Origin of the sequence: Frankia umida (assembly GCF_023242945.1) — a bacterium.
GTDB classification, from domain to species: Bacteria; Actinomycetota; Actinomycetes; order Frankiales; family Frankiaceae; genus Frankia; species Frankia umida.
In genome coordinates this window covers 115,343-170,967 of record NZ_JALKFT010000008.1, presented here as the reverse complement: position 1 = coordinate 170,967, position 55,625 = coordinate 115,343, and the positions used below count along the sequence as shown (strand labels likewise).

Here is a 55,625-nt window from a genome sequence, read left to right as displayed (position 1 = left end):
GGGCCGCGGACCGCGGCCCGGGCGGTGGCCATCCAGACGGCGCTGCTCGAGCGGGAACCGGATGCGCGGCTGTCCGACCCGATGACGCCGGCGATCGTGTCCGCCGTGCGGGCGCACGCGACGGTGGGCGCGCTGGCCCGGTCGGTCGGGTTGAGCGAACGCCAGTTGCTGCGCCGCAGCCGGCGGGTCTTCGGCTACGGCCCGAAGACCCTGGGCCGCGTCCTGCGTCTGCAGGAGGCGTTGCGCACCGCCCGGTCCGGCCACGGGCTCGCCCTGACGGCTGCCCTGTCCGGCTACGCCGACCAGGCCCATCTCGCCCACGAGGTGCGGGCGCTCACCGGCCTCACCGCCACCGACCTGCTCGCGTCCGCCAGGGTCGCACCGAGCGTGGACGCGCCGAGCAGCGTGGACGCGGCGACCCTGGACGCGCCGCCGCGTTGACGGTCCACGCACCAGGTGGACGAGCCGTGGTCAGGAACTCGCCGGGACGGTGGCCGCGAGCGGTGCGTACAGGTCGACGGTGTTGCCGTCGGGGTCGACGATGCTCGCGTAACGCTGGCCCCAGAAGGCGTCCCACGGCGCCAGGTGGCTCTCGTACCCGGCAGCGACCAGATCCTCGTGGACGGCGTCGACCTCGGCCGGGTCCTCACAGGCGAAGGCGAGGCTGATCCGGCCCTGACCGGCGCTGGCCGGCGCCCAGGCCGGATCGAAGGAACGGATGGTGTCCTCGGTGTCGAACAACAGCCGTTGCCCGCCGGGCAGGACGACCTCGACGTGCGGTTCGGCGTCGGCGGCGGCCGGGATGGCAAGCCCCAGCCGACGATAGAAGGCCAGGCTGCGGGCCAGGTCGGAGACGATCAGTCCAGTGCCGTTGAAGGTGGCTGTCATGACCGCAGGCTAGGCCCGCCCGCCGACGCCGGTCTTGTCGGAATCGGACCCGTACCGCCGAGCATCCCGATCCGCACCGCCCCGTCGAAGACCAGCTCGGCCGGCCCCCGCAACAACACCGTGTCGGCCCGCCACCGAACGTTCAGCGCCCCACCAGGCACGTCCACCGCCACCTCGACCTCACCGCCACCGACACCGCCACCAGCACCAGCGGCGCCACCAGCACCAGCGGCGCCACCGACATCGCCCGCAGAAGCAGCCGTGGTCCCGCCGGTGGGACGGTGACCGTGGCGGTCGGCCCAGGCCACGGCCGCGGCGCAGGCACCCGTACCGCAGGAGGCCGTCTCCCCGACGCCGCGCTCGTAGACCCGCATCGCCACGCCGCCACCCGGGCGATCCACGACGATCTCGACGTTGACTCCCTCGGGGAAGTCGTCGGCGCGAAACCGCGGCGCCCGGCTCAGATCGAGGCCACGCAGTGCCGCGACGTCCAGATCGTCAGCGAAACAGACGGCGTGCGGGTTGCCCATCGACACGGCGACGGCGTCGAACTCCCGCCCGGCGACGCTCACCGGCGGCGCGAACGGGCCCGCCGCGGCCCGCGCGGCGAAGGACGGCGGGCCCATCTCCACGGTGACGTCCCCGACCGGCGGCACCTCGACGCGGCGCAGGCCCGCCCGGGTCGCCAGCACGAAGCCACCGGGGCGGACATAACCGGCCTCGACGAGGTAGCGGGCGAACACCCGGGCACCGTTGCCGCACATCTGGGCGAGCGAACCATCGGCGTTGCGGTGGTCCATGAACCAGCGGGCCGAACCGACGAACGGCACCGCCTCCGGTGCCGCGGCCGACAGCACGACCCGCAGGACACCGTCCGCGCCGATACCGGTACGCCGGTCACACAACGCCCGGACCAGCTCCGGGGTCAGGTCCAGATCGCCGTCCGGATCGGGCAGGATCACGAAGTCGTTGCCCGTGCCCTGCCCCTTGACGAACCGCAGCTGCTGGTCATCGCGCACCGGCACATCGTACGGGCGTGCCCGCGGCCGCTCAGCCCCGCTCAACGCGGTTCGGCCCGCTACGGTTCGGTCTGGCTGGGTTCGGCTCAGCTTCGTGGTCCGGCGGCCGACACCCAGGCTCGCAGCCGCTCGTCGGTGCGTTGCGACGGACGGTGCCAGCGCTCCGGGCGACCCCGACCGAGCGCGATCATCCGGGCGTCCTCGACGGGGACGGGCGGGCAGAACACCGGGCCGATGGCACGGTCGCAGCCCAGGTCATGGACCCGGGTGGCGAGGCGGGCGGAGTCCACGCCGTCGGCGACGACGGTCAGCGCCCGGCTGTGCGCGAGGCGGACGATCGCCGCCACGACCGCCTCCCCCTCCAGGTCACGCATGGTGGCCTGGAGATACAGACCGTCCAGCTTGACGAGGTCGAGCGGCAGCAGATCGAGCACGGCCAGGGAACCGAACCAGGTTCCGAACGACTCGACCGCGAGCGCGACGCCGAGGGCGTGCAGGTGGGCCAGCAGGCCCGGCACGACCGGAGCGGCCAGGCCCAGCGCCCGTTCGCTGAACTCCAGGCCGATCGCGCCGGCGGGCAGCAGCCGCCCGGACATCAGCCGGTCCACCTCGCCGACGAAGGCGGGGCTGGCCAGCTGGCGCCCGTCGATGTTCACCCAGAGCCGAGGCGGACGGATCGGGGTGCCGACCGCCATCCGATGCCAGGTCCGGGCCTCGGTCACCGCCATCCGCAGCACCCACTGGTCGACCTGGTGGACAAGCCCGGCCGCCGCGGCGATCGGCATGAACTCCGCGGGACCCAACACCCCCCGCTCGGGATGCTGCCACCGCGGGTGCGCCTCCATCCCGGGCACCGAACCGTTGCGCAGATCCACCTCGGGCTGGAAGTGCAGCCGCAGCGAGCCATCGTCGAAGGCCGCGTAGAGCGCGGGGACGAGAGTCAGGTCAGGTGGCAGACCACCGGCGGTGGCGGGCACGGTCACAGCGATCTCTCCAGACGCCGCGCGGGACAGGCCGCCGCGGGCCGGATTCCACGCCGCCGCGGCCCTGCGACGACCACGTCTCCGGCGATCGGACGAACCGGTCACCCGTCAGATCGAACCACCAGCCGCAGCGCCTGTGTGACGTCCGGTTGGTTCAGCCACGATATCCGGTTATCCCGGCGAAACCAGGATCTTTGCCGCCTGGCGAAACGCCGCGTCGCGGAAATTGTGGCCAGCTTGGCCTGATCTGTGGACTCCATTGCGCCGTCCATCCAGGCGAGGAGTTGAGCGTATCCGAGCGCACGTGACGCCGTGCGACCTTCCCGAAGACCGCACTCCACCAACTGACGCACTTCGTCGGGAAAACCCGCGTTCCACATTCTGTCCACCCGTTGGGTGATGCGCTCGTCGAGATCGCCTCGGTCCACGCCTATCTGGACGACGTCATAGACCGCGCGTTGTTCCGGCAGGGTCGCCGCGTAATCCCCGGTCAGTTCGACGACCTCAAGGGCCCGCACGATCCGCCGACCGTTGCTGGGCAGGATCGCCTCGGCGGCCCGCGGCGCCCGACGGGCCAGCTCCGCGTGCAGCTCCCCCGAGCCGCGGCGGGTCAGCTCGGCCTCCCACCGGGCGCGCACCACCGGGTCGGTGCCCGGAAAACTGAGATCATCCAGGGCGGCCCGCACGTACAGTCCCGAGCCGCCGACGAGCACCGGGACCCGTCCGGCCGCCAGCAGCGCGTCGATCACCCGCCGGGCGTCCAGCTGGAAACTCGCGACATCGGCGGCGTGCGTGACGTCCCAGACGTCGAGCAGATGGTGCGGCACGCCGCGGCGCTCGTCCAGGCGGACCTTGGCGGTACCGATGTCCATCCCACGGTAGAGCTGCATCGAGTCGGCGTTGACGACCTCACCGCCGAGCGCGAGCGCGAGCTCGATACCCAGGTCGCTCTTGCCCGCCGCCGTGGGCCCCACCACCGCCACCACCGGGCCCCGCGGCACCGGCCGCCGCGTACCTCCCGCGCCTGCCGTGCTCTCCGTACGCCCCACACTCCCCGTGCTCTCCGCGCCCGCCGTGCTCTCCGCACTCCCCGCACTCGCCGACCCGTTCGTCACGATCAGGATCGTGCCACGGCCACCGGATGCCGGCGGGCCCAGGCCGCTCCCGGTGGATCTCCGGCCAGCCCTCACCGCCGATAACGGGCCTCAAGCCCCGATAATCACCTGTCCGGCCAGGAAGATCACGATATGTGATGGTCGCCCGGGCCGTACGCGACGCCCGGGAGCTACACGGGTCGCCACGAGGGGCGGTTCAGGCCGCTCCGGACACCTGGGCCTGGGCATGGCCCTCGGCATGGGCCCGAGTCTCGGCCTCGGCCTGGGCTTCGGTCTGGGCTTCGGCCTTAGCCTGGTGGTCGGGTTGCCAGAAGCGGATGAGGAGGTCGGCGAGGGCCTGCGGACTGTCGGCGGCCGGGTCGTGGCGGGCGGCGGGAATCACCTCGTAGTGGGCGGCGAGTCGCCGGGCCATGTCGGCCTGGACGGTCGCCGGCCAGCCGTCGTCGCCGTCACCATGTGCCACCAGGACGGGCAGCCCCGCCAGGCGGGCCACCGCGGCCAGTTCGTCCACCTGGTCGGGCGCCGACAGCAGGTGGTCACTGACCGCGACCAGGCCCGCGCGGTGATGCGCGAAGAAACGTCGGCGCAGAAACGCGTCGGTGTGGTCGGGGCGGGGGCGCGCGACGGCCTGCAACGTCGCCCACACCGCCGGCTGCCCGTCCTGGCGCAGTACCCGCGCGACCGTGCGCAGCGCCGCGCGGCGGCGTCCGACGATACCCGCGGGCCCGGAGGACAGCAGGGTCAGCGTGCGCACCGCGGTGGGTTCGGCGAGTACCGCGGCCCGCGCGACCAGACCACCGAAGCTGTGCCCCACCAGGTGCACCGGTCCGCCACCGAGCGCCGCCGCCACCCGGTGGACGTCCCCGGCGAGCGCGGTCAGCGCATAACCCTCGACATCGTCCGGTCCGGGCGATTCGTACTGGCCGCGCTGATCCAGAGCGGTCACGTCGAACCCGGCGGCGACCAGCGCCGGCAGGACCGGCAGCCAGTCCTCCTTGCTCGCGGCGAACCCGGCGAGCAGCACCACCACCGGACCCGCCGGCACCTCGGCCCGCAGCGCGGCCAACCCCGCTACCTCGGTACGCCGAATCCCCGCTGGCAGGTCACACGCGCAGTTCCTCACGACCCGCATCCCCCCGGATCCACACGGCTACTAGATAGCCGACACCGTAGGGCGCGTCGTCGTATCGGAGCTCGCCGTTCCACACCGCGCGGCGCGTGTCGTCCCGACTCACGGCGGTACCAGCCGATGCGGCGCTCACGGTGGTACCGGAGGTCACGGAGGTCGCGGTGGTACCGGAGGTCGCAGCGAGCAGGGCGCCGGCCAGGACCTGCCAGGATGCGCGTCCGGCCGCGAGCAGGTCGCGGGCGAGCACCGGGTCGAGGTCGAGCAGGCCGGCCGGGTCGACGCCGGCCAGGGCGGTCGCGACGGCCGCGTCGAAGGGCGCCGCCCGCTCGTCCAGATGGCCGGGGGCCTTGATGCCGCGGCGGGCGGAACCGTCCCCCATCACCAGCAGTCCGAGCCGCTCGTCCGGCGCGCTGCCCGTGACCAGACGTTCCCCCAGCTTGGCGGCCTGGCTCGGTGAGTACGCCGCCGGCACGCCCAGCGCCGTGCGGGCGCCCGTGAAGCCACTGTTCGCCAGCAGCCAGGCACCAGCGGTGAGGGACAGGGGCAGCGGCGGGTCGGGTCTTGCCTCCAGCGGTGCCGCCTGGCCGTGGGCGAGCGGGACGACGAGGTCCACGCCGTAGCCGGCATACGTGCCGGTGGCGGTGGGACCGTACTCGATCCCACCGGTCTCGGGCGCGGCCACCGTCGCGGCCTCGGAGCCGGCGTCGCCGACGATGACGATCCGGTCCAGGCCCGCCGCGGTCAGCCGGCGCACCGCGTCGAGTGCGATCGGACGCACCGCCACCGGCTCGGCCCCACCGACTTCGGGGACGAGCAGCGGCGGATGCGGGCAGACCGCCGCGGCGACGAACGTCACCGCGGACCAGCCGCGGGAACGCCGACGCGGCAGGCGTCCGCCGATGCGGCGTCCAACGGCGCGGTGGGCGGCGGCTGCGGTGAAGTCGGGTCGGGTCGGCGGGCCGGCATGCCGAGCGAGACGGCTGGCCGGTTCGCCGCCGTGGGCGTCATCGCCTGGTTGGACTGCTCCCAGGCGTCCCCGGCACGGGTCCGCCGCCAGGCGAGCACCGGCCCGTCCGCCGTCAGGTGGTGCGGTGCGCCCCTGGTCACGACGGTCTCCACCACGTCCCCGGGACGGATGTCGCCCGCCGCGATGGCCCTCGGGTGCTCATCCAGCGGGCCGGTGGCGAGCTCGGCGGCGCGGAAGTGGACGAGCCGGCCGTCGCGGGCACGCCCGGACAGTCGCCCGGTGGCGTCGTCCTTGCGACCCTCGCCCTCGGCGACCACCAGCTCGACCCGGCGCTCGACCAGCGCGCGGTTGTGCGCCCAGGAGATCTCGTCCTGGAGGGCGACCAGCCGGGCGTAGCGTTCGGTGACCGTGGCCCGGTCGACCTGCTCGTCCATGGTGGCCGCGGGGGTGCCGGGGCGCGGCGAGTACTGGAAGGTGAACGCGCCCGAGAAGCGCGCCTCGCGCACGACGTCCAGGGTGTCGCTGAAGTCGGCCTCGGTCTCGCCCGGGAAGCCCACGATGATGTCGGTGGTGATCGCGGCGTCGGGCATCGCGGCGCGGACCCGGCTGATGATGCCGAGGTAGCGGTCCCGCCGGTAGGAGCGGCGCATCCGGCGCAGCACCGCGTCCGAACCGGACTGCAAGGGCATGTGCAGCTGGTGGCAGACGTTCGGGGTGGTGGCCATCGCCTCGATGACGTCGTCGGTGAAGTCCCGTGGATGCGGCGAGGTGAACCGCACCCGCTCGAGGCCCTCGACGGCACCGCAGGCCCGCAGCAGTTTCGCGAACGCGCCCGGATCACCGAGGGAGCGGCCATAGGAGTTGACGTTCTGGCCGAGCAGGGTGATCTCCAGGACGCCCTCGGCGACCAGCGCCTCGACCTCGGCGAGCACGTCGCCGGGCCGACGGTCCCGCTCGACGCCGCGCAGACTCGGCACGATGCAGAAGGTGCAGGTGTTGTCGCAGCCCACGCTGATGCTGACCCACGCCGCGTGATGGCTGGCCCGCCGCGTCGGCAGGGTGCTGGGGAAGACCTCCAGGGCCTCGGCGATCTCCAGCTGGGCGGTGGCGTTGTGTCGGGCGCGTTCGAGCAGCACCGGCAGCCGGTGCAGGTTGTGCGTGCCGAAGACCACGTCGACCCACGGGGCGCGGCGCAGGATCGTCGCCCGGTCCTTCTGCGCCAGGCAGCCGCCGACGGCGATCTGCATGCCGGGGTGGCCCTTCTTCACCGGCACGAGCTGGCCGAGGTTGCCGTACAGCCGGTTGTCGGCGTTCTCCCGGACGGCACAGGTGTTGAACACGACGACGTCCGGCTCGGCGCCGCTGGCCGCCGGGACGTAGCCGGCGGATTCGAGCAGCCCGGCGAGCCGTTCGGAGTCATGAACGTTCATCTGGCATCCGAACGTGCGTACCTCGTAACTGCGGCCGGTCACACCTACCAGCCTACGGGGACCCGAGCGGACACATCATGACAGCGCCCACCGACGACGGCGCGTCATCGCGACGTTTGCGGGAACGATCGACATACTGCCGACATCACGTGCGCTTGCTCGTGTTTGCGACAGGTCGGCTACGGCACGCGCGTCGACCCGGTGGTCGGGACACCGCCGGGCCGTGCCGTCGCCCGCCGGCTGTCGGGATCGCGACTCCTGCGCGCGTCTGGCGGCATGGTTCGCCGTGGATCGGGATTATCGACCCATCACCCACCGTTTCCGTTCCCGCGTCAGGAGGATCGAGTGCCCCTGGTGAGCCTGGAAGGGGTCGGCAAGTCGTTCGGCGCCAACCGTGTGCTGTCCGACATCAACCTGTCGGTGGAATCCGGTGAGGTGGTCGTCGTCATCGGGCCGTCCGGTTCCGGCAAGTCGACGATGTGCCGGTGCATCAACCGGCTTGAGACGATCGACGAGGGCCGCATCCTGTTCGAGGGCCGGCCGCTACCGGCCGAGGGGCGCGAGCTGGCCCGGATGCGTGCCCGGGTCGGGATGGTGTTCCAGTCGTTCAACCTGTTCGCGCATCGGACGATCCTCGACAACCTGACGCTCGGGCCGGTCACGGTGCTCGGCCGCAAGCGATCCCAGGCCGAGGAGCGGGCCCGGGAGCTGTTGGAGCGGGTGGGTATCGCGGACAAGGCCGACCAGCTGCCCCGGCAGCTCTCCGGTGGCCAGCAGCAGCGGGCCGCGATCGCCCGGGCCCTCGCGATGGACCCGGTCCTGATGCTGTTCGACGAACCGACCTCCGCCCTTGATCCGGAAATGATCTCCGAGGTGCTCGACGTCATGCGAGCGCTGGCCAGCAGCGGCATGACCATGATCGTCGTCACGCACGAGATGGGCTTCGCCCGTTCCGCCGCCGACCGGGTCGCGTTCATGGCCGACGGCCGGATCGTGGAGACGGCCCCGCCAGCGACCTTCTTCGACGCACCGACCTCGGAGCGGGCCCGGGATTTCCTCGGCCGCGTGCTGCGGCACTGAGCGGCGCCGCCCGCATCCCCCGCTTCCTGCCTCCAGTCTCCTGCTTCTTTCCTGCTTCGACAGCCCGACGGCTCGCGCACCACGCCCCGCTCCCCCACGGAAGGAATGGTTCATGCGCACAGTGTTCAGGCAAGGTCGACCGGCTGGTCGAGGTCATCGGTCGTACCGGCGAGGTGGCGCGCTCGCCCTCGGCGTGGCGCTGCTGGCCACGCTGGGGCTGTCCGCCTGCGGCAGCGACGGCGACGACACCGCGGCCGCGCCGAGTGCCACCGCCAGTTTCGCGCCCGGCACGACCATGGCCCGCCTGCACGACGCCGGCAAGATCACCGTCGGTACCAAGTTCGACCAGCCGCTGTTCGGCCTGAAGAACCTCAGCGGCAAGCCCGAGGGCTTCGACGTCGAGATCGCCAAGATCATCACTGGCGCCCTGGGTGTTCCCACGGACAAAATCAACTTCGTGGAGACCGTGTCCGCAAACCGGGAGCCCTTCATCGAGCAGGGCCGGGTCGACCTGGTGGTCGCCACCTACACCATCAACGACAAGCGCAAGAAGGTCATCGACTTCGCCGGTCCGTACTACGTCGCCGGACAGTCGATCATGGTGAAGAAGGACAACACCGATATCACCGGCAAGGAATCACTGGCCGGCAAGAAGGTCTGCTCGGTCAGCGGCTCGACGCCAGCCGAGAACATCCGCACCCAGGTACCGACCGCCCAGCTCGTCCTGTTCGACGTCTACAGCAAGTGCGCGGACGCCCTGAAGAACGGCCAGGTCGACGCGGTCACCACCGACAACGTGATCCTGCTCGGCCTCATCGACAAGGACCCGGACGCGTTCAAGCTCGTCGGCGAGCCGTTCACCAGGGAGCCGTACGGCATCGGGATCCGCAAGGGCGACACCGCGTTCCGAACCTTCATCAACGACACCCTCGAGGCGTCCTACCGCGACGGCCGCTGGGCGAAGGCGTTCAGCAGCACCGTCGGCAAGGTCGAGAAGTCCACGCCGACGCCGCCGCCGGTGGACCGCTACACCTCCTGACCCTCCGCGACACCTGGCTCCCCGCAACTCCTGGTTCTCCGCAACTCCTGACTCGCCGCAACTCCTGACTCGCCGCGCCACGCGGCAGCTCGACGCGGGCGGAGACGGCTGCCCGAACCGTCTCCGCCCCAACCGTCTCCGCCCGCAGCGACAGGGAGTTCGCGATCGACACCGTCCTCGACAACCTCGACATCTTCGCCGAAGGCTTCCGCCGCACGGTGGGGCTGAGCCTGTTCGCCGCGGTGGCGGCGCTGATCGGCGGCACCCTGCTCGCGACGATGCGGGTCGGGCCGGTCCCGCCGCTGCGCTGGGCCGGTACGGCCTATGTGCAGCTCGTCCGCAACACCCCGCTGACGGTGGTGTTCTTCTTCGTGGTGTTCGTCCTGCCGCGGCTGGACATCGTGTTCTCGTACTTCGCCTTCGCCGTCCTTGCGCTGTCGATCTACCATGCGGCGCTGGTCTGCGAGGCGGTGCGCGCCGGCATCAACGGCGTGGACGTCGGTCAGGCGGAGGCGGCGCGGGCGCTGGGCCTGACCTTCCGGCAGAACCTGCGCCTGGTCGTGCTGCCCCAGGCGCTGCGGGCCGTCCTGCAGCCACTCGGCAGTGTGATCAGCGCGCTGATCCGCAACACCTCGATCGCCGCGGCCTTCGGCGTCCAGGAACTGACCGGGGTGGTGCAGCGGCTGACCACGGCGAATCCGGACGCCGTGGTCGCCGTTCTGCTCGGCGGCGTCGTCGGCTACCTGATCCTCACCCTGGCGCTCGCCGGCGGACTGGCGATCACCGAACGACGGCTGGAGCGGACGCGATGAGTGCAACACCGCTGGTCCTCGCCGACCCGCCCGGACCGCGGGGACGTCGAAGGATTCTGTACGGCAGCCTGGTCGCGCTGGCGGTGTTCGCGGGACTGCTCGCGCTCGCCCTGACCCGCCTGGCCGACAAGGGCCAGCTCGACGGTGAGCTGTGGCGGGTGTTCCTCGACTATCCGGAGCTGCGCACCCTGCTGTGGAAGGGACTGCTCGCGACGTTGCGCGCCGCCGCCACCGGCATGGTGCTCGCCGTCGCACTCGGCCTGCTGCTGGCCCTGGGCCGGATGTCGAAGCGCCGCGTGCCGCGCTGGGCCGCCACCACGGCGGTGGAACTGCTGCGCAGCCTGCCGGTGCTGATGCTGATCCTGTTCGCCTACCTGGGGCTGCCCGCGCTCGGCTGGCAGATCTCGACGTTCTGGGCCCTGGTCATCGGCCTGACGGCCTACAACGGCGCGGTACTCAGCGAGATCTTCCGAGCCGGGGTACGTTCGATCGACCGTGGTCAGACGGAGGCCGCCGCCGCCCTCGGCCTACGTCCGCTGCAGGTGTTCCGGCTCGTCCAGCTGCCGCAGGCGGTGCGACGGATGAGCCCGACCCTGATCAGCCAGCTGGTCACCCTGCTCAAGGACACCTCGCTCGGGTTCGTCATCGCCTACAGCGAGCTGCTGCGCTCGGGCCGCGGTGCGGTGGAGTTCCTCGGGAGCAGGTACGCCCTGCCCATCTACACGGTGATGGCGCTGATGTACATCGTGACCAACGGCCTGCTGTCGTTGCTGGCCCGGTGGCTGGACCAGCGACAGAGCCGCCGCCTTGGCACCGGGCGGTCCACCGTGGCGCTGGACGCCGCGGCCGGCAGCGCCGCGAGCTGATCAGCGGGCGGTACCCACCGCCCTGGTCTCCCGCACGACGGTCACCCGGATCTGGCCGGGATAGGTCAGCTCCTCCTCGATCTGGCGGGCGACGTCCCGGGCGAGCAGATGGGCGGCCGCGTCGTCGACCTCCTCGGGTACGACCATGACCCGGACCTCCCGTCCGGCCTGCATGGCGAACACCCGGTCGACGCCCGGCCGGTCGCCCGCGATCCGCTCGATGCGTTCGAGGCGCTGCACATAGGACTCGAGGCTGGCCCGACGGGCACCGGGCCGACCACCGGAGATCTGGTCGGCGGCCTGGGTGAGCACGGCGCACAGCGACCGCGGCGCCACCTCGTTGTGATGGGCCTCGATGGCGTGCACGACCTCCTCGGACTCGCCGTACCGGCGCGCCACATCCGCGCCGACGAGCGCGTGGGAACCCTCCGCCTCGTGGGTCAGCGCCTTGCCGAGGTCGTGCAGCAGCGCGGCCCGCTTGGCCAGGGGCAGCTCCAGCTGCAGTTCTGCGGCCATCAGGCCGGCCAGATGCGCGCTTTCGATCAGATGCGCGAGCACGTTCTGGCCGTAGCTGGTCCGGTAGCGCAGGCGCCCGAGCAGCACGATCAGCTCCGGGTGCAGCTCGGAGACTCCTGTCTCGACCAGGGCGTCCTCCCCCGCTCGCACACAGCGGGCCTCGACCTCCACCTGGGCGCGGGCGTGCTCCTCCTCGATCCGGTGCGGATGAATCCGCCCGTCGGCGACCAGCGCCGCGAGCGTGATCCGTCCGATCTCGCGGCGGACCGGATCGAAGCAGCTCAGCAGCACCGCCTCCGGGGTGTCGTCGATGAGGACGTTCACCCCGGTCACGGACTCGAACGTGCGGATGTTGCGGCCCTCCCGGCCGATGATCCGCCCCTTCATCTCATCGCCCGGCAGCTGCAGGACAGTCACCACGGACTCGGTGGTCTGCTCGGAGGCCACCCGCTGGATCGCCGTGGTGACGATGCGCCGAGCCCGCTGTTCGCCCTCCTCCTCGGCTCGGGTCTCGATCTCCCGGACCCGCAGCGCCGCCTGGCGGCGGGTGTCCTGCTCGATGCTGGTGATCAGCTCCGCCCGGGCCTGCGTGGTGGTGAGCCCGGCGACGCGTTCCAGCGCCTGCCGCAACCGCTCGTCACGTTCGTCCGCCTCTGCGGTGCGGCGGGCGCACTCCGCTTCCCGCTCGCGGAGCTCCTGGTCTCGGTGCGTCACCCGTTCGGACCGCTGGTCGATGTCCGCGACCCGCTCGTCGAGTTCGGCCACCCGCTGGTCAAGGCGCTGCTCCCGGGCCTCCAGCGCCTCCGCCCGAAGCCGCTGCTCGGCCCGGATCGCCGCCGCCTCCACCCGGACGGACTCCGCCTCGGCACGGGCCGTGTCGCGGGCGGCGGCCTCCAACCGCCGCGCCTCCGCGGTGGCCTGCACCCGAGCCCGGTCACGTAGCGCCGCGGCCTCCTCGGCTCCCCGGCGCCGGATCTGCGCTGCCTCCCGCTCCGCCCGGACCAGCCGCTCCTGCGCCTCCCGCTCCGCCCGAGCCAGCACCGGCGCGGACTCGCCCGCCCCAGCCTCGATCGCCTCGACCTCGGTGCTCGCGGTCTCGGCGGTCGCGGTCTCGGCGGTCGCGGTCTCGGCGGTCGCTGCCTCGGCGGTCGCTGGCTCGATCGGCGTCCCAGGCGGACCCGCGGAGGATGCCAGCGCCGGCTGTGACCTGTCGTCGGCCGGCTGTCGCTGCACGGGGCCTGCCGCGGCGGACGCGGGGAGCACTCGAACGGTCGGCTCTTCGTCCGCCCCGTCGGGAACGTCCGCCGTGGGGGGCAGGACACCACCCGGTTCCACGGGCAGGGACCTGGAACCGATGCCGAACCCACGCACAACGTCGCCGATCGCGGGCAACCTCGAACGCGCGCGCACCGGGCGCGACCGCCGACCGTCGGGATGGGCGAGCCGGGCGACCATCACGACCAGCCCGGCGAGCACGAGTACAACGACGGACAGGACGATGATCAGGACGCCTTCCACCGCTGCTCCCTCCGCTGTCGTCCGGCTCGCGGGGGCGAGCTGAACCGAAGCGGCGAAGGATCCACGACCTGGCGCGGACACGGCCGTGGTGGGCGGCAGGCGAACGCCCCCACCGACCGGCGGGTTCGCTTCGACGCGCCCACACCAGACCATCAATGACGGACGGACGGTGAAGCGCACCGGCCTGGACATCTGCCGAAGACGGATGCCCACGTGTGAAGGTGGATCGGCTATCTACATCGCGCTATCTGCACCGCGTCGCCACGGGACCCTGTCACCTTTTCGACCCGAAGGGTAGATCATGACGGATTACCGCGTCAAGAAACTGTGGATATAGCCGGTCACGGGCCATCCGTCGCAATCGCGCCGTCGGACACGCCGGGTTACCAGTTCGCCTCCTCGTCCTCCAGGGCCAGCCCCAGCCCGCCCGGGTCAGGGCCATCGGGGCCATCGGTATCCGTGCCGCCGCGGCCCGCGCCACCGGTGTCATGATCAGCTGCCGCGAGCTCCTCACGCACGACCCGCGAAGCCAACTGCGCCGAGTAGCCACGTCGAGCCAGCAGAGCCAGCAGTCGCCGGGCCCGCACCGGCGCGGGCAGCCCGCGCATCGCCGCGGACCGACGCCGCACCAGATCTCGGGCGACGTCCTCCTCCTCCGCGTCGCCCACGGCCTCGGTCGCGACCTGCACGACGTCGGCATCCACTCCACGGCGCCGAAGCTCCGCCGCCAGCGCCTGACGCCCCAGACCACGATGAGTGCGCGCGGAGGAGACGTAGGCCGCGGCGAAAGCGCTGTCGTCCACCAGGCCGACCGCGGTCAGCCGGTCCAGCACTGTCTCCGCGACGTCGTCCACCACACCGCGGCGGCGCAGGGTCGTGGCGAGCTCGGCCCGACTTCGTGCACGGGTGGCGAGCTGACGCAGGCAGATCTCCCGCGCCACCGCCACCGGGTCGACGGCTCGGCCACCGCTGTCAGCCGGATCACGCCCGGCGACACCAGCGGAGGTCGGGCCACGTTCGGCGTCCTGCCGACCCGTACGCATCCGCTAGAGGTCGACGGGGACCGGCGCCGCGACCGCGGCTTCGGCCTCAAGCGTCGGAATGATGCCCAGCTTTTCCTTGATCTTCTTTTCGACCTCGTTGGCCAGGTCGGGGTTGTCCCGCATGAAGGAGCGGGCGTTCTCCTTGCCCTGACCGAGCTGGTCGCCGTCATAGGTGTACCAGGCACCGGACTTGCGAATGATGCCATGCTCGACACCCATATCGATAAGGGAGCCCTCACGGCTGATTCCACCGCCGTACACGATGTCGAACTCCGCCGTACGGAAAGGCGGGGCAACCTTGTTCTTCACGACCTTCACCCGGGTGCGGTTACCCACCGCCTCGGCACCGTCCTTGAGAGTTTCGATCCGGCGGACGTCCAGCCGCACCGAGGCGTAGAACTTCAGCGCCTTTCCACCGGTCGTCGTCTCCGGCGAGCCGAACATGACCCCGATCTTCTCCCGCAGCTGGTTGATGAAGATGGCGGTGGTGCCGGAGTTCGCCAGCGCCCCCGTCATCTTGCGCAGCGCCTGCGACATCAGCCGGGCCTGCAGCCCGACATGACTGTCGCCCATCTCGCCTTCGATCTCGGCGCGTGGCACGAGCGCGGCCACCGAGTCGATGACGATGATGTCCAGCGCGCCGGAGCGGACCAGCATGTCCGCGATCTCCAGAGCCTGCTCACCGGTGTCGGGCTGGGAGACGAGCAGCGCCTCCGTGTCCACCCCGAGCTTCCCGGCGTACTCCGGATCGAGCGCGTGCTCGGCGTCGATGAACGCCGCGATGCCCCCCATCGCCTGCGCGTTGGCCACCGCGTGCAGGGCGACCGTCGTCTTTCCCGAGGACTCCGGGCCGTACACCTCGATGATGCGCCCGCGAGGGAGCCCGCCGATGCCCAGCGCTACGTCCAGCGCGATGGACCCGGTGGGGATGACCTGGATCGGCAGCCGGGTCTCGTCCCCCAACCGCATGACAGATCCCTTGCCGAACGCCTTGTCGATCTGTGCGAGGGCGTTCTCCAACGCCTTCTCACGGTCAAGTCCTGCCGCCATCGGAGTAACTCCATGCTGAGGTCGTCGATTCTTGGCCACGGGACTGACGCTAGGCCCTGGGTCCGACAGTTTCGAGGGCCGGGACTGATCTGTGGACAAGTTGGCGCATGGGCACAACATACCCGAACAGGAGTTCGATAGCGGAGCGACACGCCGCCGGGGACCCCCTCAGCGCTCCCGGGCGGGCACGTCGAACTCCTCGCACACAGCCCGCCACACGACCCGGGCGTCATCCCCGCGAGCCAGCGCGGACTCCACCGTGGCGCCGAGACCGGCCAGCACATGATCGCGAGCGAATGACTCCGCGTAGCTCGATCCGAACTGTGTGTTCATTCTTGCCCAGAACTCGGTCAGCCGCACCCGTCCAGTGTGCACCGTGGCGCACCGAACGTCGGGACGGGGCGTCGCCGACGTTCGACCCGGCCGACGAAAACTGTCGGAGCCCCGTCGCAGACTGGACGGCATGCTGGATGACATGGCCGCCGACCCGCTCGCGCCGTTCTCCGCACCGACGCGGGCGTGGTTCCAGGCCGCCTTCGCCGCGCCGACCCCGGCCCAGCGCGGTGCCTGGGAGGCCATCCGCGGCGGCGGTAACACGCTCGTCGTCGCGCCGACCGGCTCCGGGAAGACACTCGCGGCCTTCCTGTGGTCGCTGGACGCGATCGCCCGCTCGCAGGCACCGCCGGAGCGGACCCGGCGCTGCCGGGTGCTCTACATCAGCCCGTTGAAGGCGCTCGCCGTCGACGTGCAGCGCAACCTGCGCGCCCCACTCGCCGGGATGCGGACGGCGGCGCAGCGTCTGGGCCTGCCCCAACCCGAGGTGGACGTCGCCATTCGCTCGGGCGACACCCCGGCCACCGAACGACGCGGTTTTCTCACCCGTCCGCCCGACGTGCTCATCACGACGCCCGAGTCGCTGTTCCTGATCCTCACCAGCGCCGCCCGCGAGTCGCTGCGCGGGGTGCGCACGGTGATCGTCGACGAGGTCCACGCGGTGGCCGGCACCAAACGCGGTGCGCATCTGGCGGTGAGCCTGGAGCGGCTCGACGCACTGCTCGACGAACCGGCGCAGCGGGTCGGCCTGTCGGCGACGGTACGCCCGATCGACGAGGTCGCCCGGTACCTCGGTGGGAGTGCGCCGGTGGGCGTCGTGCGCCCACCGGCGGCGAAGACCCTCGAGATCGAGGTCGTCGTCCCGGTGGAGGACATGACGAACCTCGGTGGGCCACCCGCCGAGGTCGACGCCGGCGGCTCCGCCGCGGCGGAGCCCACCCGGGCGTCCATCTGGCCGGCGGTCGAGGAGCGGGTCCTTGACCTGGTCCTGGCGCACGCGTCGACGATCGTGTTCGTGAACTCCCGGCGCCTGGCGGAACGGCTGTGCGCCAGACTCAACGAGCGCTACGCGGATCGGTTGGCGGCGGCGGGCCCCGTTCCCGGGCCGCTCGACGCGGATTCCGACGATCCCCTCGGTGGCCCTGCCGCCTTTGGTGACCTTGCCACCCGCGGCGCAGGCCCGCCGGGTGGGCTGCCGGCCGAGATGATGGGCGCTGCCGGGCTTGCCCGCGTCGACCCGGCCTGGCCGGAGGTGGCCCGTGCCCATCACGGCAGTGTCAGCCGCGAGCAGCGGCAGCTGATCGAGGAGGACCTCAAGGCCGGCCGGCTGCCCGCGGTGGTGGCCACGTCCAGCCTGGAACTCGGCATCGACATGGGCGCGGTCGATCTCGTCGTCCAGATCGGGTCACCGCCGAGCGTCGCCGCCGGCATGCAGCGGGTCGGCCGCGCCGGGCATCAGGTCGACGCGCCAAGCGTCGGCGTGGTGCTCCCCCGCCACCGTGGTGACCTGCTCGAATGCGCGGTCGTCGCGGAGCGGATGCGGGCCGGGGAGATCGAGCGGCTGCGCTGTCCGCGTAACCCGCTGGACGTGCTCGCCCAGCAGATCGTGGCGATGACGGCGATGGAGGACTGGTCCGTCGACGATCTCGGCGCGCTGGTGCGGCGGACGTTCACGTTCGCCTCCCTGCCGGCCTCGGTGCTGGAGGGAGTGTTCGACATGCTGGCCGGGCGCTATCCGTCCGACGACTTCGCGGAACTGCGACCCCGGATCGTCTGGGACCGGACCACCGGCCTGCTACATGGTCGGCCCGGCGCGCAACGGCTCGCGGTGACCAGCGGCGGCACCATCCCCGACCGCGGCATGTTCGGCGTGTTCCTGGTCGGGGAGAAGAGCAGCCGGGTCGGCGAGCTCGACGAGGAGATGGTCTACGAGTCCCGCGTCGGTGACGTGGTGCTGCTCGGCTCGTCCAGTTGGCGGATCGAGGAGATCACCGCCGATCGGGTGCTGGTCACGCCGGCCCCGGGCCGGCCAGGCCGGCTGCCGTTCTGGCACGGCGACACGCCCGGGCGTCCGGCGGAGCTCGGCCAGGAACTCGGCGCGTTCCTGCGCGAGCTCGGCCAGCTCGACGCCACCGCGGCCGACGCCCGGCTGCGCGCCGCGGGGCTCGACGCCTGGGCCGCCGCGAACCTGCTGCGTTACCTCGACGAACAGCGCGCCGTCACCGGCCATCTCAGCGATGACCGCACGATCGTGGTCGAACGTTTCCGCGACGAACTCGGTGACTGGCGACTCGCCGTGCATTCGCCGTTCGGCGCGCCGGTGAACGCGCCGTGGGCACTCGCGCTCGGCGCCCGGCTGCGCGAGCAGTACGGCACCGAGGTGCAGATCATGCACACCGACGACGGCATCGTCGCGCGTATCCCGGACGGTGCGCAGGAACCCGGCGCCGAGCTCGCCGTGTTCGACCCCGACGAGATCGACGCGATCGTGCGAGCCGAGATCGGCGGCAGCGCCCTGTTCGCCAGCCGCTTTCGCGAATGCGCCGGTCGGGCGCTGCTGCTGCCGCGGCGCACCCCCGGGCGGCGCACACCACTGTGGCAACAGCGCCAGCGCAGCGCGCAACTGCTGTCGGTGGCGGCGACGTTCGGTGACTTTCCGATCGTGCTGGAAACGATGCGGGAGTGCTTACAGGACGTGTTCGACACCCCGGCCCTGGTCGATCTGATGCGCAGGATCGCGGGCCGCTCGCTGCGGGTCGTCGAGGTGGCGACGCCGACGCCGTCCCCGTTCGCCGGCGCGCTGCTGTTCGGCTATGTCGCCGCGTTCATGTACGACGGGGACGCCCCGCTGGCCGAACGGCGCGCCCAGGTTCTCTCGCTGGACAGTTCGCTGCTCGCCGAACTGCTCGGCGAGGCCGACCTGCGTGAGCTCATCGACCCGGCCGCGCTCGCCCAGGTGGAGGCCGACCTGAGCCGGCGCAGCCCCGAGCGCCACGCCCGCGACGCCGAGGGCGTCGCCGACCTGCTGCGCCTGGTCGGCGATCTGACCCTCGAGGAGGCTGTCGCCCGCGGCGCGACGCCGCGGTGGCTCGCCGAACTCGAACACGCCCGGCGCGTTCTGCGCGTGCGCATCGCCGGCGAGGAACGCTTCGTCCCGGTCGAGGACGCCGGGCGACTCCGCGACGCGCTCGGGGTCGCCCTGCCGATGGGCGTGCCCGACGCCTTCACCGCACCGGTCGAGGATCCCCTCGGCGATCTGCTGTCCCGCTACGCCCGCACCCACGGGCCGTTCGACGCCACCGAACCCGCCCGCCGTCTGGGCCTGGGCGTCGCCGTTGTCACCACGGTGCTGGACGCGCTGACCGCCCGCGGCCGGCTGGTGCGCGGCGAGCTGCATCCCGCCCGCGCGGGCGAGCAGTGGTGCGACACGGAGGTACTGCGGATGCTGCGTCGGCGCAGCCTCGCCGCGCTGCGACGGGAGATCGAACCGACCCCGGTCCGCGCGCTCGGTGCGTTCCTGCCCGCCTGGCACGGCATCTCCGGGGCCGGGCAGCGGGCCGCCCGCGGTGTCGACGGTGTGCTGCAGGCCATCGAACAGTTGCAGGGTGCGCTCATCCCGGCCAGTGCCTGGGAGCGGCTGGTGCTGCCAGCGCGGGTGCGTGACTACTCTCCGGCCCTGCTCGACGAGCTGTGCTCGGCCGGCGAGGTGCACTGGGCCGGTGCCGGTGGCCTGCCCGGCGGGGATGGCTGGCTCACCCTGGTCACCGCCGACGCCGCGCCGCTGCTGCTGCCCGCACCCGACCCGGACGCCGCGAGCAGCCCGCTGCACCTCGCGCTCCTGGACACGCTGAGCGATGGATCGGCGCTGTTCATGCGTGCGCTGTCCGACCGGGTCGGGTCGCTGGACGACGCCGCGCTCACCGAAGCACTGTGGGATCTGGTCTGGGCTGGTCAGATCACCAATGACACGCTGGCACCGCTGCGCGTGCTGCTCTCCGCCGGCCGTGGGTCCACCGGTGGCGCCGGGCCCGGCGCGGCTCGCGCTCGGCGGGCGCCGGGGGTCCGTCCGGCGCGTTACGGTCGACCGGCGCTGCCACGACGCACCGGGCCGCCGACCGCGGCCGGTCGATGGTCGACGCTGCCAGCCCGCGACGACGACCCCACCCGGCGGGCCCACGCCCAGGCCGAGGCGCTGCTCGAACGGCACGGCATCGTCACCCGCGGGGCGGTCACCGCGGAACATCCACCGGGTGGCTTCGCCGCGGTCTACCGGGTGCTCAGCGCGTTCGAGGACGCCGGACGGGCGCGGCGCGGGTACTTCGTCGAATCGCTCGGCGCCGCGCAGTTCGCCGTGCCCGGCGCGGTCGACCGGCTGCGGGCGATCGCGGCGACCCAGCGCGACGACGCCGACGCCCCGGCCTGGGCACCCGGGCCGGGCCGTCGGGACCCGCAGGGCGCCACGTCCGACGGGGTCGTGCTGGCCGCGACCGACCCGGCGAACCCGTTCGGCGCGGCATTGCCCTGGCCGGACCGGCCGACCGTCGGGCCCGACCTGCCCGCCGGGCACCGGCCGGGCCGCAAGGCCGGCGCGCTGGTGGTGCTGGTCGAGGGCCACCTCGTCCTCTACGTCGAACGCGGTGGACGTTCCCTGCTGACCTGGACGACCGACGACCAGCTCACCGACCGGGCCGCCGGCGCGCTGGCCCGGGCGGTCGTCGACGGGGCCCTGGGCGCCCTGCATGTCGAGAAGTCCGATGGGGCTGCCGTCACGGGTAGCCCCATCGGCGTCGCGCTGACCCGGGCCGGATTCGCGCTGACCCCACGCGGGCTGCGTCTGCGCAGGTGAACGAGCCGGCTGTCGTCTCCACCTGGGACCGGCGGGTGCGGGCCCTCACAGTCGGCCTGGTCGCGATCATCACGCTGGTCGCGTTCGAGGCGCTCGCCGTGGTCACGGTCCTGCCCGAGGTCGCCACCGACCTGCACGGCTTCGCGCTGTACGGCTGGGCCACCAGCGCGTTCTTCCTCGGCACGACGATCGGCATCGTGCTGGCCGGCGGTGACACCGATCAGGCCGGCCCCGCCCGACCGTTCACCGTCGGCCTGGTGTGTTTCGTGATCGGGCTGCTGATCGCCGCGGTGGCGCCGACGATGCCGGTACTGGTCGCCGCCCGGGCCCTCCAGGGCGCCGGAGGTGGCACGATCCCCGCCGTGGCCTACGCCGCCATCGGCCGGGCCTATCCCCACGAGCTGCGTCCTCGGGTCTTCGCCGTGCTGTCCACGGCGTGGGTGGTGCCGGGGCTCGGCGGTCCGGCGCTGTCCAGCCTGATCGCCGAACACCTTGGCTGGCGGTGGGTCTTCGGCGGCCTGCTTCCGCTCACCATCGTCTTCGGCCTCATCCCGCTGCGCGCGCTTCGGGCGTTGCCCGCCGTCACCCGGGCAGACGGCGCCGAGGGGCACAGCTCCGCTGTCTCGGGCGGCGGTGGCGGGCTGACGGTGGCGGCGGTACGGGTCACCCTCGGCGCCGGACTGGTGCTCGCCGCGTTGACCAGCCGGTCGCTACTGGGACTGCCGTCGCTGGTGGCGGGACTGGTCTGCGCGGGCGGGCCACTGCGGCGGCTGCTCCCGGCCGGCACGCTGCGGATGCGTCCAGGCGTCCCGGCCGCCGTGGCCAGCAGGGGCTTGCTGACCTGTGCCTTCTTCGGGGCGGATCCGTTCGTACCGCTGTCGTTCACCGCGGTGCGCCATGAATCGACCATGGTCGCGGGCATCGCCGTGTCCGGCGCGACCCTGTGCTGGGCCGCCGGGTCCTGGACCCAGGCGCGCCTCGCCGGACGAGTGCAGATGCGCAGCGTCGTCACCGCCGGGCTGGTCCTCGTCGCCGTCGGGACCGGGGGGTTCGCCACGGTGCTGCTCGAGGGGGTGCCGCTGGCCGTCCCGGTCGCCTGTTGGGGCGTGGCCGGCTACGGTATCGGCCTGTCGTACTCGACGATCGTGACGCTGGTCCTCGCGCTGACCCCACCGCAGCGTCAGGGCGAGGCCAGCATGGCGGTCTCACTCACCGACAACCTGGGCACGGCGTTCGGCGCGGGACTCGGCGGCGTGGCGGTGGCCGCGAGTCAGGCCACAGGCGGGGCGCCGACCGCCGGGCTCGCCGCCACCTTCGCCCTGACCGTGTCACTTGGCCTGGTGGGTGCGCTGCTGGTCGCCCGCAGACTTCCGGAGGACGGACATGCCGGAGGGTGACACCGTGTGGCGGGCAGCGCGGCGGATGGACGCGGTGCTCGCCGGCGAGACAGTGCTGCGCAGCGACCTGCGAGTACCAGCGCTTGCCACCGCGGACCTGTCCGGACAGCGGATCAGCGGCGTCACCGCACGCGGCAAACATCTGCTGACCAGGTTCGACGGTGGGCTGAGCCTGCACACGCACTTTCGGATGGAGGGCAGCTGGCACCTCTACCCACCGGGGGCACGGTGGACCGGCGGGCCGGACTGGCAGGTTCGCGTCGTGCTCGTCACCGCGCGACAGGTCGCGGTCGGTTATCGGCTGGCCATCGTCGAACTGCTACCCAGCAACCGTGAAGACGAGGCGGTCGGCCATCTGGGGCCGGATCTCCTCGGCCCCGACTGGGATCTCGAGGCGGCTCTCACCCGGCTGCGGGCCCGTCCACGGCGCTGCATCGGCGCCGCGTTGCTGGACCAGCGCAACCTGGCAGGTCTGGGCAACATCTGGCGGACCGAAGCCTGTTTCGTCGCTGGCGTCTCGCCATGGACGGCTGTGCAGGACGTACCCGACCTCGCCGGGCTCATCCGCCGAGCCCAGATGATGATCTCCGCTGGTGCTCGGGGCGGCCATCAGACGACGACCGGGTCCCCACGTGCGGGGCAGGAACACTGGGTCTACGGCCGGGCGGGACGGCCCTGCCGGCGGTGCGCAACCCGCATCCTCGTCGCCGACAGCACGGACGGGGACGACGAAGGGGACGGTCACCTGGCCGATGGCGATGGCGGCGGGCCCGGGCGCGGCCACGGCGAAGGTCGCCGAACCACGTGGTGCCCGCACTGCCAGCCATCTGGTACTCGCTATACGCAACGTGCGCCGATCAGCCCGACGGGGGCGGGACGTGAGCTCCGGGCGAACACGGGTTCCGCAGGGATCAGTTTCGGGAGAAGGAGATCAGGCGGGCCCGGCCACGGGTGAACGCGCCCTCGGCCGCCTTCAGGCTGATTTCAAGATCTGCGGCGGCTTCCCGGGTGCTCATTCCCGCCGCACGCGCCATGATCACCTGACGTTCCCGGCCGCGCAACGTGCCGGCTCGAGCCAACAACCAGCGCGCCTCGGCCCGGTCGCAGACCGCGTCGTCCGGCGCCGGCTCCCACGGCTGCAGATACCCACGGACCACGGCCCGCTCGGCCCGCTGCCGGGCCCGGTGATGGTCGACGCACAACCGCAACACGGTGGTCGTCAGGAACTGACCAACCCGACTTGCATCAAGATCACGAAATCCCGCGGCGCGAATGAACGCCTCGTGCACGCAGTCCTCCGCGTCCGCCTTGCTGGGCAGTCGACGGCGGGCGATGTGGATCAGCCGCTCCCGGTGCGGGAGAATCAGCGACCAACGCTGCTCGCTGTAGGGCCGGTCCAGCTCGGCGACGCCTGCGCCGACCACGGAACCGACCGAGGGAATCTCCTCGGTTGGGCATGTCACGGTAAGTCCACCTCTGACCTGCTAGGACCGCGCCACCCCCCAGCGCCCTACGGGCCGATCCGGTACGCGCCAGTACCGGGGACCGCAACGCGCCTTGGTCTTGTGTGCCTGCTGTGTGCCAGACAGCGAGCCTTGGACAAGCCGGACATTACACATCCACTCCTGGGCAGGCCAGTGCCGTCCGACCTAACCCGCTCGCAGACAAGCACAACACTTACGCACAGTGCACACGACAGGGGCGGATCTGTTGGCTTTGCAGCGACCTAACGCCACCAAACGGCGATAAAACGCCTCGCGGACCGGCCAGATGGTTGTCCGGCCCCCCACATGACCTATGACGGATTGCCATGTACTACTCTCCGTAATCAATGAACCGGGCGTAAACGTGACGATCTCTCCCCCGTAAGTGCCACCCAGTTGGATAGCTGACACTGTGGGGGACGCCCTGTCCGCCGTACTGGCCCGAGCAGCCCTCAACCGGCCAGCGAACGCAGCGCACCCGCGTACTCGCGCAGCAGTTCGGTGTCGGCGTGCAGGCGCGCCAGATCCGCCGTGGTGGGAGCCGAGCCACCGACCACGTCGACGGCGGCCACCAGCAGATCGTCGAGCCCGGCGGCCGACGCCACCATCGCGGCGGCCAGCTCGTCGTGGGTGCGGACGAGCCCGGCTCGCCGCTGCGGATCGGTTATCGCCCGCATCGCCGTCTCACATGCCACCATCCGCCCCGCCCCGAGCCGCAGGCCGTCCACCACCTCGACCGCGCCGGTCACCGCACCTCGCAGCAGACCGCCGGACGGGCCGGCCGAGTCGCCCAGCGAGCGGGCGAGTGCGACCAGAGCGCCCAGCGCCGCCTCGCCTCGGCGCAGCGGCGCCGCGGCAGCGGATCCGCGCAGCGCCCACGGGCTCGGCGCGTTCGCGCCCGGCAGACGCAGCGCCGCGTCATCGCGATGCAGCTCCGCGAGTTCCCGACCACCAAGCCCGGCTCGGGCGAGGGCCGCCACGCCCAGCAGGAGCCACTCCCAGCCACCGAGCACCGCACCCACCGGCGAGAGCGCCGCGAGGGCACTCCATCCTGTCGTGGTCACCGCCACCCACCGTCCCACCCAGCGCCGCCCCCGCACCTCACGGCGCTGGACCCGGCGCAACGAGCGGCGTTCCACCTCCGCACCGACCCAGTCCGGTAACGCGGGCACGGCCGCCGCGGCGGCGGTGTCGAAACGGCGGCTGCGGCTAGGACCGTCCATCGCCGGCCGGCCCCTCCCCCGCCGTGGGATCACCCTTGGTCAGCGACGGCGGCACCGGCGCTTCCCCCTCGGCGCCGGCCGTGAGCGCACCACGCAGCTCGGCGAGGCGGGTCTGCGCACGCGCGTCCAGCGTCGCCCGACGCACCTCGACCATGCGGGCCTCGGTGCCTCGCGAGGCAAGCTCGTGGCGGCCGAGCGCCACCGCGTAGCGATGCTCGACCTTGTCCCGGATCTCGGCGAGGGTCGGTGTGTCACTGGCGGGCGCGAGGGTCGACATCCCCTCCATCGCCCGGGTCATCTGCTCCTGCATGGCGGCATGCTCGATCTGGGTCAGCAGCCGGGATCGTTCGGTCAGATGCCGCCGCATCCGCACCTCGTTGTCCTCCACCGCTGTGCGGGCCTGGGCCGCGGAGGCCACCGCCTGCCGGTGCAGGTTCCGCAGATCCTCCAGCGACGACTCCGCGGTGAGCAGCTGGCTGGCGAAGGCCTGTGCGGTCTCCTCGTAGCTGGTCGCACCAGCTAGATCACCGGCGGCGCTGGCCCGATCGGCCAGCAGCAACGCCGAACGCGCCGACTCGGTGAGGTTCGTGACCTCATCCGCCTGACGGGCCATCTGCATCTCAAGCTGGCGTTGGTTACCCAGCACCAGGGCGGCCTGCTGGATCAGCGCCTCATGCTGACGGCGTGCGTCCTCGATAGCCTGGTCGATCTGGACTCGCGGATCCGCTCGCTCGTCAAACTTCCGGTTCGCTGACGCGGACAGGTAGCGGGCAATCCTGCGAACCACATTCGCCATACATCGATCGTCGCACGAGCCGGCCCGGTCGGCGGCTCCACCGTGGAGGCAATCGAGTCGGCCTCACGTCAGACCGGCGGACTCAGCGTCGTACGACCGCGGCCCGCGCAGATCAGGCAGGGCCGGCACGCCGGAACGAACCCACCGCGTGCGGTCGCGAACACCACGAGCTGCTCGCCGAGCCCGTTACAGCCCTTGCACACCTGGATGGGCCGATGCCCGGGCTCGACGTCCTCCTCCTCGGGTCGTGAGGCGGTGCTCACGTCACCTACTCTCTCTGGCCTTCTCGCCGCAGTGCCTGTAACCGGGGACAGTGGCAGATCCACGGGCCAGCCGCCACTGCGCTACCCCTTCCGGGCCAGCACGCGCCCGGGTCAGACCATGGCCTGGAACATCCAGTGCTGCTGCTCGAGATCACGCACGATGCCAATGATCAGATCCTGGGTGACCGGATCGGGTTGCCCGGTGATGTCCATTCTTGTCCGCATCCTGGTCACGGTCGCGGCGAGGACCTCCGTCACCAGCCGCAGCACCTTCTCATCCGCGACGTAGCCGACCTCGACGCCGGGCAGATGGGTGCCGCGGGCGACGGTCGCCGACTGGCCATCCGGATTGATCCCGATCGCCACGGCCCGTTCGGCGACGTCATCGGCGTAGCGTCGGGCCAGCGTGACCACTTCGTCGAGCTGAAGGTGCACGCTACGAAATGTCCGGCCCGTCACGTTCCAGTGCAGCTGTTTGGCGAACAGGCTCAGGTCGATCAGATCGACCAGAGCGCCCTGCAGCGCCTCGCCGGCAACGATGCCAGCCTCGTCGGACAGTGGGCTTCGGATTGCGCTCATGGCTCGGTGGCCCCCCTCGCTCTCAGGCGTTCGTCTGCATACACAGACGTGCCCGGGATCGAGGTGCGTAAGCCGACGGTCAGGCCGCCCGTTCCACCACTGTCGGACGGGCCGGTACTACCACCGTGGCACCGCCCACTGTCGCGCCGACCGCGAGCTCGGCGAGCTCCAGGTCCTCGCTGACCTCACGCAGCAGGTCGGCGAGCCGGACCCCGAGTGCCTCGCAGATCGCCGCGAGCAGCTCGGAGCTCGCTTCCTTCTGGCCGCGTTCGACCTCGGACAGGTAGCCGAGCGACACTCGGGCCGCCGACGACACCTCCCGAAGCGTGCGGTGCTGATCCTGACGGCGGCGGCGCAACGCCTCGCCGATCATGCGTCGGAGCAGGACCATCGAGCCTCCTCCTTCGTCCGCGGGATGCGTTCACCGTATACCCACCACCACGGCCCTCGGGCCGTCGTTGATGGGACTGTAACTGTGTAAGCACCTCGGGTCCGGCGATTACTCCCGTGTCTCGTCGAGAGTCCATCACCGAGCGCGTTCAGACTGCCACATCCGACCCCACGGTCAACGTCCGACGGAGCAGATCCAGCGCGGACACGACAGCGAACATCCGTACCCGGGCCCGATCACCGGGCAGCCGCACCAGCCGGGTGATCACACCCCGCGGGCCGGCGAGACCAAGATGCACCGTCCCCGGCGGATGCCCCTGCGCGCTGCCCGGGCCGGCCACTCCGGTCGTCGACAGACCGTAGTCCGCACCCAGCCGGTCGCGGACCCCGGTAGCCATCGCGGCCGCCGTCTCCGCCGATACCGGCCCCCGTGTCGCGAGCACATCGGCATCCACACCCAGCACCGATGCCTTCACCTGCGTCGCGTAGGACACCACGCCCCCGCGGAACACCGCACTCGAACCCGGCACCTCGGTCAACCGGCCGGCGAGCAGTCCACCGGTGATCGACTCGGCCACCGCGAGCGTCGCCGAGCGCGCGCCGAGCAGGGCAAGGACGACGCCCTCCAGCGTGTCGTCGTCGCTGCCGTACACCCCGTCCCCCAGCGCTGCCCGGGCCGCCGTCTCCACCGGAGCGATCAACACGTCGGCCTCGGCCCGATCCCGCGCGCGGGCCGTGATCCGGACCCGGGTCTGCCCCTCGCTGGCCAGGAAGGCGATCCGCGGATTGCCGATCGGAGCGAGCCGATCGACCGCCTCGGCCAGCGCCTGGGCCACGGAGGACTCCCACATGCCCGCGGTGCGCAGCACCCGGTGCACGACCACCGCCGGCTGGCCGGCCCGGCGAAGCAGATCCGGCAGGACACTCGCGGTGAACATCGCCGTCATCTCGAACGGCACGCCCGGCATCGCGTAGACAACGCCGGCGCCGATCTCCATCCGCACACCGGGCGCGGTCCCCGCGAGGTTCGGCAGCGGCTCCGCACCGACCGGCAGTTCAGCCTGACGGAAGTTCATACTCGGCAGCGCGTCGCCGCGGCCCTGGCGCTCGTAGCGACGGGCCAACTCGTCGGCGAGGGCCTCCACCCGGCGCACCTCGACTCCACCCGCCGCGGCGGCGACGCCCTCGCGGGTCAGGTCATCCTGGGTGGGTCCGAGGCCACCGGTGATCAGCACGGTGTCCGCGCGGTCCAACGCCGAACGGATCGCGGCGGCGATCGTCCCCACGTCGTCACCGACGACCACCGACCGTTCGAGGGTCACCCCGACATCGGCGAGCTGGCCACCGAGCCAGGCGGCGTTGCCGTTGACAATGTCGCCGTAGAGCAGCTCATCGCCGACGGCCAGCAGTTCAGCACGCATCGGCATACCCCTCGCGGTCCGTGGGAGTCTCCCCGTGCGGCTGCCGCGGCAGCCGTTGGGCCGCGGCCTGCCGGCGCAGGGCCAGCGCCCGGTAGACATAGTCGACCCCGGTCGCCACCGCCACGATCACTCCGGCCGCGAGAATCACCGCACGGCTGGTCGCCGCCACCCCCGACAGCGGCAGCACGTACAACCCGATCGCGACGTTGAGCAGCAGGGTCTTCGCCTTGCCACCTCGGCTGGCGGCGATCACTCCGAATCGGATGACCCACAGCCGCAGGAGGGTCACGCCGATCTCCCGCACCAGAATCGCCACTGTGACCACCCAGGGAAGTTCACCCAGCGCGGACAGTGAGATCAGCGCGGCTCCGGTCAGCGCCTTGTCTGCGATCGGATCGACAAGGATGCCGAAATCGGTCACGAGATGCCAGCGGCGGGCGATCAGCCCGTCGATCTGGTCCGTGATCGCGGCCACGGCGTAGGCCGCGAACGCCGCGTACCGCCAGCTGTCGCTGTCCGGCCCGGCGAGCAGGAACGCGACGAAAACCGGCACCAGCACCAGACGTGACACCGTGAGCACATTGGCCACGTTGAGCACCGGAACACCGTCGGGAGTGGCTGTCACGTCTCGACGGCCGCGACGGCGCCGCGCGGCGCCCGGTCGAGCACCGCCTCGAACTCGGCGATCAGATCCACGCCTTCGGTCGCCACCACCCGCGCCTCCACCAGATCACCGACCCGCACCGGATCCTGTCGCGCCGGACCGGACAGGCGCACGACACACGCCCCATCGACCTCGGGCTGCTGGTGGCCGGCGCAGCCATGGGCCAGCCCATCCGTGACCTCCTCGACGAGCACCTGGACCCGTTGCCCGAGGCGCCCGGCCGCGCGATCCGCGGTCAGCTGCTCGACGAGATCGGTGATCCGCACCCGGCGACGCTCGATCTCCTCGGCCTCGATCTTCCCTGGCAGATCGACCGCTTCGGTACCGTCCTCATCCGAGTAGCCGAACACGCCGACCGCGTCCAGCTCCGCCTCGACGAGAAACTCGGCGAGAACATCCACGTCGGCCTCGGTCTCGCCGGGAAAGCCCACGATGACGTTGGATCGCGCCCCGAGTTCCGGGTTCAACGCACGGCCGCGGCGAAGCAGGTCAAGGAAGTGCTCGGCGCCACCGAAGCGTCGCATGCGGCGCAGCACACCCGGACTCGCGTGCTGAAACGACAGGTCCAGGTACGGCGCCAGACCCGGGGTGGTCAGCAGCACCTCCATCAGCGACGGTCGCAGCTCCGCTGGCTGGAGGTACACCGTTCGCACCCGCACGATGCCCGGCAGCGCCGCGAGCCGCGGCAGCAGCCCCTCCAGCGCACGCAGATCACCGAGATCCTTGCCGTAGGACGTCGAGTTCTCGCTGACCAGCACCAGCTCACGCACCCCCTCGCCGGAGAGCCATTCCGCCTCGGCAAGCACATCCTGCGCTGGCCGCGACACATGCGAGCCACGGAACGACGGGATGGCGCAGAACGCGCATCGCCGATCGCATCCGCTGGAGATCTTCAAGGCCGCGACCGGACCTGTCGTCAATCGGCGACGCTCCACGGCCACCTGCGTCACAGCGCCATGCCCGGGCACGTGAACCGCGGCGGCGGATCGATCCACCGGAGTGATCGGCAGCAGACTCCGGCGGTCACGCGGCCGGTGGGCCGGCACCTCGGCGCCCGCCAGGACCGCGTCCAGGTGCTGGCCGATGCGCGGGTACGCGTCGAAACCGAGCACCGCATCAGCCTCGGGAAGGCTCGCCGCGAGATCACCGCCATACCGCTCGGCCAGGCATCCGACAGCCACAACCGCTCGCGGTCCGTCGATGCCTTCCTGACCGCGCAGATCGTCAGCGGCAAGCAGAGCGTCGATCGAATCCTTCTTCGCGGCGTCGACAAAACCGCAGGTGTTCACCAGCACGGCGTCGGCGTCGGCGGCCTCGTCGACCAGCTGCCACCCCTGAGTGGCAAGGCGGGCCGCCAGCTCCTCCGAATCCACCTCGTTACGGGCGCAACCGAGCGTGATCAGAGCTACCCGGCGAGATGCACGTGTGGACACGAGGTCAGGCTACCGGGGCAGCGGCGACCGGCGCCGCACCAGCCCGACATGGCCGACAGCGACAGCCTCGCCACGCGCTCTCGATTCACTTGATCCTCGGCACCCGGCGCCGCCGCGGCGCGGCATCTGGCACAGGGCTGCATCGATCCGTCTCTCCTTTCGATCATCATCGGTATGCCCGTGGGATCCGGCAGTGAGCCCCGCCCGGCCCGGCCGGACAGCCCCATCCCCTCGATCGCTCTTATGTTCGAATACATGACGCCACGTGCGACTGCGGATGTCAAGGCCGCGATGCCCAACCACATCTGCCCAGCTTGCGGGCATGGATCCTCGAATGCGTCCACAACCGACCAGCCCCCCGAAATCGAAGACACGTTCGATAATATTCGCTCACACGGTCGAAAAAGCGGCTCGACTGTGGGAGAGTGGTTCTCGTCAGCACCTCACACGCTCCTCACCCCTGAACCGGTGATGACCATGACAGCAGCATCTTCATCCCGTCCGAGTTCGCCTCTGCCCTCCCCCGCCCCGGCCGACTTCGACGCGGAACAGGTTCCGCTGAAGGTGCTGGAGGAGACGATCTGCCGTTGGTCGACGCGCCTGGCGGCCGCCAGCTGCACGTGGCTCCTGACCATCGCCGCCTTCGACCGCAGGCAGGGCTGGTCCGGCGCGGGAATCTCCTCATGTGCCCACTGGCTGGCTCTGCGCTGTGGGCTGGAGCTGCGTACCGCGCGCGAGCAGCTCGCCACCGCCCATGCGATGGCGAGGCTTCCCGCCATCCGGGCCGCCCTGGCCTGTGGCGAGCTGTCCTATTCAAAGGTCCGTGCCATCACGCGAGTCGCACGTTCCGAGAACGAAGCGGAGTGGCTTGAGCTCGCCCGGAGCCTGACGGCAGGCCAGTTGGAACAGCGTGTCAGCCGCCGCCGGCAACAGAACGCCGATCCCGCGAAGCTGCGCGCCGCTCGCGCCGTGGCGATACGAACGAACAGCGACGGCTCGGTGCGGCTGGTCGCGACCTTGCCGCCGGACGACGCGGCGATTCTGCTCGCCGCCCTCGATGCGGCGCGATCGAGTCTCGAGGCCGGGCGAAACGACCCCGCTTCGAACGGCGCGCCCGGAGATGGCGAGGTTGCCCATGCACCCCGTGGCCAGAGCCGCGACGCGGATGCCCTCATCGCGCTCGCCGAGGCGTTCCTGCATCATCAGGCGCCGAAGCTCCAGAACTCGCCACACACGTTCAACGTCCACGTCACCGCCCCCGGGGCGGATGAGGACGAGGGCAGCGCCCACGCCGACGAGACGGCGTCCGAGGCCGCGCGCGACAAGGCCGACGTTGCCGGTCAGGGTGTTCCGCGGAACCGCAGCAACAGCGAGCAGTCCGAACGCAGGACGCAGGCGTCACGAGGGCGGCGAGGTCGGATTCCCCCTGGTCTCGCTTCCGTCGGCGGCTGGACCGTCGGGCTGCCGGCTGGCATGGTCAGCCGGCTTGGCTGCGACGGCATGATCCGTGCGTTGCTGACCGACCGTGAGAACAACCCGTTGCGTCTGGGCCGGCGCAGCCGGCTACCCACCAGCAGAGTTCGTGACGCCGTGTATCTCCGCGACGAGGGCGTCTGTCGGTTCCCCTCCTGCGAGCACACACGTTGGCTGCAGATCCATCATCTGGATGAATGGCATGCTGACGGCGGTGAGACGAACATCGAAAGGCTGTTGCTCGTCTGCGGCACGCATCACCGCGCCATCCACGACCAGAATCTTGCGCTTCGCCGTGACCACGACGGCACGGTTACCGTTCATGCTTCCGATGGCCGGGTTCTTCTCGGCACGCCGCCCGCGAATCGCGATTCCGGTTCTCAGTCCGTCCTCGTCCCGACCCTTGACCCGGCCATCCTCGACGAAGGAGGACGATATGGGCTGACGGCGTAGCGCAGCTGGCAGGTCAGTTGACACTGGTCGACGGTGCGGTGGCGAGCGCGGCCGGGCCACCGCCGCCGTCGCCTACCTCGCAGCCGCCGGAGTCCGCCGCGCTAACGGTGATCGTGACCACCTGGCCCTCACCGCCGGAAGAACCGAGTGCCCGGCCGTTGCAGGACAGGGCGACAGCGCCGGCATTGCCCATCCGAATGCGCAGTGCGCCGGGAGCGGTGATTGTGCGGGAATCTCCGGACTGGAGTAGCTGCGAGAGAAGAATGTGACTCTGATCGTCGCGAACCTCCAGCCAGCTCTGGGCTTCTGGAGTGGTCAGCACGAGATTCACCCCGGCGGGAGCGGAAGTGGTGGGTGGCGGAGCACTGGCCGACGGCGGCGGGGCCGCGGGCTCGCTCGCTGGGGTGCTCGGCTGACCTTGGCGCGCAGAGTCAGACGAGTCAGACGAATCGCCACCGGGCAACAGGAGGATGACGATGGCGACCAGGCACACTGCCAGCAGAGAAACAATCATGGCGGTGCCCCAGCGGAAGGTACGGCCGCCGCCACGGGAGGATCCGCGCAGCGGATCGAACTCACCCGGGGGGACAACGAGAACCGGGCCGGCCACCGACTCATGGGTTGCGTCGTAGGCGGCCAGTACTGGGCCGGGCTCAAGACCCAGAGTCGTCGCGATGCTGCGGAGGTGACCACGGGCGTACACCGTGCCGCCGCAGTGCGCGTAGTCGTCTCGCTCGATCTCTTCGATCAACGTGACCCGGACCCGCGTGCGCTCGCTGACCTCATCGACTGTCAGGCCACGTTCGCGGCGGGCCGCGGCGAGCTGCGAGCCGGCGCTGGCCGGCTGCGGATCGTCCACGGACTGCATGACGTGACCTCCGCACCGTCCGTTGCTGCCTACTACAGTGGAGGCACCCGGGTGCGAGTGTACGGTTCCCGACCCGGCGCTGAAAGCGGACTCACCCGGGCGTGCTCCCCCAGTCAGCCGGCTCGCAGGGTGGTGAGCAGGCCTTCCAGTTCGTCGGGCATGACCAGCACGTCGCGGGCCTTGGAGCCCTCGCTGGCGCCGACGATGCCGCGGCTTTCCATCAGGTCCATCAGGCGGCCGGCCTTGGCGAAGCCGACCCGCAGTTTGCGCTGCAGCATCGACGTCGAGCCGAACTGGGTGCTGACGACGAGCTCCACGGCTTGCAGGAACAGGGCCAGGTCATCGCCGATCTCCTCGTCGATGTCCTTCTTCGGCTCGCTGCCCGGATCGAACACGTCCACCCGGAACGCGGGCGGGGCCTGTTCCTTGGTGTGGTCGACGATGGCGGCGATCTCGTCCTCGGAGACGAAGGCGCCCTGGATGCGCGCCGGCTTACCGGCGCCCATCGGCAGGAACAGGGCGTCGCCGAGGCCGACGAGCTTCTCGGCGCCGGCCTGGTCGAGGATGGTGCGACTGTCGGCGAGGGAGGCGGTCGCGAACGCCAGGCGGGACGGGACGTTCGCCTTGATCAGGCCGGTGACGACATCCACCGAGGGACGCTGCGTGGCGAGGACCAGGTGGATGCCGACGGCGCGGGCCATCGCCGTGATCCGGCAGATGGCGTCCTCGACGTCGCGCGGGGCGACCATCATCAGGTCGGCGAGCTCGTCGACGATGGTCAGGATGTACGGGTACGGGGTGTACACCCGCTCGGAACCTGGCGGGGCGACGATCTCGCCGGAGCGCACCTTGCGGTTGAAGTCATCGACATGACGTACTCCGCAGGCGGCGAGGTCCTCGTAGCGGTTCTCCATCTCCTTCACGACCCACTGCAGCGCGTCCGCGGCCTTCTTCGGGCTCGTGATGATCGGGGTGATCAGGTGCGGGATGCCCTGGTAGCTGGTGAGCTCCACGCGTTTGGGGTCGACCAGCACCATCCGGACCTGATCGGGGGTCGCCCGGGCCAGCACCGACGTGATCAGCGTGTTGATGCAGGTCGACTTGCCCGCGCCGGTCGCGCCCGCGATGAGGATGTGCGGCATCTTCGCGAGGTTCGCCAGGACGTAGCCGCCCTCGATGTCCTTGCCAAGGCCCACGACCAGCGGATGGGAGTTGCCAAGCGCCTCACCGCTGCGCAGCACGTCGCCGAGGGACACCAGCTCCCGGTCGGTGTTCGGGATCTCGACGCCGACGGCGCTCTTGCCCGGGATCGGGCTGATGATCCGCACGTCCGGGCTCTTCACGGCATAGGCGATGTTCTTTCCCAGCTGGGTGATGCGTTCGACCTTCACCGCCGCGCCGAGTTCGACCTCGTAACGGGTCACTGTCGGGCCGCGGGTGAAGCCGGTGACCCGGGCGTCGACCTTGAACTGGGCGAACACGTCGGTCAGCGAGGCGATCACCGTGTCGGTCGCCGCGGAACGGACCTTCGGCGGTGTCCCGGACCGCAGCAACGTCGGGGACGGCAGCACGTAGTCGCCCTCGCCCGGTGGCACCAGGAACTCGATCTGTTCGGCGGCGGCAGGCAGGCCGGTCGCCGTGTCGGCGGCACCCGCGGTCGCCTTCGCGGCCCGCTCCCGCCGACGCGGGCTGGGCGCCGGGGCGGCCGCGGCGGGCTGAGCGGGTTCCGGTGTGGCGTAGCCGGTGTCGGCCTCGGGGCCGGCGACCTCGCCGAACAGATCCAGGCCGACGTCCGCGGAGGCGGCGGCCACCGGGTCGGGGGCTGGCTGACGGCGCCGGGAGCCACGGCGACCGGCTGGCCGGTCGGCCTCGACGTCGTACACCTCGACGGGTGCGGAGACAGCCGCAGCGGCGGGGGCGGCGTGGAACTCCTCGTCGTAGTCGGCCTCGGGCTCGGGGTCCTGACCGGCACGCGGCTCGCGGACACCGGCGGTGAGCCGGTCGACGAGGGCGATCAGGCGTTCCGGGACCTGACGAATCGGGGTCGCGGTGATCACCAGGACGCCGAACAGCGCGAGCAGTACCAGCAACGGGACGGCGATCATGGGGGTCACGGCGCTGGCCAGGGGCAGCCCGCCGATCAGACCGACGAGGCCGCCGGCACCCCGCACCCGGCTCAGCCCGTCGCCGAGATCCGGCAGGCCACGAGCGATGTGCACCACGCCGAGCGCGCCGACCGCGAACGCCGACCAGCCGATCACCACACGGCCGCGGCTGTCGGGGTCGGTCGGCGAGCGGACCAGCCGCCAGGCGGCGCCCAGACCGAACAGGGGCAGCATCCAGGCACCGGCGCCGACGAACAGCTCAAGCGTGCCGGCCACGAAGTCGCCGACCGGCCCGCCGGCGGCGAACCACACCGCGGCGACGGCGAGGATCGCACCGCCGAAGGCGGCCAGACCCAGCCCGTCCCGCCGGTGGGCCGGATCGATGCGCAGATCGCGCGCATTGCGCCCGGTGTGCCGCAGCACCGTGCCGAGCAGCGTCGCCACCGACATCCATGACCGGTAGCAGGTGCGTACGACAACCTGCCCGATCAGCAACGACAGCGGCGGCCGGGTAGGCCGGGCTGGCCGGGCCGCCGGTCGTGCTGGCGGGCGAGCCTTGCCGCCCTGACGTCCGCCGCCCCCAGGTCGGGGCGTGGCCGTCCCCGTCTGCGCACGCGCCCGCGCGCCACTAGTCCGTGTGGCCACCGTCGAAACGGTACACAGGAAGGAGGCCTAGTCACTGCAACCCCGACGAACCGGGCGTGCCGCGGCGCGTGCGGCGGCACGCGCCGCTCAGACCTCCAGCACCACCGGAAGGATCATGGGGCGGCGGCGGTAGTTCTCGTTCACCCAACGGCCAACGGTCCGCCGCACGAGTTGCTGCAGCGCGGCGGTGTCGTTCATACCGGTGCGCATCGCGTCGGCGAGGGCGTCGGCGACGAGTTTCGCCACCGGGTCGAAGGTGCTACGCGAATCGGTGAACCCGCGGGCCGACATGTCCGGCCCGACGACGACCTTGCCGGCCGCGGCGTCCACCACGACGGTGATCGTGATGAAGCCCTCCTCGCCGAGGATGCGCCGGTCCTTCAGGCTCGGCTCCCCGACATCGCCGACGGCGGCGCCGTCGACGTAGACATAACCGCAGGGGACCACTCCGGTGATCCGGGCCCGACCGTCGAGCAGGTCGATGACCATGCCGTCCTCGGCGAGCACGACGTGGTCGGCGGGCACACCGGTGGCCTCGGCGAGCTTGGCGTGCGCGCGCAGGTGACGCCACTCGCCGTGCACGGGCATGACGTTGGACGGCCTGGTCGCGTTCAGCACGTACAGCAGTTCACCGGCCGGCGCGTGGCCCGAGGTGTGGACCTTGGCGACACCCTTGTGGACGACCCGCGCACCGTGGCGGGTGAGCCCGTTGATGACCCGGAAGACGGCGTTCTCGTTGCCGGGGATGAGGCTGGAGGCGAGCACGACCGTGTCACCGGTCTCGATCCGGATCTGGTGGTCCCGGTTGGCCATCCGCGACAGTGCCGACAACGGCTCACCCTGCGAACCGGTGGAGACCAGGCAGATGTTGCGGTCGGGCAGCGAATCGAGGTCACGCAGGTCGACGACGAGACCCGGTGGCACCCGCAGCAGCCCCAGGTCACGGGCGACACCCATGTTGCGCAGCATCGAGCGCCCGACGAAGCACACCGAACGGCCATGCGCCTCGGCGGCCTCGAGGACCTGCTGCACCCGGTGCACATGGCTGGAGAAGCAGGCGACGATGATCCGCCTGGTCGCGTCCCGGAACACCCCGTCGAGCACGGGGGCGATCTCCCGCTCCGAGGTGACGAACCCTGGGACCTCGGCGTTCGTCGAGTCGGACAGCAGCAGGTCGACACCTTCGCGGCCGAGCCGGGCGAAACCGCCGAGGTCGGTCAGACGCCCGTCCAGGGGCAGCTGGTCCATCTTGAAGTCGCCGGTGTGCAGCACAAGGCCGGCGTCGGTGCGGATGGCCACGGCGACGGCGTCCGGAATCGAGTGGTTGACCGCGAAGAACTCGCACTCGAACGGGCCGTAGTTGTGCCGCTCCTCCTCCCGGATCTCCTGCGTGACCGCCTTGATCCGGTGCTCGGCGAGCTTGGCCGTCAGCAGCGCCAGGGTGAGCCGGGTGCCGATGATCGGAATGTCGCGACGTTCACGCAACAGGTAGGGGACGGCGCCGATGTGGTCCTCGTGCGCGTGGGTGAGGATCAGCGCGTCGATGTCGTTGAGACGGTCCCGAATGGCGGTGAAGTCCGGCAGGATCAGGTCGACGCCGGGCTGGAAGTCCTCGGGGAACAGGACACCGCAGTCGACGATCAACAGCCGGCCGGCGTGTTCGAAGACCGTCATGTTGCGACCGATCTCGCCCACCCCGCCGAGCGGGATGATGCGCAGACCGTCGGCGCGCAACGCCGGCGGGGGTCCGTACTCAGGGTGCGGATGGCTCATGCGGACTCTCCCGCTGCGACGACGGCATATCGATGGCCGTGGGCTGATTCGGGCGCGAGGGTGACATCCAGGCCGGGCACGGCAGCGAGGTCGACACGCAACTGGGTGATCTCGGCGGGCGTCGCGTCGACCAGGGGCGGGCGGACCGGCCCAGCGGGCAGGCCCGCGGCCGCCAGCGCCGCCTTCGCGAGGATCACCCCCTGACTGCGGAAGATGCCCTCGAAAGCGGGCAGTAGTGCCTCGTGCAGTGCCCGAGCCCGGGTGGCATCACCCGCGGCGAAGGACTCGATCATGGTGCGGATGGCGCGGGTCGCCACATGTGACACGACGCTGATCACTCCGCAGCCGCCGATTGACAGCAGTGGCAGGGTGAGCGCGTCGGTGCCGGCGTAATAGGCCAGGTCGCTACGGGCCAGCACTCGGGAGGAGGCGGCCAGGTCGTCCTTGGCGTCCTTGACGGCGACGATGCGTGGATGCTCGGCCAGACGCAGCAGCGTCTCGGATTCGACCGGCACCCCCGTCCGGACCGGGATGTCATAGATCATGACGGGCAGGTCGGTCGCGTCGGCGACGAGGGTGAAATGGCGCAGCAGGCCCGCCTGCGGTGGCCGACTGTAGTAGGGCGCCACCACGAGCAGCCCGTCAGCACCGGCCGCCACGGCGGCGCGGGCGAGTTCGACGGAGTGCGCGGTGTCGTTGGTGCCGACCCCGGCGACCACCCGGGCGCGCCCACCGACCGCCTCCGCGACGACCCGGATCAGCCGGGCCTTCTCGGCATCGCTCGTGGTCGGCGACTCGCCTGTGGTGCCGTTGACGACGAGCGCCTCGTTGCCCATCTCGACCAGGTGGGTCGCGAGCGCGGCGGCGCCCGCCTCGTCCAGGGCACCATCCGCCCCGAACGGCGTGATCATTGCCGTGATCATGCGCCCGAACGGCGCCGGCGGCAACACTGACATACCGGTCACGCTAGAGCGCACCTCCGACAATCGTCTCTTCCGGCCGGCTCACATCGCACGGCCCACCGAACCCACATTCACCGTCTCCACCAGTCCACGCTTCGAGCACACACCGATCCGCGCATCAGATGGCCGGCCCATCGTCCATCGAGCCGGCCACGCCGGCCAGACCGGCGTGTCACCCATGGTGCGCATCCGCCCACAACGGGCGCCCATGGGGCACCTGCCGGCGGCGAGCCACGAAGCCCGGGCCGCCCGCAGTCGAGCAACACCGACCCGCCCCCGAGCCGCGCCCCGGGGACGATCGACGCATCTCAACGTTCAGTGGGCGCGCACTGACCCTCCGGATACCCGACCGGGCGAACGGGTCGCCCGGTCGGCTCCCTGCCCGCCAGCACCCAGCATGTTGCGATCCAGCCGCAGCCACAGTTCCCGACGCCCGAGACGTACCAGCGACCGCAGCCCGCCGGCCCGTGATGCGCCAAGGGCGACACCCGGGCCGTAGTTCTTCGGCATCCGCCACCGTCCCGTCAGCCGCTTGGGGGCCTTCAGAGTACCGCCACGAAGCCGGTCGAGGATGGTGGCAACCGGTTATCCGGACTCCATCCGCGGCCCGGATGATGCCAGCGGCGCTCCGAGCGGCCCCGCCGACACCTCGGCCGGGGCCGTCAGCGCCCCCGCCCGCACCCCCGAGGGCGAGCCGGTCTCCGCCGGGGCGCGCCACCCGGCGGCCCGCGCACCGGCCAGCACGGCCAGGGCGACCAGCAGCATGAGCAGGGCTGTCTTCGCCGGGCCGAGCACCCACGCGGCCAGGCTGGAGCGCTCACGGGTGAGCAGCAGCGTCGCCGCGAACGACGACGGAAGGGTGATCACAGCGACCGCGTCCGGGGCGAGATCGATCGGCAGCACCGACACCACGACGGTGAGCAGCATCAGCAGACCGACCGCCGCGGTCACCCGGCTGACGTCCGCCGACACGCTGAGCCGGACCACCAGCCGAGATCGCGGCGGGCGGCGGGCGTCGGTGGTGTAGAAGGCGAAGACCTCCCGGTTGCGCTGCAGATCCTCGATGTAGGTGTGGCCGACCGGATCGCCGAACTGGTCGACCATCACCGGAGTGTCCAGTTCGATGGACGTGTCGTCGGTGCCGATGCTGACGTGGTAGCTGCCGGTGCCGGCGGACTCGACATCGATCAGCGCCGCGGGGCGCAGCGCGGCCCGCCAACGCGCCGACCACCGGGCGACCCCGGACCCGCCAGCGCCCCCACCCTGACCAGGCCCACCCTGACCAGGCCCACCGGGACCAGGCCCACCGGGTACCGCACGACCGCGTACCAGGACGGTCCGCAGCTCCTCGCTCGACTTGATCAGGAACGGTCGGTACGGGTCCACGGTGATGGCCGCCAGCGCCTCCCAGCGCCGGCCGTACTCCGCGACGGTGGTCAGCACCGGCTCGGCGGGCGGGCCGGCCAGCACCAGCGCGTCGACCCAGGTGACGAACGCGCCGAGATAGCCCTCGATCGCGTCCGGATCGAGCCCGTCGGGGACGTCCGGGTCACGCCAGAGCTCACCGACCGCGAGCAGCAGGGTCTCGGCGCTGCTCAGCGCGTCGAACGGCTCGGCCAACGCGGTCGCGAGCACCCGCTCGGTGTCGGCGACGAGTTCGCCCCAGCGGGCCAGCCGCGGCCGCGGTACGTCGAGGTCGGCCTCGAGGGCGAGGTAGGCCGCGAGGGCGTCCGGACGCACCGGCCGACCGGCGGGGGGAAGCAGGCCCGGATAGTTACCCGAGAGCCGGCCGGGCCGAAAGCGCGAGATCGCGTCCACGACGCGGCGGGCCGGCATCTCCAGGGGGACGCCGGCCGCGTCGGCGAGCCGTGCGACCAGGTTGCCCTGTACCGCGACGGAGGTGCCGTACGGCATCAGATGGGCGTCGGTGCCACCCGGACCGACGAGGTCGAAGGCCACCAGGGCGCGTTTGGACAGGGTCGAGACCGGCACCAGGACGCTGACCTCTGCGGGGAGCCGACCGGACGTGTCGACGCGGCCGGCCCCGGTGGCCGGGACGACCTCGGTGAGCACCTCGTCCAGCGGACCCCAGTTGACCGACCGGGCCAGCCGGCAGCGGTTGGCGCTGACCAGGGTGAACTGGTCGACGACCCGGCGCCGCAGCCCCTGGTAGCGCGGGGGTGGGGCGAGCAGGGTCATCGTGACCTCGTCGACGTCGGTGAGGTCGAGCACCGAGGCGTGGGCGGCGTCGTCGCGTCGACGCCACCGCCACGGCCGCCCGAGACCAGGACGCCCGCCCGCGCCGCTCGCACCACCAGGCATGCCTGCCACAGGTCAGGACATTACCTGACTTGAACGGTACATTCCCTCACTGTGGGTCAACCTGGACCGGGGAGCGGGCCGCGGGTGGTCAGCCCTCGCCGACCAGCGGGCTGGAGGCGACCTCGGTGCCGTCGTCGAGAGTGGAGATGCGGAAGTCGGCGAACACGTTCGACGCCACGGCCTGCAGCTCCCGCAGGATCGTCACGGCCAGGCCGCGGATCTCCACGTCGGCGTGCTCGCTGGCCCGCATCGCGATGAAGTGCCGCCAGGCCCGGTAGTTGCCGGTGACCACGATCCGCGTCTCGGTCGCGTTCGGCAGCACCGAACGGGCTGCCTGGCGGGCCTGCTTACGCCTGGAGGTCGGCGCGGAGACGTCGGCGAAGTGCTTCTCCAGGCCTTCCAGCAGTTCACCGTAGGCGGCCAGGGAGGCGGCCGTGGCCTGCTGGAACAGCGCGTGCAGCGCCGGGTCGGCGGCGACCACCTCGGGTTCGACGACGGCGGCGTCCCGCTCGGGGACGTAGCGCTGCGACAGCTGGCTGTAGGAGAAGTGCCGGTGGCGGACCAGCTCGTGGGTGAGGCTGCGGGACACCCCGGTGACGTAGAGCGTGACGGTGCCGTGTTCCAGGACCGACAGATGCCCGACGTCAAGGATGTGGCGCAGGTAGCCGGCGTTCGTCGCGGTCGCCGGGTTCGGCTTGCTCCAGCTCTGGTAGCAGGCCCGGCCGGCGAACTCGGCCAGCGCCTGACCACCGTCGGCATCGGTGCTCCAGGGGACGTCCGACGGTGGGAGGAACTCCGTCTTCGCGATCACCTGGACCCGCGGGCGGACCGGCGCTGGTACGGCGCCGTCCCTGGACTCCGACCCGGGCACCGGTTCGGCTGCCGGCTGCGACACTGCCACCTCCATCCGACCCGCGACCCGGGATCGGGCACGGACCTCCCAACGGTAGACGCTGGCGTCACCCCGCGAACCGCCGCATCCGGTCGAGCGTCCGGCAATCCGTCGATCAGGGCCAGCAATGCGCCGAGCCGGCCAGCAATCGCCCAAGCGGGCCGGTGTCGGCATCCACTTACCCGTCCGGTCACGCGATCGACGCGCGACGGTTGGGCCCCCCGCGACGCGTGGTACACCGGAGATGGACGCCTCGCCGCTCCCCAAACGGCAGGTGTCCGCATCGCCCGCACCCGCGGCGAGACCCGGCCTGGCCGGGGGTCTTCGCCCCCGTCACCCCCCGGCCACCGGGCCCGCGGCGGCGGGCGGCCCTCCCGCGATGGCGCGGCGGCACCCCCGCCGCGCGCATCCGGGCCGACCGACCTGCCAGATCGGCCGGATCGGTTCAGGCGCTCGGCGGCGTCCATCCGGTCGGGTCGGCGGTGGTCTGGTCGCCGGTGGTCAGATCCTTGACCTCGTGGTCACGGCCGTCGTCGAACGGGGGGAACCAGACGTGGCCGATGCCCTTGCGCACCGCGTACCGGACCTGTTTGGCCAGCTTGTCGGGCTGGTGGTAGGTCTCCACCCGCAGGCCGCGCCCGCGCAGCTGCGCCGCGGTGGACAGCGCCGCCGCCCGGCGGGCCGCCGACGGGATGACGACGAGCACGTCGGCGGGGCTTGCCGGGCCCAGCGTCAGCAGCCCCTCGGCGAGCAGCTTCGCGAAGATACGGGTCAGACCGATCGAGATGCCGACGCCGGGCAGGCTGCGGCGGATGAACGAACCGGCCAGGTTCTCGTAGCGCCCGCCGGAGCAGATGCTGCCGAAGTCCGGCCAGTCCACGAACTTCGCCTCGTAGACGGTGCCGGTGTAGTAGTCGAGGCCGCGGGCGATCGACAGGTCGGCGACCACGCTGCCGGCGGGCAGATCGGCCAGGTCGGCCAGTACGGCGGCGAGCTCATCCAGACCTTCGTCGAGCAGATCCGACTTGACCCGCAGCTCCCGAACCCGCTCGACCACCTCGGCGTCGGAGGCCACCCGGATCGCGGCGAGGTCCAGGCAGGCCTGGACCTGGTCCGGGGCGAGACCGGCCCGCGTCGCGAGCAGGTCACCGACCCCGACCCGGCCGATCTTGTCCATCCGGTCGACGATGCGGATCACCGCGAGCGGGTCGGCGACGCCGAGCCCCTCGTAGAAACCCTGCAGAACCTTCCGGTTGTTGATGTTGAGGGTCCACGGTGGGACACCCAGGGTCGTGAGCACCTCGTGCACGATCCGCGGCAGTTCGGCGTCGAAGTGCAACGGCACCCGGTCGACGTTGATGACGTCGATGTCGCACTGGGTGAACTCGCGGAACCGGCCCTCCTGGGGCCGCTCGCCTCGCCACACCCGCTGCGTCTGGTACCGCTTGAACGGAAAGACGAGCTCGTTGAAGTGCGCGGCGACGTACCGGGCGAACGGCACGGTGAGGTCGAAGTGCAGACCGAGCCGGGCGCTGTCGTCGTCGGCGTCGGCCTGCAGCCGGCGCAGGGCGTAGACCTCCTGCGAGGTCTCCCCCTTGGCCATCAGCACGTCGAGGGCCTCGACCGAGGGTGTCTCCACCGAGCAGAACCCGTAGCTCTCGAAGATCCGCCGGATCGTGTCGAGCCAGCGCTGTTCGATGACCCGGACCTCGGGCAACCATTCGGGAAAGCCGCTGATGGGCAGGGGCCGCACGATCGGCGCGTCGCCGGGCGCCGCCACGTTCTCCTGGACCATCCTCGTACCCTACCGGTGGATATCCACATCTCGGGGATCCGCGCTGCGGCCGGCCGCCGGCCGCCGATCGCCCTAGCCGACCTGTGGCGCGTGGGCCGGCACCCGGGTGGCCGCGGCGACCTGCGCGGGCGGTGTCGACGCGGCGGACGTCGGCACCGGCCACTGGGCCGGGACGCCGGTGGGGATGACCCCGGTCGGCCGGCCGGGAGCCAGGTAGACCCAGCCGGCCTGCCGCCAGCGGTCGCCGTCCAGGGCGTGCCGGGCGTCGATGACCACCCGGCGACGCATCAGCGGGCCCAGCCTGGCCGGGTCAAGCTCGGCGAACTGCCGCCATTCGGTGAGCAGCACGACCGCGTCCGCCCCGGTGACCACGCTGTCCTCGACCCGGTCGCTGTAGGCGACCGTCGGCAGCGCCCGGCGGGCGTTGTGCGTGGCCACCGGGTCGACGACGGTGACCTGCGCGCCGGTGCGGGCCAGCAGGTCGGCCACGGCGAGGGCGGGCGAGTCCCGCACGTCGTCGGAGTTCGGTTTGAACGCGGCGCCGAGCACGAGCAGCCGACGGTGCGCGAGCGTGCCGTCGAGGGCCGCGGCCAGCAGTTCGACGACCCGGTCGCGCCGACGGTTGTTGATCTTGTCGATCTCGCCCAGGAACCGCAGCGCGACACCGACGCCGAGCTCATCGGCCCGGGCCTGGAAGGCGCGGATGTCCTTGGGCAGGCAGCCACCGCCGAAGCCCACCCCGGGCCGCAGGAAGTTCCCGCCGATGCGCACATCGTGGGACAGCGCCTCGGCCAGCGTCAGCACGTCGGCGTCGACGGCCTCACACACCTCGGCCATCGCGTTGATGAAGGAGATCTTCGTCGCGAGGAACGAGTTGGCCGCGGTCTTGACCAGTTCGGCGGTGGCGTAGTCGGTCACGATCACCGGGACGCCCTGGGCGATCACCGGGGCGAACGCGGCCCGCAGCGCGCCTTCGGCGGCCGGCGAGGCCACACCGAAGACCAGCCGGTCCGGTCGCAGGGTGTCGGCGACCGCGAAGCCCTCCCGCAGGAACTCCGGGTTCCAGGCCAACTGGACGCCCCCGAGCGCGGCGGCGGCGCCGTTGGAGCCGGCGGCGGCGCCGTTCGTCCCGGCGGCGGCGCCGTTGGTGTGGTTGGCAGGGGCGAGCCTGGCCAGGGTCTGGGCGATGCCTGCGGCGGTGCCGGCGGGCACCGTGGACTTGCCGACGACCAGGCAGGGACGGGTCAGCAGCGGCGCCAGCCGCCCGATCGCGGCGTTGAGGTGGCTCAGGTCCGCGCCGTTGCCGCCGGCCTGCTGCGGAGTGCCGACGCAGACGAAGTGGACGTCGCCGAACGCGGCGATCTCCTCGAAGGAGGTGGTGAAACGCAGCCGACCGGTGGCCAGGTTCGCCCGTAGCAGGTCGGCGAGATCGGGCTCGAAGAACGGGATCTCGCCCGCGGACAGCCGCTCGATCTTCGACTGGTCGACGTCGACCGCGAGTACCTCGAATCCCAGCTCCGCCATGCAGACGGCATGGGTGGCGCCGAGATATCCGGTTCCGATGACCGTCAGGCGCGGTCGGGACGTGCGGTCCGCTGCCTGGTCAGGGCGCTCCGGCGTGGTCATCAGGCTCCCTCGTCGTCATATCCGGTCGGGTTGAGGCGCTGGAACTCCCAGGCGTCCCGGCACATCTGGGCGACGTCGTGGCGCGCCGTCCAGCCAAGCGCCTCGCGGGCGAGCGTCGGGTCGGCCACCAGGGCGGCGACGTCCCCGGCGCGGCGCGCCATGATGCGCCGGGGCAGTTCTCGTCCGCAGGCCGCGGAGAAGGCCGCGAGCAGTTCCAGGACGGACGTCCCCTGGCCGGTGCCCAGGTTGATGACCCGGTGCCCGGCGACATCGCGAAGGTGGCCCAGGGCGAGACGGTGGCCGTGGGCCAGGTCGACCACGTGGATGTAGTCGCGCACGCCGGTGCCGTCCGGGGTCGGGTAGTCGTCCCCGAAGACGGACAGTTCGGCGCGGCGTCCCACCGCGACCTGCGCGATGTAGGGCATCACGTTGTTCGGCACGCCGCGCGGGTCCTCTCCGAGCAGGCCGGACGGGTGCGCACCGACCGGGTTGAAGTACCGCAGCGAGGTGATGTGCCAGCGCGGGTCCGCGACGCACAGGTCGGCGAGGATCTGCTCGCAGATCCACTTCGTGCGCGAGTACGGGTTCGTCGGACGCACCGGCGCGTCCTCGGCGATCGGCACCTTGTCGACCGTGCCGTGGATGGCGCAGGACGAGGAGAAGACCAGGTCCCGCACCCCGTGTTCGCCCATCACGTGCAGCAGCCCGAGGGTCGCGCCCACGTTGGAGTCGTAGTAGGCCAGCGGCATCTCGACCGACTCACCGACCGCCTTGCGCGCGGCGAAGTGCACCACCGCGTCGATCGGCTGGCGGCGGAACAGCTCGTCGAGGGCGGCCCGGTCCCGCACGTCGAGGCGGACGAAGTCGAGTTCACGATCAGCGATCCTGCCGATCCGGTCGAGCACCCGGGGCGAGGAGTTGAGGAAGTTGTCGACTCCGATCACCCGGTGCCCCGCGGCCAGCAGGTCCACACAGGTGTGCGAACCGATGAATCCCGTCGCCCCGGTGACCAGGACCGTTCTGGTGGCCTGCGTCGACGTCATCGTCGCGCCCCCTTCATCCACGCCGCTGGCACCCTCGTCGTCGACATCTCGGCGGCCGACGTCCGGCCAGCCGGAACCGGGACAACATAACGCCCTGGTCGCGCAGCGGCCCACCGGTGAATCACACCGATGTGAGCCGGCGGGCTGGTGTTCACCCGGCGGTCAGGCGACGCTCTGGCGGCGCTCGGCGAGCTGACCCGCGAACCACGAGATCGTGCGGTTCAGACCGTCGTGCAGCTCCGTTTTCGGCTCCCAGCCAAGCAGCGTGCGAGCCTGGGTGATGTCGGGCTGACGCACCGAGGGATCGTCGGTCGGCCGGGGGACGAAGGTGATCGGCGCGGACGAACCACACAGATCACGCACGAGTCGCGCGGTGTCGAGGATCGACATCTCGTGCGGGTTGCCGATGTTGACCGGGCCGGCCAGGTCGGAGTGCAGCAACCGGACGATCCCGTCGATGAGGTCGTCGACATAGCAGATCGAGCGGGTCTGCGAGCCGTCGCCCGAGACGGTGATCGGCTCGTCGCGCAGCGCCTGTGACACGAAGGCGGGAATGGCCCGTCCGTCGTCCACCCGCATCCGCGGGCCGTAGGTGTTGAAGATCCGCACGATCGCCGTGTCGACTCCGTGCTTGCGTCGGTAGGCCATCGTGACCGCCTCCGCGAAGCGCTTCGCCTCGTCGTAGACGCTGCGCGGACCGACCGGGTTCACGTTTCCCCAGTACGTCTCCGGCTGCGGGTTGACCAGCGGGTCGCCGTAGGACTCCGAGGTGGACGCGAGCAGGAAACGCGCGTTCTTCTCCCGGGCCAGGCCGAGGGCGTGGAAGGTGCCGAGCGACCCCACCTTCAGTGTCTCGATCGGCAACTCGTAGTAATCCACCGGAGATGCCGGCGAGGCGAAGTGCAGGACCGCATCCACCGGGCCGGAAACGTGGATGAAATCCGTGACATCCCGGTTGACAAGTCGGAAACGCCGATCGGCCAGCAGATGATCGACATTCTCTGGTCGACCCGTGACGAAGTTGTCAAAGCAGACGACCTCATAGCCGTCGCCGAGGAGCCGCTCGCAGAGATGACTGCCAAGGAAGCCGGCGCCGCCGGTCACTATCGCACGCACGTGAAGTGCTCCCGGAGCTGAATCATTAAGGACGATTTAAGGTTCACTCCGACGACCGGCCGGTCCGACCGGTCGGACCGTGCGGCCCACAGGCCACCTGACCGGCCCTGGCAGCGATGCCAGGCAGCTGGGCCAAGCCCCTCTCCCCGCGCCTGGGTGGCTGGGAAAAGGGCCATCGGATCAACCACAATCGACGGGAAGAGACTGCTGCCGCAGCGATCGGCTGTACACCATCCGCCTGGCCTGCATCGCCTGGGAAATAATGCCCTGACCTCGCCGCACGGCCACCCCCAAGGTTCTGACCAGATCAGCCCGACCGACCTCTTTGGGCATGGTACACAGCCTCCCGGGCGCCTTCAGGGGAGCCCTCCCTTACGTCAGTGCGGTGACGGGAAATCCCATCCGCACCACCTGGGAGGCCGACTCCTGCCGATCGGTCCGGAAACTACACCGGCGTCGTCATTCGGGCGGATCACGTCGGGGGCGGATTCCGCGCGGTGTCTGGTTCGAGGCGCAGCCAGGCCGCCGCCGTCGGCGCGATCACCAGCCGGCCGCTGTCGCGGTTTCCGCGGAACACCGCGACGTGCAGTGGCCGTTCGGCCGGCAGGACCACCCCGCCCTCACGGCGGTGACGTGCACTGGTCACCCTGCGGGTGAACGCCCCCGGGTCGGTCGCCGACCGCGGCCGCTCGTCGACACGGGCCACCACCACCATCTCGGCGCAGTCCGCCGGCCAGTTCCAGCGCAGCCGACCGGACTCCCAGCGCAGGCCGATCGTCGACGGCGACAGCGACACCGTCATCGGAGTCGACGGCCCATCACCCGCCTCGGGCACCGTGGCGACCTCGGCGGGGGCATCACTACGGGTGGGCGGCGACCAGACCGGGCCAAGACCCGCGCTGACCGCGTAGGCCACGTCGCCCGCGGACGCGCCGCCGTCGGCCAGCTCGGTCGCCGACGTCACGCCGACCACCCGGCTGGCGCCGTCCGCGCCGATCCGACTGACCCGGTAGCGGACCTCGCCCGGCGTCGTCGACGCCTGCCAGCGCACCACCACCGACCCGGCCTCCCAGCCCACCCACACCCCCGCGGGCGCGGCCACCACCCCCGGTGTCGGCCCCTGCTCCCGCGCCGGCGCTGGCCTCGACCCACCGGTCGCCGCCGTGGCGTCGCGCAGGGCGAGTGCCTCGGTGTGGTCGGCGACCAGCGCCAGTGCCTCGTCGATCAGACGCGACCGCGCCTGGGCGCCGCCTGGTCCCGTGCCACCTGGTCCCGTGCCGCCTGGCCCTGTGCCGCCTGGTCCCGTGGTCGCGGCGGCACGTGCCCGGGCGACGAGATCGTCGGCGGCGGCGCATCGTGCCTCGGCGAGGGAGAGCAGTTCACCGGGCAACTGGCCGCCCGGACCAGGCACGTCGGCGGCCACGGCGACCACCGGACGCACGGCGTCAAGCACCGCGCGATAGCGCGCGGCGGCGGCCAGCTCGGCGAGCCTGCCCCAGGCGGTGGCGGCGGCCCGGATCGCCGCCTCGACCTCGTCCCCCACGGCGCGAATGGGCGGCAGCGTCTCTCCCGCGCCCTCCCGCGCGGCGGCGACATGATCGCTGGCCGCCACGGGACGTCCGGCCCGCAGCTCCGCCCGCGCCCGCGAGACGTGGGCGCGCCAGTCGATGGCGCCCTGGGTCGGGCCGGCGGCTGGGCGGCGCGCCGAGCGGTCCGCGGGCCGCGAGGTCGAACCATCCGGCTCGCCGGCCGTCGCGGCGGTCCCACCGGGCCGGGAGCGGGCACCGGACGCGGGTGCCTCGGTGATCGGGGGCAACGGTGGGGCGGCGACACCGTGTTCGCGGGCGAGTGCCCGCACGACGGCCTGGGCCCGGTGCGGGTCGAGACCGTCAGCCAGGGCCGCGGCGACGAGCCGGGCCGCCTCCGCGGGCAGCAGGGCATCCTCGACCAGGACGGCGGCGGCCACCTGTGGGCGCAGCCGGGTGGTGGTGTCGGCGGCGAGGGCGTCCAGGTACGCGTGGGGATCGCCGTCGACGAGCAGGGTGTGGACGGCGGCCAGCAGGTCGTCGAGCAGGGCCCGGCGGCGGTCTGGTCGACGGGCCCGGTTCCGGGCCAGCGCGGCGTCGCGGGCGGCGCGGATCCGCTCGGGCGAGGCGTCCGTGGGCAGGCCGAGCAGGTCGAACAGGCCGCGCGGCGGGGTGGTCGCGGCGATCCGGGCGAGTTCGTCCAGGTCGGAGCGGATCTGGCGGAGCACCGCGGGCGAGACCTGCTCGCCGTGGGCCGGGCCGGTGGCCGCCTCGGTGCCGGCGGCGGGCAGGACGCGATGCCGGCGGATACGGGTGTCGAACTCGGCGGCGGTGATGTCCTGGGTCGCGGCCCAGGTACGCAGGCCCTCGAGGCGGTCCGCGGGCAGGCCACCGAAGCGGGCGACGAGTCGACGGGCGGCGGCGTCGAGGGCGGCGAAGCGCTCGTCGTCCCGCTCGGCGCGGGCCGCGGCGACCCGTTCGGACAGGGCCAGCCGGGTGGTGCGGTCGGCGAGGGCCGCGGCGAGTTCGGCGTGCCGCTCGAGCAGCCCGATGATCGCACCGCGGTAGCGGGGATGGTCCCGGTTGCGCTGCCAGAACGCCCAGACCTCGTCGATGCGGGCCTGGACCTGGGCGTCGGTGAGGGTGGCGACGGCGGCCAGCGGGATGTCGTAGATCTCGAACGGGTCGCTGTGTTCGGCGCCGCCACGGCGGTGCACCGACGCGAGCACGCGGGCGCGGTAGTCGTCCGGGATGAAGTCGGGAAGCGTGGGTCCGGGCGGGCCGGCGGCGGGCATCGGGCTCAGATCCCAGGGTTCGCGGCGTCGGGCCCAGGCTCATCCGGTCGACCGGGGCCAGGGCCGAAACCAGGGCCGAAACCAGGGCCAGGGCCAGAGCCGAAACCGGGGCCGGTGGCCCGTTCCCGACGGGCCCGAGCCACCTGTTCACGTTCCCGGGCGACGTCGGCCTGGCTGAGCGCCGCCGAGGTCTCCACCCGGACTGTCAGCGGCCGCTGCGCCAGACCCTCGTGGGTCGCGGTGACCTCGAGGATGCCGTCGAAGCCCATCCGGAACTGGATGTGGATCTGCGAGCCGGCCGGGAAACCCGCGGGAATGCCGGTGATCTCCGCTTCGGCGATCACCTTGTTGTCCTCGACCCGGGGCGACTCGACCCCGCCGGCCTGTTCGACGACGTGGACGATGACCGCGTCCTGGTCGTCGCGAACCGTTCCGAACGACCGTCCGACGGCGACCGGCAGCCGGTCGTTGCGGTGCACCAGGAACACCGCGTTCTGGTCACCGAACCGGTTGAGCGCGAGCACCCCGAAGCCACGGGACACCACGTTGACGACCTGGACCTCGACCGTCCGGCGGACCCGGGACGGCGGCAGGTCCAGGGCCTGCGCCAACCGGTGGCAGGCCGCGTCGAGCGCCTCCGGGGCGGCCGCGTCGACCCCGGCCCCGTCGACCAGCTGACCGCGGGTGACCAGATCCGCGAGGACGAGTCGTTCCAGCGCCTTCTTCTCACCGTAGATCGCCGCACCACGGGCGACGGCCAGGTCAGGATCGGTGAGCGCCACCGGAACACCGAACTCGGCGGCCAGCCGTCGGGCGACCGCCGGCATCCGCGAGGCGCCACCGACCAGCAGGATCTGGTCGATGCCACGCACCCCGCGGGTCAACGCCGCCTGCTGGGCGGCCCGGGTCAGGGCGATCGTGCGGTCCAGCAGCCCGGCGGTGAGCTCCTCGAGCGCCGACCGGGTCAGCACCACCTCGGTGCGCCGGCCGTCATGCTCGACGACGACGGTGGTCCGCTCGACGTCGGTGAGCTCGCGGCGGGCCCGTTCGGCGGCGAGCAGCAGGACCTGGGCCGCCTCGGAGGAGTCCAACGGGTCCGGCGCGCCGGGATGTTCGGCGAGGAAGCGGTCACCGAGCAGCAGCACGATCTTCTCGTCCCAGTCCGCTCCGCCCAGCTGGTGGTCGCCGTCGATGGCGACGACCGACACCCGCCGGTCGGCCAGTTCCACCACCGTCACGTCGAACGTGCCGCCGCCCAGGTCGTAGACGAGCGCGACCTCCTCGGCCACCGTGCCCGGGCCGCCGAGGGTGCGCCGGCCACCGATCTCGAACCGGGCGAACCCGTAGGACAGGGCCGCGGCCGTCGGCTCGTTGATGACATCGACGACGGACAGCCCCGCGTACTCGCCGGCGAGCACCGTGGCGCGCCGTTCCTCGTCGCCGAAGTAGGCCGGGACGGTGATGACGACGTCGTGCACCGGTTCGCCGGTCGCCAGGGCCGCGTCGGAGACGAGGGCCTTGAGGATCAGCCCGCTGACCGCCGGCGCCGACCAGGCCGTGCCCTGGGTGACGAAACGCCAGTCGCCGTCACCCATCCTGCGTTTGACCAGGGAACAGACGTCGTCGGGACGGGCGCGGGCGAGTTCACGGGCCGGCTGACCGGTGATGTAGTCGTCGGCGCCGACGAACAGCACCACGCTCGGCAGGGTCTGCGCGTCCCCCGCCAACGGCACTATCCGCGGCTCACCGGTCTCGGTGACCCGGGCCACGCAACTGAACGTCGTCCCAAGATCAATACCGTAGACGCTGTGGGAGCTCGCCGCCGAGCGGCGGTCAACGTGTCCGACCACACCCGGGAACCTATCTTTTGCGGTCTCCGAGCACGATCGCAGTGCCCGCGATCGTGCTGACGCGGTGCCGACAGCACCCCCCGGCACCTTGGTGCCAGGCCGATGCCGCCCGGCCGGCCGGGGACCCGCCGGCTCAGCCGAGGTCGAGCAGGTGCTCCAGGCCGACGGTCAGGCCGGGGCGGCTGACGATCTCGCGCACCGCCAGCAGGACGCCCGGCATGAACGACGTCCGGTCGTAGGAGTCGTGGCGCAGGGTGAGCGTCTCGCCCGCGCCCCCGAGCAGGACCTCCTGGTGGGCGACCAGCCCGGCCAGACGTACGGCGTGCACGGGCACGTCGTCCACCCGGGCCCCACGGGCCCCGTCCAGGGCCGACGTGGTGGCGTCCGGACCGGCCGGGGCGAGCCCGGCGGCGCGGCGGGCCGCCGCGACCAGTTCCGCGGTGCGCCGCGCTGTTCCGCTCGGCGCGTCGATCTTGTTCGGATGGTGCAGCTCGACGATCTCCACCGAGTCGAAGAACCGGGCGGCCCGCGCCGCGAAGGTCATCATGAGTACCGCCGCGACACCGAAGTTCGGCGCCACCAGCACGCCGACCCCGGCGGACCCGGCGAGCCAGCCGCGGACGGTGTCCAGCCGGGCGTCGTCGAAGCCGGTGGTGCCGACGACGACATGCCGCCCGGCCTCGACGCACCACCGGATGTTGTCGAGCACGGCGTCCGGTGTGGTGAAGTCGACGACCACGTCGGCGGCGCGCAGCGGCTCCCGCTGCTCGCCGGTGTCGACGGCCGCGACCAGGTCCAGATCCGGTGCCGCCTCGACGGCCGCGCAGACCGTGGCCCCCATCCGGCCGCGGGCCCCGAGCACCCCGACCGCCAGCCGATCACTCATCGTGCCTGTTCCCCTCTCGCGCACCCCGCGGGGCCGCCTGATCCTGGGCCGCCTCGGGCCCTGGTCGACCTCGAAACCCTGGCCGGCCTCGAAACCCTGGCCGGGCCGGGCCGATCTCAGCTGGCTACGGCGGCGCTGAAATCGTGGTCGTCGAACGGCCCGATGACGCCCAGCGCCCAGGGCTGCGCCACCAGGGTCGCCGCGATCTCGCGTACGTCCTCGAGTGTCACCGCGTCCACCCGGGCGATGATCTCGGAGATCGAGAGCAGTTCCCCGTGGGCGAGTTCACTCTTGCCCAGCCGGCTCATCCGCGAGCCGGTGTCCTCCAGGCCCAGCACGAGCGAGCCGTGGCTCTGCCCGCGGGCCCGGTCGAGTTCCTCGGCGGTGATCCCGCGCTCGGCGATCGCCCGCACCTCGTCCCGGGCGATCGCGAGCACCTCGTCGGCGCGCCGCGGACCGCAACCGGCGTAGACGCCGAACAGGCCGGCGTCGGCGAAGTGGGAGGCGAACGAGTACACCGAGTAGGCAAGCCCGCGCTTCTCCCGGACCTCCTGGAACAGCCGGGAGCTCATCCCGCCGCCGAGCGCGGTCGAGAGCACCCCGAGGGCGAACCGGCGTGGGTCGTGCCGGGACAGCCCGACCGTGCCGAGCACCAGGTTCGCCTGCTCGGTCGGCCGCTCGGAGACCACGATGCCCGGTGCCGGCGGGTAGGCGTACCGCCCGGCGCGCACCGGCTGCGGTGTGACGCCGGCGCCCAGGCGCGCACCGAAGGCGTCGGCGACCAGGTCGAGCGCACGCTCGTGCTCGAGGTTGCCGGCCACCGCGACGACCAGCGCCGGGGGAACGTAACGACCGTGGTAGTAGTCGGCGATCGTCTCCCGGCCGAGCCCCTCGATCGACTCGATCGTGCCGAGCACCGGGCGGCCGAGCGCCGAGGAACCGAGCATGGCCTCGGCGAACACGTCGTGGACGACGTCCCCCGGGTCATCCTCGTGCATGGCGATCTCCTCGAGGATCACGCCCCGCTCGGCCTCGACGTCGTCGGCGGTCACCAGCGAGCTGGTCACCATGTCGGCGACGACGTCGACGGCCATCGGCAGATCGGTGTCGAGCACCCGCGCGTAGTAGCAGGTGTACTCCTTGCTGGTGAAGGCGTTCAGGTCGCCGCCGACCGCCTCCACCGACGCGCTGATGGTCAGCGCGTCCCGTCGGGTCGTCCCCTTGAACAGCAGGTGCTCGAGGTAGTGCGAGCAGCCCGCGGTCACCGGTGTCTCGTCGCGCGATCCCACGCCCACCCAGACGCCGATCGCGGCCGAGCGGACTCCCGGCACCCGCTCGGTGATGACCCGAAGGCCGCCGGGCAGCACCGTGCGGCGCACGGTGCCGTTCAGCAGCGATTCGCTGGTGAACCCGCCGGTGGTCAGCCGGGACGGGGCCAGGTCCGGGGTAGGCGTGTCGGTCACGACGCGGCCGTCAGGAGGTCGACGCCGCGTCGGCGGCCTCGGCGATCGGCGAGAGCGAGATCTTGCCCCGGTTGTCGATCTCGGTGATCTCCACCTGGAGCTTCTGCCCGACGGTGAGCACGTCCTCGACCTTCTCCACCCGCTTGCCGCCGGAGAGCGTCTTGAGCTTGGACACGTGCAGCAGACCGTCCCGACCCGGGGTGAGCGACACGAACGCCCCGAAGTTCGTGATCTTGACGATCGTGCCGAGGTAGCGCTCGCCGACCTCCGGCATCTGCGGGTTCGCGATCGCGTTGATCGCCGAGCGGGCGGACTCGGCGGACGGGCCGTCCACGGCGCCGATGTAGATCGTGCCGTCGTCCTCGACGGTGATCTCGGCGCCGCTGTCGGCCTGGATCTGGTTGATCATCTTGCCCTTGGGCCCGATCACCTCGCCGATCTTGTCGACCGGGATCTTGACCGAGATGACCCGCGGGGCGTGCGCGGACATCTCGTCCGGGCTGCCGATGGCCTCGGCCATCACGTCCAGGATCGTCAGCCGCGCGCCGCGGGCCTGCTGCAGCGCGGCGGCCAGCACCGAGGCGGGAATGCCGTCGAGCTTGGTGTCCAGCTGCAGCGCGGTGACGAAGTCACGGGTGCCGGCGACCTTGAAGTCCATGTCGCCGTAGGCATCCTCGGCGCCGAGGATGTCGGTCAGCGTGACGTAGGTGCCATCGGCGTGGATGAGACCCATCGCGATGCCGGCGACCGGCGCCTTGAGCGGCACACCGGCGTTGAGCAGCGACAGCGTGCTCGCGCAGACCGAGCCCATCGAGGTGGAGCCGTTGGAGCTCAGCGCCTCGGAGACCTGGCGGATCGCGTAGGGGAACTCCTCGCGGCTGGGCAGCACCGGCAGCAGCGCCCGCTCGGCGAGCGCGCCGTGGCCGATCTCGCGGCGCTTGGGCGAACCCACCCGGCCGGTCTCACCGGTGGAGTACGGCGGGAAGTTGTAGTTGTGCATGTACCGCTTGGTGCGGTCGGGGTTGAGCGTGTCGACCGTCTGCTCCATGCGCAGCATCGCGAGCGTCGTGACGCCGAGGATCTGCGTCTCGCCCCGCTCGAACAGCGCCGAGCCGTGCACCCGCGGGATGTAGTCGACCTCGGCCGACAGCGCCCGGATCTCGGTCGTCGACCGACCGTCGATGCGCACACCCTCGGTGGCGATCCGGGAGCGCACCAGCTTCTTGGTCAGCGCCCGGTAGGCCGGGT

Annotated in this window: 45 protein-coding genes (1 of these 45 cut by a window edge); 9 read left to right on the top strand and 36 right to left on the bottom strand. The window is 71.7% G+C overall.

Annotated elements, in window-relative coordinates; all coding sequences use genetic code 11:
- Window positions 1-441: helix-turn-helix domain-containing protein (locus tag MXD59_RS10760; protein ID WP_248824553.1), on the top strand; the 441-nt coding region annotated here is incomplete at its 5' end.
- 30 nt (window positions 442-471) lie between these two features.
- Here MXD59_RS10760 and MXD59_RS10755 read toward each other — a convergent pair.
- The 7 genes from MXD59_RS10755 to miaB form a co-directional block, all read right to left on the bottom strand.
- On the bottom strand, window positions 472-888 hold the full coding sequence (locus MXD59_RS10755; protein WP_248824552.1) for a VOC family protein: 417 nt from the start codon (window positions 886-888) through the stop codon (window positions 472-474).
- Window positions 885-1,907 (bottom strand): diaminopimelate epimerase, encoded by a 1,023-nt coding sequence (gene dapF / locus MXD59_RS10750; RefSeq protein WP_248824551.1) that lies wholly within the window; start codon window positions 1,905-1,907, stop codon window positions 885-887. The genes MXD59_RS10755 and dapF overlap by 4 nt, the downstream gene beginning before the upstream one ends.
- A gap of 86 nt (window positions 1,908-1,993) precedes the next feature.
- Window positions 1,994-2,890 carry an EAL domain-containing protein gene (locus tag MXD59_RS10745; protein ID WP_248824550.1) on the bottom strand — a complete coding sequence of 299 codons (897 nt, stop codon included), beginning with the start codon at window positions 2,888-2,890 and terminating at the stop codon, window positions 1,994-1,996.
- 101 nt (window positions 2,891-2,991) lie between these two features.
- A complete protein-coding gene (gene miaA, locus MXD59_RS10740) occupies window positions 2,992-3,873 on the bottom strand; it encodes a tRNA (adenosine(37)-N6)-dimethylallyltransferase MiaA (RefSeq protein WP_248824598.1) in 882 nt (293 codons plus the stop codon).
- A gap of 328 nt (window positions 3,874-4,201) precedes the next feature.
- The gene (locus MXD59_RS10735) at window positions 4,202-5,128 is read right to left on the bottom strand and encodes an alpha/beta fold hydrolase (protein WP_248824549.1); all 927 of its coding nucleotides are present in this window, start codon (window positions 5,126-5,128) and stop codon (window positions 4,202-4,204) included.
- The gene (locus MXD59_RS10730) at window positions 5,109-5,990 is read right to left on the bottom strand and encodes a class III extradiol dioxygenase subunit B-like domain-containing protein (protein ID WP_248824548.1); all 882 of its coding nucleotides are present in this window, start codon (window positions 5,988-5,990) and stop codon (window positions 5,109-5,111) included. The genes MXD59_RS10735 and MXD59_RS10730 overlap by 20 nt, the downstream gene beginning before the upstream one ends.
- Complete coding sequence (gene miaB, locus MXD59_RS10725; RefSeq protein ID WP_308301688.1) at window positions 5,987-7,573, bottom strand: tRNA (N6-isopentenyl adenosine(37)-C2)-methylthiotransferase MiaB; 1,587 nt, start codon at window positions 7,571-7,573, stop codon at window positions 5,987-5,989. Before miaB ends, MXD59_RS10730 begins: the two co-directional genes overlap by 4 nt.
- A gap of 303 nt (window positions 7,574-7,876) precedes the next feature.
- Between miaB and MXD59_RS10720 the strand changes: the two genes are divergently transcribed.
- The 4 genes from MXD59_RS10720 to MXD59_RS10705 all read left to right on the top strand — a co-directional run bounded on the left by MXD59_RS10720 (window position 7,877) and on the right by MXD59_RS10705 (window position 11,328).
- A complete protein-coding gene (locus MXD59_RS10720) occupies window positions 7,877-8,611 on the top strand; it encodes an amino acid ABC transporter ATP-binding protein (RefSeq protein WP_163547414.1) in 735 nt (244 codons plus the stop codon).
- A gap of 112 nt (window positions 8,612-8,723) precedes the next feature.
- Window positions 8,724-9,650 carry a glutamate ABC transporter substrate-binding protein gene (locus MXD59_RS10715; RefSeq protein WP_248810862.1) on the top strand — a complete coding sequence of 309 codons (927 nt, stop codon included), beginning with the start codon at window positions 8,724-8,726 and terminating at the stop codon, window positions 9,648-9,650.
- Window positions 9,651-9,841: 191 nt separating this feature from the next.
- Window positions 9,842-10,462, top strand: coding sequence for an ABC transporter permease subunit (locus MXD59_RS10710; protein WP_308222662.1), 621 nt, complete (start codon window positions 9,842-9,844; stop codon window positions 10,460-10,462).
- On the top strand, window positions 10,459-11,328 hold the full coding sequence (locus tag MXD59_RS10705; RefSeq protein ID WP_248824546.1) for an amino acid ABC transporter permease: 870 nt from the start codon (window positions 10,459-10,461) through the stop codon (window positions 11,326-11,328). Before MXD59_RS10710 ends, MXD59_RS10705 begins: the two co-directional genes overlap by 4 nt.
- Here MXD59_RS10705 and rny read toward each other — a convergent pair whose 3' ends face one another.
- The 4 genes from rny to MXD59_RS10685 form a co-directional block, all read right to left on the bottom strand.
- Window positions 11,329-13,362 carry a ribonuclease Y gene (rny, locus tag MXD59_RS10700; RefSeq protein ID WP_248824545.1) on the bottom strand — a complete coding sequence of 678 codons (2,034 nt, stop codon included), beginning with the start codon at window positions 13,360-13,362 and terminating at the stop codon, window positions 11,329-11,331.
- A 383-nt stretch (window positions 13,363-13,745) separates the two neighbouring features.
- Window positions 13,746-14,405 carry a recombination regulator RecX gene (gene recX / locus MXD59_RS10695; protein WP_248824544.1) on the bottom strand — a complete coding sequence of 220 codons (660 nt, stop codon included), beginning with the start codon at window positions 14,403-14,405 and terminating at the stop codon, window positions 13,746-13,748.
- Window positions 14,406-14,408: 3 nt separating this feature from the next.
- Window positions 14,409-15,455, bottom strand: coding sequence for a recombinase RecA (gene recA / locus MXD59_RS10690; protein WP_248824543.1), 1,047 nt, complete (start codon window positions 15,453-15,455; stop codon window positions 14,409-14,411).
- Between the two features lie 168 nt (window positions 15,456-15,623).
- Window positions 15,624-15,815: a DUF3046 domain-containing protein gene (locus MXD59_RS10685; protein ID WP_248824542.1), complete on the bottom strand. Its 192-nt coding sequence runs from the start codon at window positions 15,813-15,815 to the stop codon at window positions 15,624-15,626.
- 103 nt (window positions 15,816-15,918) lie between these two features.
- Between MXD59_RS10685 and MXD59_RS10680 the strand changes: the two genes are divergently transcribed.
- Genes MXD59_RS10680 through MXD59_RS10670 form a run of 3 tightly spaced genes read left to right on the top strand, consistent with a single transcriptional unit; the run spans window position 15,919 to window position 22,986 of the window.
- Window positions 15,919-20,634, top strand: a complete 4,716-nt coding sequence (locus tag MXD59_RS10680; RefSeq protein ID WP_248824541.1) for an ATP-dependent helicase — start codon at window positions 15,919-15,921, stop codon at window positions 20,632-20,634.
- Window positions 20,631-22,031: an MFS transporter gene (locus MXD59_RS10675; RefSeq protein WP_248824540.1), complete on the top strand. Its 1,401-nt coding sequence runs from the start codon at window positions 20,631-20,633 to the stop codon at window positions 22,029-22,031. Before MXD59_RS10680 ends, MXD59_RS10675 begins: the two co-directional genes overlap by 4 nt.
- Window positions 22,018-22,986, top strand: coding sequence for a DNA-formamidopyrimidine glycosylase family protein (locus MXD59_RS10670; protein WP_248824539.1), 969 nt, complete (start codon window positions 22,018-22,020; stop codon window positions 22,984-22,986). The genes MXD59_RS10675 and MXD59_RS10670 overlap by 14 nt, the downstream gene beginning before the upstream one ends.
- Here MXD59_RS10670 and MXD59_RS10665 read toward each other — a convergent pair.
- The 9 genes from MXD59_RS10665 to rimO form a co-directional block, all read right to left on the bottom strand.
- Window positions 22,943-23,494 carry an RNA polymerase sigma factor gene (locus MXD59_RS10665; RefSeq protein WP_163548889.1) on the bottom strand — a complete coding sequence of 184 codons (552 nt, stop codon included), beginning with the start codon at window positions 23,492-23,494 and terminating at the stop codon, window positions 22,943-22,945. The two genes, MXD59_RS10670 and MXD59_RS10665, sit on opposite strands and share 44 nt — an antisense overlap.
- Window positions 23,495-23,967: 473 nt before the next feature.
- Window positions 23,968-24,738 carry a hypothetical protein gene (locus MXD59_RS10660; protein WP_248824538.1) on the bottom strand — a complete coding sequence of 257 codons (771 nt, stop codon included), beginning with the start codon at window positions 24,736-24,738 and terminating at the stop codon, window positions 23,968-23,970.
- Window positions 24,725-25,534, bottom strand: coding sequence for a PspA/IM30 family protein (locus tag MXD59_RS10655; protein WP_248824537.1), 810 nt, complete (start codon window positions 25,532-25,534; stop codon window positions 24,725-24,727). Before MXD59_RS10655 ends, MXD59_RS10660 begins: the two co-directional genes overlap by 14 nt.
- A 68-nt stretch (window positions 25,535-25,602) precedes the next feature.
- Window positions 25,603-25,797, bottom strand: a complete 195-nt coding sequence (locus MXD59_RS10650) for a hypothetical protein (RefSeq protein WP_248810841.1) — start codon at window positions 25,795-25,797, stop codon at window positions 25,603-25,605.
- A 111-nt stretch (window positions 25,798-25,908) separates the two neighbouring features.
- A complete protein-coding gene (locus tag MXD59_RS10645; protein ID WP_163548893.1) occupies window positions 25,909-26,376 on the bottom strand; it encodes a Dps family protein in 468 nt (155 codons plus the stop codon).
- 79 nt (window positions 26,377-26,455) lie between these two features.
- Complete coding sequence (locus MXD59_RS10640; protein ID WP_248810838.1) at window positions 26,456-26,767, bottom strand: helix-turn-helix domain-containing protein; 312 nt, start codon at window positions 26,765-26,767, stop codon at window positions 26,456-26,458.
- Between the two features lie 148 nt (window positions 26,768-26,915).
- The gene (locus tag MXD59_RS10635) at window positions 26,916-28,187 is read right to left on the bottom strand and encodes a competence/damage-inducible protein A (protein WP_248824536.1); all 1,272 of its coding nucleotides are present in this window, start codon (window positions 28,185-28,187) and stop codon (window positions 26,916-26,918) included.
- Window positions 28,177-28,812, bottom strand: coding sequence for a CDP-alcohol phosphatidyltransferase family protein (locus MXD59_RS10630; protein ID WP_248824535.1), 636 nt, complete (start codon window positions 28,810-28,812; stop codon window positions 28,177-28,179). The genes MXD59_RS10635 and MXD59_RS10630 overlap by 11 nt, the downstream gene beginning before the upstream one ends.
- Entirely contained in the window at window positions 28,809-30,284 is a 1,476-nt protein-coding gene (rimO, locus tag MXD59_RS10625) for a 30S ribosomal protein S12 methylthiotransferase RimO (RefSeq protein ID WP_248824534.1), read from the bottom strand. Before rimO ends, MXD59_RS10630 begins: the two co-directional genes overlap by 4 nt.
- A gap of 564 nt (window positions 30,285-30,848) precedes the next feature.
- Here rimO and MXD59_RS10620 point away from each other — a divergent pair.
- Window positions 30,849-32,210, top strand: a complete 1,362-nt coding sequence (locus MXD59_RS10620) for an HNH endonuclease signature motif containing protein (protein ID WP_248824533.1) — start codon at window positions 30,849-30,851, stop codon at window positions 32,208-32,210.
- A gap of 13 nt (window positions 32,211-32,223) precedes the next feature.
- Here MXD59_RS10620 and MXD59_RS10615 read toward each other — a convergent pair whose 3' ends face one another.
- The 16 genes from MXD59_RS10615 to MXD59_RS10540 form a co-directional block, all read right to left on the bottom strand.
- A complete protein-coding gene (locus MXD59_RS10615; protein ID WP_248824532.1) occupies window positions 32,224-33,078 on the bottom strand; it encodes a helix-turn-helix domain-containing protein in 855 nt (284 codons plus the stop codon).
- Between the two features lie 113 nt (window positions 33,079-33,191).
- Window positions 33,192-35,633: an FtsK/SpoIIIE family DNA translocase gene (locus MXD59_RS10610; RefSeq protein WP_225437886.1), complete on the bottom strand. Its 2,442-nt coding sequence runs from the start codon at window positions 35,631-35,633 to the stop codon at window positions 33,192-33,194.
- A gap of 282 nt (window positions 35,634-35,915) precedes the next feature.
- The gene (locus MXD59_RS10605) at window positions 35,916-37,601 is read right to left on the bottom strand and encodes a ribonuclease J (RefSeq protein ID WP_248824531.1); all 1,686 of its coding nucleotides are present in this window, start codon (window positions 37,599-37,601) and stop codon (window positions 35,916-35,918) included.
- Window positions 37,598-38,557, bottom strand: a complete 960-nt coding sequence (gene dapA / locus MXD59_RS10600; RefSeq protein ID WP_248824530.1) for a 4-hydroxy-tetrahydrodipicolinate synthase — start codon at window positions 38,555-38,557, stop codon at window positions 37,598-37,600. The genes MXD59_RS10605 and dapA overlap by 4 nt, the downstream gene beginning before the upstream one ends.
- 321 nt (window positions 38,558-38,878) lie before the next feature.
- A complete protein-coding gene (locus tag MXD59_RS10595; protein ID WP_248824529.1) occupies window positions 38,879-39,073 on the bottom strand; it encodes a hypothetical protein in 195 nt (64 codons plus the stop codon).
- A gap of 75 nt (window positions 39,074-39,148) precedes the next feature.
- Window positions 39,149-40,885 carry a hypothetical protein gene (locus MXD59_RS10590; protein WP_248824528.1) on the bottom strand — a complete coding sequence of 579 codons (1,737 nt, stop codon included), beginning with the start codon at window positions 40,883-40,885 and terminating at the stop codon, window positions 39,149-39,151.
- 88 nt (window positions 40,886-40,973) lie between these two features.
- Window positions 40,974-41,792: an FAD-dependent thymidylate synthase gene (gene thyX, locus MXD59_RS10585; protein WP_283096667.1), complete on the bottom strand. Its 819-nt coding sequence runs from the start codon at window positions 41,790-41,792 to the stop codon at window positions 40,974-40,976.
- Window positions 41,793-42,222: 430 nt separating this feature from the next.
- Window positions 42,223-43,572: a histidine--tRNA ligase gene (hisS, locus tag MXD59_RS10580; RefSeq protein ID WP_248824527.1), complete on the bottom strand. Its 1,350-nt coding sequence runs from the start codon at window positions 43,570-43,572 to the stop codon at window positions 42,223-42,225.
- A 72-nt stretch (window positions 43,573-43,644) separates the two neighbouring features.
- A complete protein-coding gene (locus tag MXD59_RS10575; RefSeq protein ID WP_248824526.1) occupies window positions 43,645-45,198 on the bottom strand; it encodes a UDP-glucose dehydrogenase family protein in 1,554 nt (517 codons plus the stop codon).
- Entirely contained in the window at window positions 45,198-46,241 is a 1,044-nt protein-coding gene (gene galE, locus MXD59_RS10570) for a UDP-glucose 4-epimerase GalE (protein ID WP_248824525.1), read from the bottom strand. Before galE ends, MXD59_RS10575 begins: the two co-directional genes overlap by 1 nt.
- A 162-nt stretch (window positions 46,242-46,403) precedes the next feature.
- A complete protein-coding gene (locus tag MXD59_RS10565) occupies window positions 46,404-47,357 on the bottom strand; it encodes a UDP-glucuronic acid decarboxylase family protein (RefSeq protein WP_248824524.1) in 954 nt (317 codons plus the stop codon).
- 472 nt (window positions 47,358-47,829) lie between these two features.
- Complete coding sequence (locus tag MXD59_RS10560; protein WP_248824523.1) at window positions 47,830-50,178, bottom strand: hypothetical protein; 2,349 nt, start codon at window positions 50,176-50,178, stop codon at window positions 47,830-47,832.
- Between the two features lie 5 nt (window positions 50,179-50,183).
- Window positions 50,184-52,028, bottom strand: coding sequence for an Hsp70 family protein (locus MXD59_RS10555; protein WP_248824522.1), 1,845 nt, complete (start codon window positions 52,026-52,028; stop codon window positions 50,184-50,186).
- A gap of 133 nt (window positions 52,029-52,161) precedes the next feature.
- Window positions 52,162-52,914, bottom strand: coding sequence for a 4-hydroxy-tetrahydrodipicolinate reductase (dapB, locus tag MXD59_RS10550; RefSeq protein ID WP_248824521.1), 753 nt, complete (start codon window positions 52,912-52,914; stop codon window positions 52,162-52,164).
- A gap of 116 nt (window positions 52,915-53,030) precedes the next feature.
- A complete protein-coding gene (locus MXD59_RS10545; RefSeq protein ID WP_248824520.1) occupies window positions 53,031-54,377 on the bottom strand; it encodes a M16 family metallopeptidase in 1,347 nt (448 codons plus the stop codon).
- Window positions 54,378-54,387: 10 nt separating this feature from the next.
- Window positions 54,388-55,625, bottom strand: the 3' portion of a protein-coding gene (locus MXD59_RS10540; protein ID WP_163546980.1) for a polyribonucleotide nucleotidyltransferase. 946 nt of this gene lie beyond the right edge of the window; only the last 1,238 of its 2,184 coding nucleotides appear in the window; its start codon lies off the right edge, out of view; it ends in the stop codon at window positions 54,388-54,390.

Bases quoted from the DNA above. Each gene is read 5' to 3' on its own strand.
- MXD59_RS10755 (WP_248824552.1), bottom strand. From the start codon at position 888: ATGACAGCCACCTTCAACGGCACTGGACTGATCGTCTCCGACCTGGCC.
- MXD59_RS10715 (WP_248810862.1), top strand. From the start codon at position 8,724: ATGCGCACAGTGTTCAGGCAAGGTCGACCGGCTGGTCGAGGTCATCGG.
- MXD59_RS10705 (WP_248824546.1), top strand. From the start codon at position 10,459: ATGAGTGCAACACCGCTGGTCCTCGCCGACCCGCCCGGACCGCGGGGA.
- recX (WP_248824544.1), bottom strand. From the start codon at position 14,405: ATGCGTACGGGTCGGCAGGACGCCGAACGTGGCCCGACCTCCGCTGGT.
- recA (WP_248824543.1), bottom strand. From the start codon at position 15,455: ATGGCGGCAGGACTTGACCGTGAGAAGGCGTTGGAGAACGCCCTCGCA.
- MXD59_RS10680 (WP_248824541.1), top strand. From the start codon at position 15,919: ATGCTGGATGACATGGCCGCCGACCCGCTCGCGCCGTTCTCCGCACCG.
- MXD59_RS10670 (WP_248824539.1), top strand. From the start codon at position 22,018: ATGCCGGAGGGTGACACCGTGTGGCGGGCAGCGCGGCGGATGGACGCG.
- MXD59_RS10660 (WP_248824538.1), bottom strand. From the start codon at position 24,738: ATGGACGGTCCTAGCCGCAGCCGCCGTTTCGACACCGCCGCCGCGGCG.
- MXD59_RS10655 (WP_248824537.1), bottom strand. From the start codon at position 25,534: ATGGCGAATGTGGTTCGCAGGATTGCCCGCTACCTGTCCGCGTCAGCG.
- MXD59_RS10645 (WP_163548893.1), bottom strand. From the start codon at position 26,376: ATGAGCGCAATCCGAAGCCCACTGTCCGACGAGGCTGGCATCGTTGCC.
- MXD59_RS10640 (WP_248810838.1), bottom strand. From the start codon at position 26,767: ATGGTCCTGCTCCGACGCATGATCGGCGAGGCGTTGCGCCGCCGCCGT.
- MXD59_RS10635 (WP_248824536.1), bottom strand. From the start codon at position 28,187: ATGCGTGCTGAACTGCTGGCCGTCGGCGATGAGCTGCTCTACGGCGAC.
- MXD59_RS10615 (WP_248824532.1), bottom strand. From the start codon at position 33,078: ATGCAGTCCGTGGACGATCCGCAGCCGGCCAGCGCCGGCTCGCAGCTC.
- MXD59_RS10610 (WP_225437886.1), bottom strand. From the start codon at position 35,633: ATGTCGGTGGCGACGCTGCTCGGCACGGTGCTGCGGCACACCGGGCGC.
- MXD59_RS10605 (WP_248824531.1), bottom strand. From the start codon at position 37,601: ATGAGCCATCCGCACCCTGAGTACGGACCCCCGCCGGCGTTGCGCGCC.
- dapA (WP_248824530.1), bottom strand. From the start codon at position 38,557: ATGTCAGTGTTGCCGCCGGCGCCGTTCGGGCGCATGATCACGGCAATG.
- MXD59_RS10595 (WP_248824529.1), bottom strand. From the start codon at position 39,073: ATGCCGAAGAACTACGGCCCGGGTGTCGCCCTTGGCGCATCACGGGCC.
- MXD59_RS10590 (WP_248824528.1), bottom strand. From the start codon at position 40,885: ATGCCTGGTGGTGCGAGCGGCGCGGGCGGGCGTCCTGGTCTCGGGCGG.
- thyX (WP_283096667.1), bottom strand. From the start codon at position 41,792: ATGGAGGTGGCAGTGTCGCAGCCGGCAGCCGAACCGGTGCCCGGGTCG.
- hisS (WP_248824527.1), bottom strand. From the start codon at position 43,572: ATGGTCCAGGAGAACGTGGCGGCGCCCGGCGACGCGCCGATCGTGCGG.
- MXD59_RS10575 (WP_248824526.1), bottom strand. From the start codon at position 45,198: ATGACCACGCCGGAGCGCCCTGACCAGGCAGCGGACCGCACGTCCCGA.
- galE (WP_248824525.1), bottom strand. From the start codon at position 46,241: ATGACGTCGACGCAGGCCACCAGAACGGTCCTGGTCACCGGGGCGACG.
- MXD59_RS10560 (WP_248824523.1), bottom strand. From the start codon at position 50,178: ATGCCCGCCGCCGGCCCGCCCGGACCCACGCTTCCCGACTTCATCCCG.
- dapB (WP_248824521.1), bottom strand. From the start codon at position 52,914: ATGAGTGATCGGCTGGCGGTCGGGGTGCTCGGGGCCCGCGGCCGGATG.